Annotated in this window: 44 protein-coding genes, 1 tRNA gene, 2 rRNA genes and 1 pseudogene (2 of these 48 running past the window's edge); 15 read left to right on the top strand and 33 right to left on the bottom strand. The window is 57.4% G+C overall.

Annotated features, from left to right (window positions below; all coding sequences use genetic code 11):
- The 3 genes from phaeop14_RS15055 to phaeop14_RS15045 form a co-directional block, all read left to right on the top strand.
- Nucleotides 1–2,574 (top strand): 23S ribosomal RNA (locus phaeop14_RS15055) (it extends 254 nt beyond the left edge of the window).
- 115 nt (nt 2,575–2,689) lie between these two features.
- A 5S ribosomal RNA gene (rrf, locus tag phaeop14_RS15050) occupies nt 2,690–2,804 on the top strand.
- Nucleotides 2,805–2,949: 145 nt separating this feature from the next.
- A tRNA-Met gene (locus phaeop14_RS15045) sits at nt 2,950–3,026 on the top strand.
- A gap of 78 nt (nt 3,027–3,104) precedes the next feature.
- Here phaeop14_RS15045 and phaeop14_RS15040 read toward each other — a convergent pair.
- The 7 genes and pseudogenes from phaeop14_RS15040 to phaeop14_RS15010 all read right to left on the bottom strand — a co-directional run.
- Nucleotides 3,105–3,711: pseudogene (locus phaeop14_RS15040) on the bottom strand (IS5 family transposase); the annotation flags it as partial.
- Nucleotides 3,712–4,040: 329 nt separating this feature from the next.
- Complete coding sequence (locus phaeop14_RS15035; protein WP_096789995.1) at nt 4,041–5,039, bottom strand: oligopeptide/dipeptide ABC transporter ATP-binding protein; 999 nt, start codon at nt 5,037–5,039, stop codon at nt 4,041–4,043.
- Nucleotides 5,036–6,004: an oligopeptide/dipeptide ABC transporter ATP-binding protein gene (locus phaeop14_RS15030; protein ID WP_096789994.1), complete on the bottom strand. Its 969-nt coding sequence runs from the start codon at nt 6,002–6,004 to the stop codon at nt 5,036–5,038. Before phaeop14_RS15030 ends, phaeop14_RS15035 begins: the two co-directional genes overlap by 4 nt.
- Complete coding sequence (locus tag phaeop14_RS15025) at nt 6,004–6,918, bottom strand: ABC transporter permease (protein WP_096789993.1); 915 nt, start codon at nt 6,916–6,918, stop codon at nt 6,004–6,006. Before phaeop14_RS15025 ends, phaeop14_RS15030 begins: the two co-directional genes overlap by 1 nt.
- A 1-nt stretch (nt 6,919) precedes the next feature.
- Entirely contained in the window at nt 6,920–7,837 is a 918-nt protein-coding gene (gene oppB / locus phaeop14_RS15020; protein ID WP_096789992.1) for an oligopeptide ABC transporter permease OppB, read from the bottom strand.
- 87 nt (nt 7,838–7,924) lie between these two features.
- The gene (locus phaeop14_RS15015) at nt 7,925–9,541 is read right to left on the bottom strand and encodes a peptide ABC transporter substrate-binding protein (protein ID WP_096789991.1); all 1,617 of its coding nucleotides are present in this window, start codon (nt 9,539–9,541) and stop codon (nt 7,925–7,927) included.
- Between the two features lie 498 nt (nt 9,542–10,039).
- On the bottom strand, nt 10,040–10,951 hold the full coding sequence (locus phaeop14_RS15010) for a LysR family transcriptional regulator (protein ID WP_040181827.1): 912 nt from the start codon (nt 10,949–10,951) through the stop codon (nt 10,040–10,042).
- A 195-nt stretch (nt 10,952–11,146) separates the two neighbouring features.
- On the opposite strand from phaeop14_RS15010, the gene phaeop14_RS15005 reads away from it, so the two are divergent.
- The 5 genes from phaeop14_RS15005 to speB all read left to right on the top strand — a co-directional run bounded on the left by phaeop14_RS15005 (nt 11,147) and on the right by speB (nt 16,846).
- The gene (locus phaeop14_RS15005) at nt 11,147–12,088 is read left to right on the top strand and encodes an ABC transporter substrate-binding protein (RefSeq protein ID WP_040181824.1); all 942 of its coding nucleotides are present in this window, start codon (nt 11,147–11,149) and stop codon (nt 12,086–12,088) included.
- A 114-nt stretch (nt 12,089–12,202) separates the two neighbouring features.
- Nucleotides 12,203–13,255, top strand: coding sequence for a quaternary amine ABC transporter ATP-binding protein (locus tag phaeop14_RS15000; RefSeq protein ID WP_096789990.1), 1,053 nt, complete (start codon nt 12,203–12,205; stop codon nt 13,253–13,255).
- On the top strand, nt 13,252–14,826 hold the full coding sequence (locus phaeop14_RS14995) for an ABC transporter permease (protein WP_096789989.1): 1,575 nt from the start codon (nt 13,252–13,254) through the stop codon (nt 14,824–14,826). The genes phaeop14_RS15000 and phaeop14_RS14995 overlap by 4 nt, the downstream gene beginning before the upstream one ends.
- A gap of 50 nt (nt 14,827–14,876) precedes the next feature.
- Complete coding sequence (locus phaeop14_RS14990) at nt 14,877–15,866, top strand: arginase family protein (RefSeq protein WP_096790326.1); 990 nt, start codon at nt 14,877–14,879, stop codon at nt 15,864–15,866.
- A 5-nt stretch (nt 15,867–15,871) separates the two neighbouring features.
- Complete coding sequence (gene speB / locus phaeop14_RS14985) at nt 15,872–16,846, top strand: agmatinase (protein WP_096789988.1); 975 nt, start codon at nt 15,872–15,874, stop codon at nt 16,844–16,846.
- 21 nt (nt 16,847–16,867) lie between these two features.
- On the opposite strand, the gene phaeop14_RS14980 is transcribed toward speB, so the two are convergent.
- The 13 genes from phaeop14_RS14980 to hmgA all read right to left on the bottom strand — a co-directional run bounded on the left by phaeop14_RS14980 (nt 16,868) and on the right by hmgA (nt 33,184).
- Entirely contained in the window at nt 16,868–20,251 is a 3,384-nt protein-coding gene (locus phaeop14_RS14980) for an error-prone DNA polymerase (protein WP_096789987.1), read from the bottom strand.
- Nucleotides 20,248–21,726 carry a Y-family DNA polymerase gene (locus tag phaeop14_RS14975; RefSeq protein WP_167385680.1) on the bottom strand — a complete coding sequence of 493 codons (1,479 nt, stop codon included), beginning with the start codon at nt 21,724–21,726 and terminating at the stop codon, nt 20,248–20,250. The genes phaeop14_RS14980 and phaeop14_RS14975 overlap by 4 nt, the downstream gene beginning before the upstream one ends.
- A complete protein-coding gene (locus tag phaeop14_RS14970; protein WP_096789985.1) occupies nt 21,668–22,222 on the bottom strand; it encodes an ImuA family protein in 555 nt (184 codons plus the stop codon). The genes phaeop14_RS14975 and phaeop14_RS14970 overlap by 59 nt, the downstream gene beginning before the upstream one ends.
- Before the next feature lie 150 nt (nt 22,223–22,372).
- On the bottom strand, nt 22,373–23,923 hold the full coding sequence (locus phaeop14_RS14965; protein ID WP_096789984.1) for a cryptochrome/photolyase family protein: 1,551 nt from the start codon (nt 23,921–23,923) through the stop codon (nt 22,373–22,375).
- A 148-nt stretch (nt 23,924–24,071) separates the two neighbouring features.
- A complete protein-coding gene (gene hemN, locus phaeop14_RS14960) occupies nt 24,072–25,427 on the bottom strand; it encodes an oxygen-independent coproporphyrinogen III oxidase (RefSeq protein WP_096789983.1) in 1,356 nt (451 codons plus the stop codon).
- A gap of 52 nt (nt 25,428–25,479) precedes the next feature.
- Nucleotides 25,480–26,175: an NnrU family protein gene (locus tag phaeop14_RS14955; protein ID WP_096789982.1), complete on the bottom strand. Its 696-nt coding sequence runs from the start codon at nt 26,173–26,175 to the stop codon at nt 25,480–25,482.
- A gap of 52 nt (nt 26,176–26,227) precedes the next feature.
- Nucleotides 26,228–26,905, bottom strand: a complete 678-nt coding sequence (maiA, locus tag phaeop14_RS14950; protein WP_096789981.1) for a maleylacetoacetate isomerase — start codon at nt 26,903–26,905, stop codon at nt 26,228–26,230.
- A gap of 51 nt (nt 26,906–26,956) precedes the next feature.
- Entirely contained in the window at nt 26,957–27,499 is a 543-nt protein-coding gene (locus phaeop14_RS14945; RefSeq protein ID WP_040181801.1) for a VOC family protein, read from the bottom strand.
- Entirely contained in the window at nt 27,496–27,726 is a 231-nt protein-coding gene (locus phaeop14_RS14940; protein ID WP_040181797.1) for a DUF2783 domain-containing protein, read from the bottom strand. Before phaeop14_RS14940 ends, phaeop14_RS14945 begins: the two co-directional genes overlap by 4 nt.
- Nucleotides 27,723–29,342, bottom strand: coding sequence for an FAD-dependent oxidoreductase (locus tag phaeop14_RS14935; RefSeq protein ID WP_096789980.1), 1,620 nt, complete (start codon nt 29,340–29,342; stop codon nt 27,723–27,725). The genes phaeop14_RS14940 and phaeop14_RS14935 overlap by 4 nt, the downstream gene beginning before the upstream one ends.
- Nucleotides 29,343–29,497: 155 nt before the next feature.
- The gene (locus phaeop14_RS14930; protein ID WP_096789979.1) at nt 29,498–30,448 is read right to left on the bottom strand and encodes an MBL fold metallo-hydrolase; all 951 of its coding nucleotides are present in this window, start codon (nt 30,446–30,448) and stop codon (nt 29,498–29,500) included.
- A gap of 11 nt (nt 30,449–30,459) precedes the next feature.
- Complete coding sequence (gene fahA, locus phaeop14_RS14925; protein ID WP_096789978.1) at nt 30,460–31,716, bottom strand: fumarylacetoacetase; 1,257 nt, start codon at nt 31,714–31,716, stop codon at nt 30,460–30,462.
- Between the two features lie 106 nt (nt 31,717–31,822).
- On the bottom strand, nt 31,823–33,184 hold the full coding sequence (gene hmgA / locus phaeop14_RS14920) for a homogentisate 1,2-dioxygenase (RefSeq protein ID WP_096789977.1): 1,362 nt from the start codon (nt 33,182–33,184) through the stop codon (nt 31,823–31,825).
- A gap of 72 nt (nt 33,185–33,256) precedes the next feature.
- Between hmgA and phaeop14_RS14915 the strand changes: the two genes are divergently transcribed.
- From phaeop14_RS14915 to phaeop14_RS14905, 3 genes are all read left to right on the top strand, one after another.
- Nucleotides 33,257–33,697, top strand: a complete 441-nt coding sequence (locus phaeop14_RS14915) for a MarR family winged helix-turn-helix transcriptional regulator (RefSeq protein ID WP_040176139.1) — start codon at nt 33,257–33,259, stop codon at nt 33,695–33,697.
- A 57-nt stretch (nt 33,698–33,754) separates the two neighbouring features.
- Nucleotides 33,755–34,969 (top strand): adenylate/guanylate cyclase domain-containing protein, encoded by a 1,215-nt coding sequence (locus tag phaeop14_RS14910; protein WP_096789976.1) that lies wholly within the window; start codon nt 33,755–33,757, stop codon nt 34,967–34,969.
- 169 nt (nt 34,970–35,138) lie between these two features.
- Complete coding sequence (locus phaeop14_RS14905; RefSeq protein ID WP_096789975.1) at nt 35,139–35,450, top strand: VPEID-CTERM sorting domain-containing protein; 312 nt, start codon at nt 35,139–35,141, stop codon at nt 35,448–35,450.
- Between the two features lie 36 nt (nt 35,451–35,486).
- Here the strand turns inward: phaeop14_RS14905 and xrtE are convergent, their stop codons facing one another.
- The 5 genes from xrtE to trmD all read right to left on the bottom strand — a co-directional run bounded on the left by xrtE (nt 35,487) and on the right by trmD (nt 39,837).
- Complete coding sequence (xrtE, locus tag phaeop14_RS14900; protein ID WP_096789974.1) at nt 35,487–37,115, bottom strand: exosortase E/protease, VPEID-CTERM system; 1,629 nt, start codon at nt 37,113–37,115, stop codon at nt 35,487–35,489.
- Nucleotides 37,102–37,911, bottom strand: a complete 810-nt coding sequence (locus phaeop14_RS14895) for a division plane positioning ATPase MipZ (RefSeq protein WP_014878849.1) — start codon at nt 37,909–37,911, stop codon at nt 37,102–37,104. The genes xrtE and phaeop14_RS14895 overlap by 14 nt, the downstream gene beginning before the upstream one ends.
- Nucleotides 37,912–38,130: 219 nt before the next feature.
- On the bottom strand, nt 38,131–38,352 hold the full coding sequence (gene rpmE, locus phaeop14_RS14890; RefSeq protein ID WP_014876110.1) for a 50S ribosomal protein L31: 222 nt from the start codon (nt 38,350–38,352) through the stop codon (nt 38,131–38,133).
- An 11-nt stretch (nt 38,353–38,363) separates the two neighbouring features.
- Nucleotides 38,364–38,735 carry a 50S ribosomal protein L19 gene (gene rplS / locus phaeop14_RS14885; RefSeq protein ID WP_014876109.1) on the bottom strand — a complete coding sequence of 124 codons (372 nt, stop codon included), beginning with the start codon at nt 38,733–38,735 and terminating at the stop codon, nt 38,364–38,366.
- Nucleotides 38,736–39,036: 301 nt separating this feature from the next.
- Nucleotides 39,037–39,837 (bottom strand): tRNA (guanosine(37)-N1)-methyltransferase TrmD, encoded by an 801-nt coding sequence (trmD, locus tag phaeop14_RS14880; protein WP_096789973.1) that lies wholly within the window; start codon nt 39,835–39,837, stop codon nt 39,037–39,039.
- Here trmD and phaeop14_RS14875 point away from each other — a divergent pair.
- On the top strand, nt 39,836–40,933 hold the full coding sequence (locus phaeop14_RS14875) for a phosphotransferase family protein (protein WP_244905778.1): 1,098 nt from the start codon (nt 39,836–39,838) through the stop codon (nt 40,931–40,933). The two genes, trmD and phaeop14_RS14875, sit on opposite strands and share 2 nt — an antisense overlap.
- Before the next feature lie 5 nt (nt 40,934–40,938).
- Here the strand turns inward: phaeop14_RS14875 and rimM are convergent, their stop codons facing one another.
- The 8 genes from rimM to ffh form a co-directional block, all read right to left on the bottom strand.
- Nucleotides 40,939–41,442, bottom strand: a complete 504-nt coding sequence (rimM, locus tag phaeop14_RS14870) for a ribosome maturation factor RimM (protein WP_014878852.1) — start codon at nt 41,440–41,442, stop codon at nt 40,939–40,941.
- 150 nt (nt 41,443–41,592) lie between these two features.
- On the bottom strand, nt 41,593–42,234 hold the full coding sequence (gene bluB, locus phaeop14_RS14865) for a 5,6-dimethylbenzimidazole synthase (protein WP_096789971.1): 642 nt from the start codon (nt 42,232–42,234) through the stop codon (nt 41,593–41,595).
- Between the two features lie 4 nt (nt 42,235–42,238).
- Complete coding sequence (gene rpsP, locus phaeop14_RS14860; RefSeq protein ID WP_014876104.1) at nt 42,239–42,598, bottom strand: 30S ribosomal protein S16; 360 nt, start codon at nt 42,596–42,598, stop codon at nt 42,239–42,241.
- Between the two features lie 41 nt (nt 42,599–42,639).
- Nucleotides 42,640–42,948 (bottom strand): chorismate mutase, encoded by a 309-nt coding sequence (locus phaeop14_RS14855; RefSeq protein WP_040176153.1) that lies wholly within the window; start codon nt 42,946–42,948, stop codon nt 42,640–42,642.
- A gap of 57 nt (nt 42,949–43,005) precedes the next feature.
- On the bottom strand, nt 43,006–43,608 hold the full coding sequence (locus tag phaeop14_RS14850; RefSeq protein ID WP_096789970.1) for a GNAT family N-acetyltransferase: 603 nt from the start codon (nt 43,606–43,608) through the stop codon (nt 43,006–43,008).
- A gap of 37 nt (nt 43,609–43,645) precedes the next feature.
- Nucleotides 43,646–44,266, bottom strand: coding sequence for a GNAT family N-acetyltransferase (locus phaeop14_RS14845; protein WP_244905777.1), 621 nt, complete (start codon nt 44,264–44,266; stop codon nt 43,646–43,648).
- A gap of 122 nt (nt 44,267–44,388) precedes the next feature.
- On the bottom strand, nt 44,389–44,934 hold the full coding sequence (locus phaeop14_RS14840) for a GNAT family N-acetyltransferase (protein ID WP_096789968.1): 546 nt from the start codon (nt 44,932–44,934) through the stop codon (nt 44,389–44,391).
- 1 nt (nt 44,935) lies between these two features.
- On the bottom strand, nt 44,936–46,477 hold the full coding sequence (gene ffh / locus phaeop14_RS14835) for a signal recognition particle protein (protein ID WP_024095740.1): 1,542 nt from the start codon (nt 46,475–46,477) through the stop codon (nt 44,936–44,938).
- 493 nt (nt 46,478–46,970) lie between these two features.
- Between ffh and phaeop14_RS14830 the strand changes: the two genes are divergently transcribed.
- From phaeop14_RS14830 to phaeop14_RS14820, 3 genes are all read left to right on the top strand, one after another.
- Nucleotides 46,971–48,965 carry an elongation factor G gene (locus tag phaeop14_RS14830; RefSeq protein ID WP_096789967.1) on the top strand — a complete coding sequence of 665 codons (1,995 nt, stop codon included), beginning with the start codon at nt 46,971–46,973 and terminating at the stop codon, nt 48,963–48,965.
- Between the two features lie 109 nt (nt 48,966–49,074).
- Complete coding sequence (locus phaeop14_RS14825; RefSeq protein ID WP_096790325.1) at nt 49,075–49,602, top strand: prolyl-tRNA synthetase associated domain-containing protein; 528 nt, start codon at nt 49,075–49,077, stop codon at nt 49,600–49,602.
- A 106-nt stretch (nt 49,603–49,708) separates the two neighbouring features.
- A protein-coding gene (locus tag phaeop14_RS14820) for a LysR family transcriptional regulator (protein WP_096789966.1) crosses the window boundary here: on the top strand, nt 49,709–50,414 show its 5' portion. The gene runs 173 nt beyond the window's last position; only the first 706 of its 879 coding nucleotides appear in the window; it begins with the start codon at nt 49,709–49,711; its stop codon lies beyond the right edge, outside the window.

Here is a 50,414-nt window from a genome sequence, read left to right as displayed (position 1 = left end):
AGGACATCAATATGATACTCCCCTAGTAGCGGCGAGCGAACGGGGACCAGCCGAGCCTTGAGTGTGAATAGAATGTGTTGGGAAGCACAGCCAGAGTGGGTGATAGCCCCGTATATGAAGCATGATAGGACGTATTAAGTAGGGCGGGACACGTGAAATCCTGTCTGAAGATCGGAGGACCACCTTCGAAGGCTAAGTACTCCTTACTGACCGATAGCGAACCAGTACCGTGAGGGAAAGGTGAAAAGCACCCCGACGAGGGGAGTGAAACAGTACCTGAAACCGAACGCCTACAATCAGTTGGAGGCCCCTTGAGGGCTGACAGCGTACCTTTTGTATAATGGGTCATCGACTTGGTCTCACGAGCAAGCTTAAGCCGTTAGGTGTAGGCGCAGCGAAAGCGAGTCTTAATAGGGCGCATGAGTTCGTGGGATCAGACCCGAAACCGAGTGATCTAGGCATGGCCAGGTTGAAGGTGCAGTAACATGCACTGGAGGACCGAACCCACATCTGTTGAAAAAGATCGGGATGAGCTGTGCCTAGGGGTGAAAGGCCAATCAAACTCGGAGATAGCTGGTTCTCTGCGAAATCTATTTAGGTAGAGCGTCATCCGAATACCCCGGGGGGTAGAGCACTGGATGGGTAATGGGGCCCCACAGGCTTACTGATCCTAACCAAACTCCGAATACCCGGGAGTACTAGATGGCAGACACACTGCGGATGCTAACGTCCGTAGTGGAGAGGGAAACAACCCTGACCTACAGCTAAGGCCCCTAATTCATGGCTAAGTGGGAAAGCAGGTGGGATGTCCAAAACAACCAGGAGGTTGGCTTAGAAGCAGCCATCCTTTAAAGATAGCGTAACAGCTCACTGGTCTAATTAAGACGTCCTGCGGCGAAGATGTAACGGGGCTCAAGCCATGAGCCGAAGCTTAGGATGCACATAGTGCATGGTAGCAGAGCGTAGTGTGACATAGCTTCATGTCTCCTTAGTGTCCTCGGACACATCGGAGACACGAAGCTTTCGATGAAGCGGGCGCGTGAGCGATCCCGTGGAGAGATCACTAGCGAGAATGATGACATGAGTAGCGACAAAGAGTGTGAGAGACACTCTCGCCGAAAGTCCAAGGGTTCCTGCTTAAAGCTAATCTGAGCAGGGTAAGCCGGCCCCTAAGGCGAGGCCGAAAGGCGTAGCCGATGGGAACTAGGTTAATATTCCTAGGCCAGGAGGATGTGACGGATTGTGAAGGTAGTTCATCCTTATCGGATTGAATGGGCTGCTGATCAGTCCCTGGAAATAGCCCTCCATGAGACCGTACCCTAAACCGACACAGGTGGACTGGTAGAGAATACCAAGGCGCTTGAGAGAACGATGTTGAAGGAACTCGGCAAAATACCTCCGTAAGTTCGCGAGAAGGAGGCCCGGTTCCAAGGCAACTTGGAGCTGGGGGCACAAACCAGGGGGTGGCGACTGTTTATTAAAAACACAGGGCTCTGCGAAGTCGCAAGACGACGTATAGGGTCTGACGCCTGCCCGGTGCCTGAAGGTTAAAAGGAGGGGTGAGAGCTCCGAATTGAAGCCCAGGTAAACGGCGGCCGTAACTATAACGGTCCTAAGGTAGCGAAATTCCTTGTCGGGTAAGTTCCGACCTGCACGAATGGCGTAACGACTTCCCCGCTGTCTCCAACATCGACTCAGCGAAATTGAATTGCCTGTCAAGATGCAGGCTTCCCGCGGTTAGACGGAAAGACCCCGTGCACCTTTACTACAGCTTCGCACTGGCATCAGGATTGTGATGTGCAGGATAGGTGGTAGGCATCGAAACCGGAACGCTAGTTCCGGTGGAGCCTCCCTTGAGATACCACCCTTCGCACTCTTGATGTCTAACCGCGGTCCGTTATCCGGATCCGGGACCCTGCGTGGCGGGTAGTTTGACTGGGGCGGTCGCCTCCTAAAGCGTAACGGAGGCGCGCGAAGGTTGGCTCAGAGCGGTCGGAAATCGCTCGTTGAGTGCAATGGCAGAAGCCAGCCTGACTGCGAGACTGACAAGTCGAGCAGAGACGAAAGTCGGCCATAGTGATCCGGTGGTCCCAAGTGGGAGGGCCATCGCTCAACGGATAAAAGGTACGCCGGGGATAACAGGCTGATACTGCCCAAGAGTCCATATCGACGGCAGTGTTTGGCACCTCGATGTCGGCTCATCTCATCCTGGGGCTGGAGCAGGTCCCAAGGGTACGGCTGTTCGCCGTTTAAAGAGGTACGTGAGCTGGGTTTAGAACGTCGTGAGACAGTTCGGTCCCTATCTGCCGTGGGTGTAGGATACTTGAGAGGAGTTGCCCCTAGTACGAGAGGACCGGGGTGAACGATCCACTGGTGGACCTGTTGTTGCGCCAGCAGCAGTGCAGGGTAGCTATGATCGGACAGGATAACCGCTGAAGGCATCTAAGCGGGAAGCCCCCCTCAAAACAAGGTATCCCTGAGGGCCGAGGTAGACCACCTCGTCAATAGGCCGGAGATGTAAGTGCAGCAATGCATTCAGTTGACCGGTACTAATCGCCCGATAGGCTTGATCTGTTCCAGTAACAGTCAGTGACACAAGAACCAAAAGCAAAACAAACTTGGACTTCATGTCGATTGTATCTCCGCGACGTCTCAAAACCGAAACGTCGCGAATATGGATTTTCCTCGGTTTGGTGGTCATAGCGCAAGTGAAACACCCGGTCCCATCCCGAACCCGGAAGTTAAGCACTGTTGCGCCGATGGTACTGCGTCTTAAGGCGTGGGAGAGTAGGTCACCGCCAAACCTAGAAAAATCCATAAACATAAACGATACCAATAAAATATACCTTCAGACAAAAACATCTGAAGAAAAAACGCCCAGTCACAACACGCGTGATCAAGCAGCGGCAGCCTCAAGCAACAAAACGCAATGAGGCAAAACAAAAATGTCGCGGGATGGAGCAGCCCGGTAGCTCGTCAGGCTCATAACCTGAAGGTCGTAGGTTCAAATCCTACTCCCGCAACCAAATATTCCCAACATAACAAATACTTACAGCCGCCTCCGGGCGGTGCTTTGCGGTTGTCTGTTGCGCGCCAAATCAAACTTTGTGGGCGCGATGAGGACGGTAAGGCTGGATATTGCGCTCGTTCATGTTTTTCCGAATGCGGTCAGCATCATACCCATGATCTGCCAGCAGCACTTTCGGCTCAGGTAGATTATCCGCCATGACGAGATCAAAGCCAAGGTAATCTGACGTTTGCCCCGGCCTGATCTCGGTTCTCATTGGCAACCCATGCGCATTGACACGGAGGTGGATCTTCGTCGTGAACCCACCTCATGAGCGGCCAAAACCTTGTGGCGGAGTCCTCCTTTAGCACCCGCCGACTGATGATGGGCGCGGATGACGGTTCTATCGACCATTTCAGTGTGTCTGGAACGGCTCTTCTCTGGTTCAAGGCATCCAGGATGTCCTCCCAAAGCCTTGCCAGGGTCCAGCGCCTGAACTGGCGGTAGACGCTGGACCACTTGCCGAACTCTTTGGGCAAGTCCTGCCAGGGGGCGCCGGTTCGGGAAATCCAGAAAATCCCATCCAGAACAAGGCGGTGGCTGGCGGGCTTGCACCCGTTCGGAGTGCGGATTGTTAGGATGAAGTGCTCAAAAAACGCCCATTCCTCGTCGATCATCAAGTCTCGTGCCAAACTGATCTCCATAGCAGATATCAGCTTGAATCTTGCCTGCGGCACGGTGTGAATCCCTTTTGTCAACATGACCTAGAGTGCAGGTTGATCGGCAGCCAGCGTGATTGGCCCTGGTCTCAGCCCCGCGCGTCTGATGCGCACCTCGGGTAGTTCTGTCCCTGCGATAGTGAACTTGCCACAGCGTTGCCCAAAGAATGGAATGCCTGACAGTTGAGGTGTCCGGCATTGTTAGTTGGCCAATTCGGGGCCCATTAGTTCGTAGGGACCCAATTTCTAATACCCTTACGCCATCATGCTGACTCGAAGGGTCAATTTTCGGCTCGATTTGCGCATAAGGTCGATCAGGTGGTCTTGCTGAAGTGTATCGGTCCCGGATGCAGGCAGGCCACACCATGCGCACCGCCATCGGGCTGCGGCACGATCCGCGCGCAATCCTCCTGCGCGCGCGGGCAGCGTCCGCGAAAGACGCAGCCAGAGGGCGGGTCCATCGGCGACGGCATGTCGCCTGTCATCGGAACGATGCGCTTGGCGCGTTCGGCCACCGGATCAGGGATCGGCACCGCCGAAAGCAGCGCCTGCGTATAGGGGTGCTGCGGATCATCGTAGAGCTGGGCCTTTGGCGCCTTTTCCATGATCCGGCCGAGGTATAGCACCATCACCTCGTCGGAGATGTTCTTCACCACGCTCAGATCATGCGCGATAAAGATTATGGCCAGCCCCAGATCGCGCTGCAGCTCTTTCAACAGCTCGATCACCTGCGCCTGGATCGACACATCCAGCGCCGAAACCGGCTCGTCGCAGATAAGCAGCTTGGGCTCGACGATCAACGCACGGGCGATGCCGATGCGCTGGCACTGGCCGCCGGAGAACTCATGCGGGTAACGGTTGATCATCTGCGGCAGCAGGCCCACCCGCTCCATCATCTGCGCGACGCGTGTGCGGCGTTCCTTGGCGGAGAGACCGGGGCGGTGCGTGGCGAGCGGCTCGGCGATGATCTGCCCCAGCGTCATGCGCGGGTTCAGCGACGCCAACGGGTCCTGAAACACCATCTGGATTTCCGAGCGGTAGGGCTTCATCCGGCGCGGGCTGAGCGACAAGAGATCGGTTTCGCCGCGCCACATCACCTGCCCGGTGGCAGGCACCATCTGGATCAGGCCGCGCGCCAGCGTCGACTTGCCGCTGCCGGATTCGCCCACCACACCGAGTGTCTTTCCGGCTTCCAGCTCGAAATCCACCCCGTTGACCGCGTGCAGGTGGCGCGGCCGGGTCCAGGGCATGTCGCCGGGGCGGGTGAGCGCAAACTTCACATCAAGATTGCGGACAGAGAGAAGCGGGCTCATGCGCTGACCTCCGCGATTGCACGGTGGCAGGCGCGGGCTCGGTTCTGCGCAAAGGGGGCCAGCGCGGGGACCGTCCGGCAATCCTCGCCCGCATAGGCGCAGCGCGGACGGAAGGGGCAGCCTTCGGGCGGGGCTGCCATATTCGGCGGATTGCCGGGGATTGCCTTCATCGCGGCATCCGCATCATCCACCCGGGGCACCGCTTGCAGCAGCCCGCGGGTATAGGGATGCGTCGGCGCGGCAAAGAGCGGTTCCGCAGGACCCCGCTCCATCACGCGGCCGCCATACATCACGACCACCCGTTCGCAAAACCCCGCGACGACCCCCAGATCATGGGTGATCAGGATCGTGGCCATGCCGAAGTCCTGCTGCAGCTCGCTCAACAGATCCATGATCTGCGCCTGCACAGTCACGTCGAGCGCGGTTGTCGGCTCGTCCGCGATCAAGAGGTCCGGCTTGCACAGCAGGGACATGGCGATCATCACCCGCTGACGCATCCCGCCGGAGAATTCATGCGGGTAAAGCCGGATGCGTTCCTTGGCTGCGGGGATCTTCACCGCGTCGAGCATGCGTGCCGACTCCGCCAATGCGTCCTTTTTCGACATGCCCTGATGCAGGGTCAGCACCTCGGTCATCTGGTCAGAAATCCGCATGTAAGGATTGAGCGAGGTCATCGGATCCTGAAAGATCATCGCGATCCGCTCGGCCCGGATCTTGTTGAGAAGTTTGGGCTTCGCGCCCAGGATCTCCTGCGCGTCAAAGCGGACCGACCCCTCGGTGCGCCCGTTCGGGGCCAGCAGTCCCATAATGGAAAAGGCGGTCTGCGACTTGCCCGACCCGCTTTCGCCGACGATGCCCAGGGTCTCCCCCCGGTCGACGGACAGCGACAGGTTGTTGACCGCATGAACCGGTCCGTCTTCGCCATCAAAAGTGACGGAGAGATTGTTGATCTGCAAAAGCGGCATCAGCGGGCCTTGGGGTCGAGCGCGTCACGCAGTCCGTCGCCGATGAAGAACAGGCCGAACAGCGTAAGGCAGAAGAAGAGGAGGGGGAAAATCAGCTGCCAGGTGGTGCCATAGGCAATGGTCCCGGCGCCTTCGGAGATCAGCGCCCCGAGCGAGGTCAACGGCTCCTGCACACCAAGACCCAGAAAGGAGATGAAGCTCTCCGTCAGGATCATCAGCGGCACCAAGAGCGTGGCATAGACGGCGATGACGCCCAGCAGGTTCGGCACGATGTGGCGCAGGATGATGACCGGGGCCGGCACGCCGATGGCGCGGGCCGCCTCGACGAATTCGCGCCCTTTGATGGTCAGCGTCTGGCCGCGCACGATCCGCGCCATCTCCATCCAGGAAATCAGGCCGACGCCCGCAAACAGGATGGTGATCGACCGGCCGTACATCACCAGTAGCAGGATCAGCACAAACATGTAGGGCACCGCCATGAAGATATCGACGAGCCGCATCATGATATTGTCCGTGCGCCCCCCGACGTATCCCGCGATGGCGCCGTAAAGCGTGCCGATGATACAGGCGATCAATGCGCCGACCAGACCGACGGCAAGGCTGATTTGCGTCCCCTGCACGGTGCGCGCAAAAAGATCGCGGCCCAGATCATCGGTGCCGAAGTAATGACCGCTGGCGATCGAGGGCCCGCCCAGTTCGGCGATCTGGCCCATGACGTTGTAGTCCAGTTCCTCGTTCGACCACTGTGCAAAGAAGTTCCCGAACAGGGCAAAGACCACCACAAAGACGAGGATGGCTAGCCCTGCAAGTGCGGCCTTGTTGCGAAAGAAGCGCCGCCGGGCGTCGGCCCAGGGGGACCGGCCTTTCCCCGCAAGCGCAGTGGCTTCGACGGCCGGTTCGGATGTCATTGCCATGTCAGTACCTGATCTTGGGGTCGATCCACCCATAGAGGATATCGACCACGAGGTTGAAGAAGATGGTCAGCGCGCCCATCAGGATCGTCACCCCCATCATCACCGCGTAATCGCGGTTCAGGGCGCTGTCGACAAAGGCCTTGCCGATGCCGCCGGTGGAAAAATAGATGTCGACCACCACCGACCCCGTGATCATCGCCACAAAGGCCGGGCCAAGGTAGGAGATAACCGGCAGCATCGCCGGTTTGAGCGCATGGCGCAGGATAACCTGGCGTTCGGGCAAGCCCTTGGCGCGGGCGGTGCGGATGTGGTTGGAGGTCAGCACTTCAAGCATCGAGGAGCGCGTGATCCGCGCGATGGACGCCATGAAGGAGGTGGAGAGCGCGATCACCGGCATGATCCAATACTCCGGCCCCTGCCAGCCGCCGCCCGGCAGCCAGCCGAGCCAGAGCGTAAACACCAGAACGAGGATCGGCGCCATGACAAAATTCGGCAGCACCTGCGCACCGATCGACACGCCGACCGCTGCGTAATCCAGCAGTGAATTGTGCCGCATCGCCGCAGCGACACCCAGGCTGACCCCGACAATCACCGCCACGGCAAAGGACAGCAGCCCGTAGGTCAGCGTGATCGGGAAGCCTTGCGCGATGATCTCGTTCACCGAGCGGTCCTTGTAGACGAAACTGGGGCCGAAATCGAATTCGCTGACGATGCCCCAGACATATGAGGTGATCTGCCTCCACAGCGGGTCGTCCAGCCCGTATTTTGCATTGAGATTGGCCAGAACCTGTGGCGGCAACTCTCGCTCGGTGGTGAACGGCCCGCCGGGAGCGGAATGCATCAGCAGGAAGGAAATCACGATTAAAAGCAGAAGCGTCGGAACCGCGATGGCAAGACGCTTGAGGATGTAACTGAGCAAAACTGTCGCTCCCGGAACTTGGGTCGAGGTGGCTGGGACGGTAAGCGAGCAGCCGCAGCCTTGGCCGGGCTGCCCGCAGGCCAAAGGTTACTCGGCGATGCGGTACAGATCCTTGCCGTACCAGTTGTTGTTCACGTTGTTCTCCGGCAGCCCTTTGATATCCTCGGCAATCATATCGACATTGGCGTAATGATAGATCGGGATGATCGGCATTTCCTCGGCCAAGATGCGTTCAGCCTCCTGATAGAGCGGCTGCGGATCCTTGGCGGTCTTGCTGTCTTTCATCACCTGATCATAGGCGTCGTTGTAGAACTCGCCGTTGTTGTGGCCAGAGTATGAGGTCAGCAAGTCCAGATAGGTCGAGGCCTCGTTGTAATCGCCGCACCAGGCATAGCGCGCCATGTCGTAGTCCTGGTTCTGCATCCGGTCGGTGTGGATCTTCCACTCGTAGTTGTCGAGCGTGATGTTCACGCCGATCTGCTTGAGCATCTGCGACGCGGCGATGGCGATTTTCTTGTGATCTTCCGAGGTGTTGTACTGCAGTGTCAGGTCCAGCGGGTTGTCACGGCTGTAGCCCGCTTCCGCCATCAGCGCCTGTGCCGCTTCCAGCCGCTGCGTCTGATCCATCTTGTCGGCCCATTCCAGCTCGGGGCGTTTGAAATCGGCGGTCGCCCAATGGGTCCAGTTATAGGAGGCTTTCTGGCCGCCCTGCAGGATCCGGTCCACGATGATGTCGCGGTCGATGGCATAGGCCAGCGCCTTGCGGACGCGCACGTCGCGCAGGGCTTCCGGCCCCTTTTCGCCAACATTCAGCATATAGATGTAGGAACAGTTATAGGGGGTCGAGACCGCCTGTTCGGGGTATTCTTTCTTGAGACGCGGATACTGCCCGGCGGGGATATCCACCCGGTCCAGTTCTCCGGCAAGATACCGCGTCAGCCCCTGGTTCACGTCATTGATGGTCAATGCGGTGAGGGTTTCCATCACCACATTCTCAGCATCCCAATAGGTGTCGCTCTTCTCCATCACGACCCGCTCGCCCAATTGATGCTCGGTCAGCGTATAGGCGCCGTTGCCCACCAGCGTGCCTGCATCGGTCCAGTCGTCGCCATGCTGCTCTATCTGGCTTTGCGGCACCGGGAAGGTCGATGCATGGACCAGCATCTGCGGGAAATAGGGCAGCGGCGTGGTGATCTTCACCTCAAGCGTATGGTCGTCCACCGCCCGCACGCCCAGCTCTTCCGGCGGCATATCGCCCGCGATGACCTCAGGGGCGTTCTCCACCTGCATCAGTTCCATGTACCATGCGTATTCCGACGCGGTCGCGGGATCGGCCAGTCGGCGCCAGGCATAGACAAAATCACCGGCGGTCACCGGTTCTCCGTTCGACCACTTGGCATCCTGGCGCAGGTTGAACGTATAGGTCATGCCGTCCGCAGAGGCTTCGTGATCCAGTGCGACGCCAGGCACCAGCTCGCCGTTGCCATCCTCGTTGTACAGCCCCTCGAAGATATTGCGCAGCACGTCCGACCCTTCAGCATCGGTGTTGATCTGCGGATCCATCGACTTGATCGCGTCCAGAAGCCAGAAGGTATAGGTCTGATCCTCGGCCAGCTTGGTGCCCTCGGGCACATCTGCCGCCTGTGCCTGGAGGGCTAGGCCCAAGACAAGCGCCGAAGAGACAAGTGTCGTGCGAATTTTCATGGAGGCTCTCCCTTTGATGGAATTATTCTCGTCTTGATTGATGTCATCCAACCGGAAACTGTTTTCAGTTGCAAGTGGGTGCTTCGCGTCACCGGCAGGCATCAGCTTCGTGAAGGTACAATGCGTTTGGTGCTGGACATGGGAGCCCTTGAGGCGACATTGGTTCGAGCCCAATGGAGGACCGCCAGCTTAATTCCCATTGGCAGACGATCACCGACTTCCGTGAAGATCGGTTGTGCGGCGCATGCGCTAGAACAACGGGTGAAGACGGCTGGATCCGACAGCGGTAAGCGGGTCTCGCAGGGCTGATACCAACGAGAATGTTAACCTTCTAAAGAAATACCAAAACCTAAACAGAAGCACCCATATTAATTGACACCAAGGGAGCAGATCACTCGCGACGACGCAAACTGAGAGAAGATAGAGGACGTGCATTTGTTCGGAATTGACTTATCGTCTCGTGTTACACCTAGAAACGACTATTCACGATCAGCAAGATTACCGCGTCTTGGCTTCTTGCGAAAGTAAATCAAGGAATGTTCTCCCCACAAGATTGAGCTTGGCCCCTCTGCGAATAGCGGTTTGCACCGTTACGGGGCGATCAAATCCTCCGTTTGCGATATTCTTCATTCGCCCTGCCGCTACCCAGTCCTTGGCAAAGTATGAGGGAAGATACCCGACGTATCGGTCCGTCAGTATAAGCAACGCGATCGCTTCCATTTGATGGCCGATTGCGTTTGAGGGTAGGTGGCGAGTTTTGGGTGCGACGGTATTTTCATTTAAATATGCTCGCTTAGCAAACAGTGAATTACGTAGCTCTTTTTCCTGCTCTTCCGGGCAGTCAATGGCAAACAGCGGATGCCCAGAACCACAATAGAGGCAAACGGTCTCTTTGCAGATATCGTTGTAGACCAATCCTGGCTTTGGAGAATGGAAGGGGCCGATCCCGATTGGAACCTTGCCGTCAAGTACGGCGTACTCAATGTCATTCGGGGCGAGTGAGTGTAGCTCAATCCTTACATCCGGTGCCATTGCGCTGAATTTAGACAGTGAGCGCACGATTGGGGCTGAGTTATTAGAGGCCCAGTTTTCGATGACGCCCAATGCGAGATGACCGAAAAGACGGCCGCGTGATCCGTCAACGGTCTCCTGAAATTCCCCGAGTGCGCCGAACAATTTCTGCGCTGCTTGGTAGACTGTGTTTCCCTTTTCGGTAACGCGAAAGCCAGTCCTGCCCCGGTCACACAGGCGCATCCCAAGCCGGGTTTCCAATTCCGATATCTGCCTCGAGATCGTGGAGGTCGCCACGTTGAGTACGACCTGGGCATTGGAAAAACCTTCCGCATCTACGACGACGCAAAACACGCGCAATAGATGAATATCGACCTTTGAAACCTGCCTTGCAACCATGGCTACCCCGACTACAGCGTCGTTAAGGTCATTTTGATTGCAATATTATGCAAGTTCAATCCCGATTATTGTAATTTAATACACTTGGAAAGTGGGCACATTAGCGTTTGGGGAGGTTCTTGCGGTGATGACCAAGCGGATCAGCTCTAGGAGAGGTTTTTCAACAATAGCAGCAATGGCAATTTGGAGAGTGAAATGAAGAGACTAGCGACTTGGATGTCCAGTGGATTGTTGGCTACGCTTGGAACTGGCGCGCTGGCCGCTGATGTGGTCATTGGTGTGCCAAACTGGCCATCGGTTCGTGTAACGGCGAATGTTCTCAAGATCGTGCTTGAGGATAATCTTGGCCTTGATGTTGAACTGCAAAACGGCAGCAATCCGATCGTCTTTGAAGCTATGGACTCCGGGGCCATGCAGGTCCACCCAGAAGTCTGGTTGCCAAACCAGGCTAATCTTCACAACACGTTCGTGAAGGAAAAGGGCACTGTTGCCATGAACCCGAATGGCATACCGGCAGATCAGGCCATGTGTGTCACCAAAGGAACTGCTGAGCGTACCGGCATCAAGGCGCTGTCAGAGTTAAGTGATCCTGATATGGCGGCCAATTTCGACAGCGATGGCGATGGTATGGGAGAAATCTGGATCGGTGCCGCAGGTTGGGCATCAACCAATGTCGAGAAAATCCGTGCCAAATCCTACGGGTACGATCAAACAATGACGCTTAAGGAAATGGATGAGACCTTAGCACTCGCTGAGGTTGATGCCGCGACTGATCAAAATACCAATGTGGTGTTCTTCTGCTATACGCCGCATCACATGTTCCAACTGTATGATCTCGTCCAGTTGGAAGAGCCGCCGCATGATCCTGCAAAGTGGAATGTTGCGCAGCCCACTGATGATCCGAATTGGCTGGAGAACTCCTCTGCGGCGATGGCCTGGGACAAGGCTTACCTGCATATCCACTATCAGGCTGCCATGGACGAAAGCGCGGCCGCAGTTCTGTCCAAGGTTAACCTGACCTCCGATCAAGTGTCAGCGATGGTCTATGCCTTGATCGTTGACGAAATGGATGCGGAGGTGTTTGCCCGCAAATGGGTTGAAGAGAACGCGGACCAAGTGGACAACTGGCTGAACTGATTTTTGTTCTTTGTCGCTTGCGCCCCCGCGCGGATCTTTGACGGGCGGGGGTATTCCCTTGTGCGGTGCTCATCATGCTCTGCATGGTTCAATATATCTAACAGGTTGATATCTATGAACGATGACGCAGTCATACGTCTGGACGGAGTATGGAAAATTTTTGGCGAGCGCGCCGAGGAAGCAATGGAGGCGATCCAACACCGAAATCTGAGCAAGGCCGAAGTGCTGGGTGAATTTGGGTGCGTGATCGGCATCGCAGATTGCTCCTTCGAGGTGCAGAAGGGCGAGATTTTCTGTGTCATGGGGCTGTCAGGTTCTGGCAAGTCCACCATGGTGCGACACATCAATCGGCTGATTGAACCCACCGCGGGCGATATTCAGGTTCTGGGCCGGGATGTACTGGCACTCAACGCCGAAGAACTGCGCGAGATGCGCGCGGTCAATTTGGGAATGGTTTTTCAGCATATGGCGCTGCTGCCGCACCGCACGGTGCGTGACAATGTGGCGTTTCCCTTGCAGATCCGAGGAGAATCCAAATCTCGTCGCTGGGAGGTTTCACAGCGCTGCCTGGAACGGGTAGACCTGCAAGGATACGAAGATCGCTTTCCACGTGAGTTGTCAGGCGGCATGCAGCAAAGGGTGGGGCTGGCCCGTGCGTTGGCCTCTGACCCTGACGTTTTGCTGATGGATGAGCCGTTTTCGGCCTTGGACCCACTCATTCGCAGACAGTTGCAGGATCAGTTCATGGCTCTGTCTGCTGAGCTGGGAAAAACCACAGTGTTTATTACCCATGATCTGGACGAAGCGATCCGTATTGGTACGCGGATCGCCATTATGAAAGATGGGCGTATCGTTCAGATCGGCACGCCGGAGGAAATCGTAACTGAGCCTGCTGATGATTACGTTCGAGATTTCGTTGAGGGGATTTCGAAGCTCAAGTTGGTTTTTGCGCATTCAATCATGGTGCCGCTGGCAGAGTATCAGACAAAAGACTGGGAAGATCTGGAGGTCAGCCCGCGCGCTGCACACTCGACGGATTTGGATATGTTGATCGATATCTCGACAGCCACTGAGCAACCAATCGTCATCACATCGGATGATGGAATGGATGTGGGTGTCATTGATAAGCCAACTCTTCTTAAAGGTATCCAAGGGGGCAAAGCATGACCGATACAGGATTGGAAAGTGGCCCCAATGCCAACAGCACGACGGTCGCTGATTTTGTCGAGCGGAACACCAGTTACTACACTGGGGCGTTTAAAAAAATTCAAGATACCACGGGTTTCGCATGGTCATGGAACACAATGGCGGCGGTGTTCGGGCCGCTCTGGGGCGCGGCGCGCGGGGTTTGGGGTTTTTTCTGGATATTTCTTGTCCTGGAGCTGTTTGCGCTGGTTCAGATAGGACGAGGGCTCTGGGGGGAACTTGGTGCCGACCAACTTTCCAAACTTGAGCGTGCTTTAGGGAATATTGCAAAACGTGAGGCACAGGCCGCTGAGTTGCTTGCTGCGGGAGATGCAGCCGGGGCTGACGCGAAACTGAAGATCGCAGAAAATCTGAAGAAAGTTGCCGCAAGGGCGCAAGAACAGGCTGATTTGGCAGCAGCGGAGGCAACCACCATTCTGTTGGTTGGCGTGGCGATTCTGACCTTGGTGAAGCTGCTCGAAGGGCTTTATGCCAATATTGCCTATGAGGCGCATTACCTGAAGTGGCGGGCGGATCAGGACAGTCAGCAGGTCGGTATAAAAACGTCCAGCACGGTTTTCGGTGCGATCATGATGCTGGCAATCATGCCACTTACGCTGTTGCGGTTCACGGTACGGGCACCGGATGAGATCTTGGCCAGCCTCACGGGTGGGTTTGTCGGTGAGACTATTCCGGTAACGGAGTTCCCAATCCAGCGCGAGTATTTCTCGGCCTTGTCTCGGAAAGGGGATGCTGCATTCGATTGGGCTGCGGCGAATTTTTCGAATACCTTTGATGGCATTACAGCGGCAATCCGTTGGTGTCTGGACGGGTTGGAAACCCTGCTGCTACAGACACCATGGCCCGTCGTTATGCTGGTGATTGTGGTCATGGCTTATCGTCTGGCAGGTCCACGGATCGCGATATTTACAGCAGCGTCATTGGCCTATCTTGCGTTTATGGGCCTGTGGGAATTGTCGATGATCACAGTAGCGTTGATCGGGGCTGGGGCGATGCTGTGCATCATTATCGGGGTGCCATTTGGTATTTGGTTCGGCAAATCAAAACGCGCTTACGCTGTCGCAGAGCCGGTTTTGGACTTTATGCAGACCATGCCGGCATTCGTTTATCTCATTCCTATCATTGCGTTTTTTGGTACTGGTAAGCCGCCAGGTGTATTGGCTACGCTGATCTTCGCGATGCCGCCGGTGATCCGGTTGACGGCATTAGGAATGCGCGGCGTACCCGACGCGACGAAGGAGGCGGCAATCGCTTTCGGATGTTCCCGCCGCCAGTTGCTGTTCAACGTTGAGTTGCCGCTTGCACTTCCGTCCATCATGACCGGGATCAATCAGACCATTTTGATGTCGCTGTCGATGGTGGTGATCGCGTCCCTTATCGGTGCTGATGGTTTGGGGGCACTTATCCTTGAATCGTTGCAATACGCAGCCAAGGGGCAGGGCCTTTTGGGCGGCCTCGCGATTTTGCTTTGTGCGATGGTGATCGATCGGATTGCGCAGGGCAGCTACCGCAAGAAAGTCGGTGAAAACTGACTCTGGAACCATTTTGACATTGCATGACAGTCGTTGTGAAAGGAGGCCCGATGTCGGATCCGCATCTGAATGCGATGATGGAAAACCTCTATTGGTGGGGTATCCCGACCTTATTCCGCTGTCCAAACCTGCCCGTTGATGGTCAGGATATTGCATTGGTCGGCGTGCCTCACTCTGCAGGCAATGGAACCACAGAGCGTGATCAGCATCTTGGCCCGCGCGCCCTTCGCAACGTGTCATCAGTACAGCGGCGTATGCACAGTGGCTTTCAGCTGGATCCCTGGAATTCTGCGAAGATTGTTGATCTGGGCGATGTACCATTTCCGAAGGCCAACGATAATGAAGACTGTATTGATCAGATCACCAATTTCTATCAGCAGATCGACAAGGCAGGCGCGCGGCCCGTCTCCGTTGGCGGGGATCATTCGATCACTGGAGGGATCGTTCAGGCGCTTGGGTGCGGGACGATCACCAAAGGTGAGCCGGTTTGTTTTCTGCACCTTGATGCCCATACCGATGTCTTCACAAAAGTGGATCACTTTCTGGGGGCAAAGAAGTCTGCGGCCCATTGGGGGGCTTATCTAGCGGATCAGGGCAAGGTTGATCCCGCCCATTCCATGCAGATCGGCATAAGAGGCCATGCCCGGACGCTCGACTGGCTGCAGCCATCCTATGAATACGGCTACAATGTTGTGACGATGAGAGATTTCAGAAGGCGAGGTCTGGCTGACGTTGTGGCACAGATTACCGAGGTGCTGGCTGACCGCCCTGTCTATATCACATTCGATCTGGACTGTCTGGACCCGACGATTGCACCGGGAGTGTCCAATATCGAGGCTGGTGAGAAGGGGTTCGATATTGATGAGGCCGTGGGTCTGCTGCATGCGGTGCGTGGAATGAATATTGTTGGCGGAGACATCGTTTGCATGATGCCCACAAAAGATAGCCCCAATCAGATAACCGCGCTGACTGCGGGCGCCATCATGTTCGAAATCATCTCAATGATAGCTGAAAATCATTCATCCCAAAGAGAGGCCTAGATTTTATGGCGTCCTTGCCTACAGATTTCTTTCATCCAGTATCCGGGATGGAGATGCCCCGGTTTGCCGGTTTGCCAACCTTTATGCGGCTGCCGCATGTAACCTTAGCTGATCCGATTATTGATCAGGTGCAACTGGGCTTGGTTGGGGTGCCTTGGGATGCTGGAACCACCAACCGGCCGGGTCCGCGCCATGGTCCGCGACAGCTGCGCGACCTTTCGACCATGATCCGGGCCGGGAACCCGGTGACAGGCATCAATCCTTTTTCGATGATCAATTGCGCAGACCTTGGCGATGTCGCGCCCAACCCGGTTGATATCATCGACTGTATGGAGCGGATCAGCGCTTTCTACGCGGATCTGAAATCTCGCGACATCTTTGCGCTGACTGTCGGTGGTGATCACCTCGTTTCATTGCCTGTCCTGCGGGGATTGGCCAGCGACGCGCCGGTGGGTCTCATTCAGTTTGATAGTCATACCGACCTCTTTGACAGCTATTTTGGTGGAAACAAATATACTCATGGCACCCCCTTTCGCCGTGCAATCGAAGAAGGATTGGTCGATCCGAAGCGGATGGTGCAGATCGGTATCCGAGGCACTGCTTACAACATTGAAGATGTCGAATGGGGGCAGGCACAGGGTGTGAGAATTATTCGAATTGAGGAATTTTTCGATCGCGGCGTCTCGGACGTCATGAGTGAAGTTCGAGAGATTGTCGGTGACCAGCCGACCTACTGCACATATGATATCGATTTCGTTGATCCAGCTTTCGCACCTGGCACGGGGACACCTGAGGTTGGCGGGCCGAACAGCTTTCAGGCCTTGCAGGTGGTGCGTGAGCTCGCAGGCATTCAGCTTGTAGGGGCCGATCTGGTGGAAGTGTCCCCTCCGTTTGACACAGACGGAAACACCGCTTGGCTTGGGGCATCGATCCTATTTGAGATGCTCTGTGTCAGTGCTGAAGCGATTTCGCGACGATGAGCTGCTACGAAAGAGGTGTTTCTAATGAAAATCCCGGCTGGGGAAGAGACGCTTGGCCTGATCTCTCGGATGCATCGCACGGGCGGGATATCTGGTCCGTTTAGGCGTGTCGTCGGCGCGGGGACCCTCGGACTGAATCGCACCGTCCAGCGGGTGGCCTAGCTCCGATAATCTGGCAGATTCATCCTCAATGTTTTGTGCGATGACGTGGACGACGGCGCCCTCTCTCTGAAGGTACCCCGTTACGCATAAGAGGCGTCCACCCATGACAATGCGCCGAAAGCGTTCGTATATCTTTTTCCAAACCACAACGTTGCAAACGCCTGTTTCGTCTTCAAGGGTCAGAAATATAACGCCAGAAGCAGTTCCCGGTCGTTGCCTCGTGATGACAAGACCGCCTACCGAGACGCGCTGCAGGGGAGCCTTTATCAGTTGGTTATTGCAGGTCAGACCAGGAAGGGTTGGGCGTAGCAGCTCCATTGGGTGTGCCCGCAAGCTCAGGCGCATGGACACATAGTCTTCGACGACTTCTTCCCCTAGGTGCATTCTTGGCAGCATGACATCCGGTTCGGTAATGGCCTCGCCGTCCAATTGATCGTTGAACAGGGGTAATGGTGCTGGTGTCGTGATGGACTTCACCTGCCAAAGTGCGTCCCGCCGCGAGATGCCCATCGACGAAAAGGCATCGGCTTCTGCCAAACGTTCCAGTGCTGCGGGCGCCAGGCCTGCACGTAGCCAGAGATGCTCGGGGTCAATATAGCCATTCCCGCGCGCTGCAATGATCCAACCTGCGTCATCTTCCTTGAAGCCCTTAATCTGGCGAAACCCCAGACGTAGAGCCAAGGTACCATCCGGGCGGCGCTCAAGTGAGTTGTCCCATTGGGACTGGTTTACACAAATTGGGCGCACCTCGATGCCATGATCACGCACATCACGGACAATCTGTGCCGGTGCATAGAATCCCATGGGCTGAGAGTTGAGCAGAGCACAGGCAAAAATGGCCGGATGATGACATTTCAACCAAGCTGAGACATAGGCCAGCATAGCGAAGGCTGCGGCATGGCTTTCCGGAAAACCGTAATCGGCAAATCCCTCGATTTGACCGAAACATCGTTCTGCGATTTCTCTGCTGTAGTTGTTCTTAAGCATACCTGCGATGAACTTATCGCGATATTTGCCGATCGTCCCCATACGTCGAAACGAGGCGAGAGATCTGCGCAGATGGTCGGCTTCTTCCGCTGAAAACCCCGCGCCAACAACCGCAATTTGCAAGGCTTGCTCTTGAAACAGGGGCACCCCCTCGGTGCGTCTGGTAACCTGTTCCAGTTCAGGCCCGAAGGGATCTGATTTTTCCAAACCGTTCCGCCTTCGGATGTAGGGCCTGACCATATCTCCCTGAATAGGGCCGGGGCGGACGATGGCGACCTCGATAACCAGGTCATAGAATTTGCGCGGGCGCATCCGGGGCAAAAAGTTCATCTGTGCCCGGCTTTCGACCTGAAACACCCCCACCGCATCCGCCGCACAGAGCATATCATATGTCGCGCCATCTTTCTGTGGGATGGTCGCGATGCTGTGAGTGATGTTCTCATGCTGCTGCATCAAGTCAAATGCCTTGCGAATACAGGTGAGCATGCCCAATGCAAGGATATCCACCTTGAGAATGCGCAGGGCATCAATGTCATCTTTGTCCCAACAGATGACGGTGCGATCTTCCATTGCGGCATTCTCAATCGGGGCCAGTTCATCCAGTCGTCCGCTTGTTATGACAAAACCACCCACGTGCTGGGAAAGATGGCGCGGAAAGCCGATGATCTCGCCGATCAGGCGAATTGTCTGCATCAGGCGACGGTCTTCAAGATTGAGCCCCAATTCCCGGATGCGCTCCAGATCGACACTGCCATTGCTCATGCCCCAAATCTGCCCCGACAGACCTGCCGTTACATCTTGGCTAAGCCCCATCACCTTCCCAACTTCGCGAATGGCAGCCCGCGTGCGAAAGTGAATAACTGTCGCGCAGAGACCCGCACGATGGCGACCGTATTTCTGGTAAATCCACTGGATGACCTCTTCGCGCCGCTCATGTTCGAAATCCACATCAATGTCTGGTGGCTCTCCTCGGTGTTTTGAGACAAAGCGCTCAAAAACCATGGCGATCATATCGGGGCTGACATCTGTAATGCCTAAGAGATAGCAAATGATGGAATTGGCCGCAGACCCACGCCCCTGGCAGAGTATGCCTTTGGACTTGGCGAATTGTACGATGTCATGGACGGTCAAAAAATAGGCGGGAAATTCAAGCTCTTTGACTGCTGACAGTTCTTTTTCCATCAGCTTTATTGCGCGATCCGGCGGGCCATCCGGATAGCGCCGCTTTAGCCCTTCTTGTGCGAGGCGCTCCAAACGGTCCTGTGGTGTTTCCCCTTCTGCCTCCTCATGGGGGTACTCATAGGACAGCTCGCTCAGATCGAAATTACATCTGTTGGCAATTTCCGCAGTGCGACGTAGCGCGGCAGGATGATCGCGAAAAATGCGTGCCATATCTGCACCGGCCTTCAGGCGGCGCTCCGCGTTGGGTAAAGCCCGTGTCCCGATATCGTCAATGTTGATATTTTCACGCATGCAGGTCAGCACATCTGCAAGTTGCCTGCGGTTGGCCCGGTGCATCAGCACATCGCCGACGGCAACCATTGGAGCACATGTCGTCTGCGCTAATTTTGCACAAGCCGCCAGATAAGCCTGATCGCTGCCGTCATAGCAAGGGGCCGCGCCTAGGAACACATGGTTCGGAAATTGCCTTCCTATCTTCTGAATATCCGAAACAGCATTGCTTAACGTCTCTTTGGGTAAGGCAATCAGGATCATACCTTTGCAGGCGTCAATCATATCCTCAGCATAAAGAAGACATTGCCCTTTTTCGGCACGCCGTTTTCCTAAGGTGAGCAGACGTGCCAGTCTTTTGTAGGCAGAACGATCACAGGGCAGGGCAATCCAATCCACAGCACAGTTTTGTAATATCAGACGGCAGCCAACGATGAGCTTTGGGAAGATGGGTGTCGTGGGTTTGGGAAGAGCGGATGTATGCCCGATCTCTTGCCGGGACGACGAGTCGACCTGGTGCTGTGATCGGATCTTCAATGCGCCCTGGGGGTCGCGCTTCAGTTCTTTTAGCGCACTCCAAGCACGAACAACCCCCGCAAGTGAGTTGTGGTCTGTAATCGCAAGTGCCGAGAGGCCCAACTCTGCCGCCCGTAAAACGAGTTCTTCGGGGTGAGAGGCACCGGTTAAAAAGGTGAAATTCGTGGTGACACAAAGCTCTGCATAATCCTGCGCGTCGATGCGTTTGGCCAATATATCAGGCGGGCATGTTTCGACAGGGCGGTGGGTTCTATCCATTTCAGTCATGCGAATTCTCCCTGAATGAACCACCCAGGGTTTTGAGGCGTATAAAACAGCCAGAGGCGTCTCCCCTGGGTCGTCTCCACTCTCCAATAATCGCGCATACCGGACCGCCAGTTGTCGTCTTCCAGCCACCATTCAGGGGTGATGCGTTCAGGGCCGATCGTATGGCCTGTGGTCAATGAAACCCTGCGCCAACGGAAATGGTTTGGGGGATAGGGGCCCCTGCCCGCAATCGGTTCGGGTGGAAATAGGCAGAGCGGACGCGGGTTCTTACACATCCAGCCACTGGCTGCGTCTGAATAGGCCGCCGGTGAAACGATGAAACTACGCTCCGGAATATGGCTGTCAGCGGGTAGAAAGCGCTGAATGTTCTCGAGTCCGATCCGTGTTCCGATCCGCGTGATCAGATCATCTAACCGGTCTTCGCTGTCGCCTGCGACGTGAGACATTTGTTGCGTCGGCAAGGCTTCTGTCTGGGTTGCTTCGAGGCGCAGTTGATCAATGCCAAAGCCTGCATCCATTTCAGCCAACCCCTTTTCAAACAGGGGCAGAATCCTCTGGGGATCACGCAAGGCACGGGCCAGACGCAATTCCACCTCTTGCTGATCCAGATCTACGCGCCGCAGTGTAATGACAAAGATGCGCGCACCCATTTCATGGGTTTTCAATTTGGCACAGAGCTGTGTCAGCAACCTTTCCGCACCAGCCATGACATCACTGAGAAGACCGATCGGCTCTGGCAATGTCATACGGACCCCGTAGTGAGGTGGAGCTGCCAATGGAGTGATTTCTTCAGCTTGGTGGCCCAAAGCCTGATCAAGCCTCATCAATACATTGGCTCCAAAACGGCGGGCAAGCGGGGCGCGAGGCGTTGTTGCGAGATCTCCAATCTTACGCAGGCCCACTCTGACCAGCGCTGTTGTTGTTTTCTCATCAAGACGCAGGGCTGCAACGGGCAGGTGCTGAAGAGCGGGCAACATATCTCCGGTCGCAGCCTGCCCCTCGCCGTAATGCGCCAGGGCCCAAGCTGCCCCGCGTGTGTCAGCCAGGCCAATTTGCGCGGATAGACCGGCCCGCATCAAACCGCTGCGTATAGCATTCAAGATACCGGTTTCCCCTCCGAAAAGATGGGAGGACCCACTGATATCGAGCACTAAACCATCGCGCCCCTCCAAGCCCACCCACGGGCAATAGCGGGTGGCCCAGCGGCGCAGAAGCAGTAAAAACTGTTGGTCCCGGTGAATGTCCGCTTCTGCTGTTTGAAGGTCTGGACAAAAGGCACGGGCATCTGAGTGGGCCATGCCCTGATGCAAACCTTGTCGCGCGGCTTCTGCATTGAGGCAATAGAGGCGGTTTGTGTTGCTGTGTTTGATCGTAAGCGCAAAAGGACCGGACAGTGGGTACTGCCGAAGAAACCGGTCACTCGCGAACCGGTGAAACCATATCGATACGACGCGACGCGCGATTCCATCGAACATGCCAAGATCCATTTGTTCCTGATTTGTTCTTAATAAGTCTCCAGTGAAAATGAGTCGAGTCTTGTGCCTGAAATATTGGATCGCTGCGCCAGCGAGTTTCGGCAGCATTGCTTCCCATGCCTTCTGGAATAAGGCAAAGCCCGGTGGTGTTTCCGGCCTTCGCTGCAAGCTGGAGCCGTCGACCGGCGGTTAGGCTGAGTGGTTTGCTGATGTCGATCACGACCAGAGCGACTGCACGTTCCTGTAGTGCCTCTTCTGCACTGGCGAGGCCGTCGGCCTGATGCTTTACATTTACGACCAACAGTTGAGACGGGTCTGTAAACTCCCCCAAACCCAGCGGATTAATATGCTCCAGACGATGGCTCTCGCGTATCCATAATGTCGGACCGCGAACCTGTGCCATCAAAATAGCAAGAAACCCAAAGCTGCCCGGACCGCACACCTCATGAACGCGTCCGCGTTTGAGAGGAAAATAGGGAAGGTCCAAAGAGGTCATAATCGAATTATATCGCGTTCCGCAGTTATGCAAAAGCCAGAGCCCGACAGGAAGTCACGCCGGAAGCCATACGCAGGAGAAAATTCGCTTCACGGAACGACAGGTTGTGCCAGGAATGCCTTCCTTCCAGAATAGGGTGAAACCCCCTAATTAGAGACTGTTCAGAACCTTCTCCGCGCTTATGAGATACTCCTGTTGCTTCTCCGCGGACATTCTGTCCCAGGTTCGATAGGGCTGCATCAGGCGCGGGTTCTTTGACAGTTTCTCACGGTTGCGGATCAGGAAATCCCAATAAAGCGGATTGAACGGGCAGGCTTTGGGGCCGGTTTTCTGTTTCACGTCGTAGGTACATGTTGTGCAGTAGTTCGACATCTTGTTGATATAATTGCCGCTGGCGGCATAGGGTTTGGAGCCTAAGAGGCCGCCATCGGCGAATTGGCTCATACCGATGACATTTGGGGCTTCGACCCATTCATAGGCGTCGGCATAAACAGCCAGATACCATTCGTGGACCTGATGCGGGTCTATCCCTGCCAGCATTGCGAAATTTCCGGTGACCATCAGGCGCTGAATATGATGGGCATAGGCTTCGTCCCGGGTCTGGATGACGGCGGCGGACATGCAGGCCATCTTGGTCTCTCCGCTCCAATAAAACTCCGGCAGATCTCGCCCTGCGCCGAGGGCATTTTCGGAGGTGTATCCAGGCATCTTCAGCCAGTAGATCCCGCGCATGTACTCGCGCCAGCCGATAATCTGGCGAATGAAGCCTTCAACCGCGTTGAGGGGGGCATGGCCCTCATAATAAGCGCGTTCGGCCCGGCGGCAGACCTCAAGCGGATTGAGCAAGCCGATATTGATGTATTGGGACAACAGGGAGTGATAGAGAAACGGCTCTCCGTCCAGCATCGCATCCTGATAATCCCCAAACAGCGGTAGCGCCGCATCAATAAAATGATCAAGTGCCTTGAGAGCCGCTGCCCGGGTGACCGCGAACCAAAACGGTGTCAGCCGCCCGAAATTGCTGGGAAACCTGTGTTCCACCAATTCCAACACGTCTTGCGTGATACGATCTGGATCGCAGCGCACCGGCTTGGGCATGAACATGTCGTTCTGCGCCGGTTTGCGGTTCTCTGAGTCATAGTTCCATTTACCACCCTCAGGGGTGTCACCTTGCATCAACAGGCCAGTTTTGCGTCGCATATCGCGATAGAAATATTCCATGCGCAGCTGCTTGCGCCCCTCTGCCCAGCTGCGAAACATGTCGTGGCTGGCCAGAAATCGGCTGTCATCAAGCATGGTTATCCTGGCTGGCCCGGACCATGTGTTCAGCGCCTCTTTGAGACGATATTCGCCGGGTTCAGTTACCAGCACTTCGGTTACGGTGAACTGCTCCAAAGCCCGGTCCAATTCACCTATAAGGCTGCCCGAATTGTCTGGATCATTCAGGCGGACATATTGCAGGTTCCAGCCCGCAGCGGTCAGCTCATCCGCAAAGTGCCGCATGGCAGAAAACACAAAAGCGAGCTTTTTCTTGTGATGAGGGACATAGCTCGCCTCCTCTGCGACCTCGGCCATCAACAGGCAGTCTTTTTGAGGATCACCGATCTGGAGTGAGGGGAGATCATGTGACAGCTGATCACCCAAGATCAAAATGATCCGGCCTGGTTCACGGCTGTCTTGAGGTGTCGTGAGGTTGGTCATGTCCGATACTCCGCTGATCTGCCAGCAGATAGCGTAACCGGGGATGCTGACAACGCCTGAGCGGCTGAGACATAGTGAGACGCGGCGGATAATCCTTTCTAGAGCCTAATATTTTGAAATCGCGGGATCTCGATGCCTTCCTCCCGCCTCAGGAGGCTTGGCTATAGCGGACGCCCTCCGGTTTATGGGCGTCAAACGCGCTGGCAATAATCCGGGTCAGCGCGCGGCCTTCGGGCTCAATAGTTAGGGCATCATCCGTCAATGTGACCAGATCGCCATAGGTCGCCGTAACGGCCTTCAGATCTGCTGTCAGCTGTTGGGTCTGTGGCCCGAACCGGTGCTGCAGTTCGCTACGGTCCAAACGGAAGTCGCACATCAGCATCTCGATGGCCCGGGCGCGCATCTTGTCGATCGGAGTGAGCTGATGACCGCGTGTCCCAGCCAGATCGCCCGCTTCGATCCTTTGAATATATGCAGCGGTGGCCGCTGCATTTTGCACGTAGCCCCCGTCGAAACGCGAGATTGAGGAGGCCCCAACACCGATCAGCGTCGGGCAGTGATCATCTGTGTAACCTTGAAAGTTTCGCCGCAGATGTCCGCTATTGCGGGCCAAGTTCAATCCATCCTGCGGTCGTGCAAAATGGTCGATGCCGATATTCGCAAATCCCGCAGTTTGGAATTTTTTGGCGGCCAGCTCTGCAAGATGATACCGGGTCTCATCACCAGGCAGGGCGGTATCATCAATCAGCTTCTGCCGTTTGGCCACCCATGGGACATGAGCATATCCGAAAAGAGCGACCCGGTCCGGCGCCAATGTCAGCACCTTGTCTACAGTATCTGCAATGCGCGTGGCATCCTGATGCGGCAGGCCGTAGACAAGATCGGTATTCAATGAATGAATGCCTGCGGCACGCAGATCCGCAACGCAGGCGGCCGTCACGTCAAAAGGCTGGATCCGCCCGATGGCGGTCTGCACTTCGGGATCAAAATCCTGAATACCGATGCTTGCACGGTTCATACCTTCTTTCGCAAGCGCGGCGATTTTGTCGCGATCCACCATTGTGGGATCGATCTCGACCGAGAATTCCCAATCTGCCGTCGGCGGGATTGCAGATTTGATTGATTGGGCCAGCCGGTGGATGAGGGCTGGAGGCAGAATTGTAGGTGTGCCCCCACCCCAGTGCAGTCGGCCCATCCGCAGCCCGTCGGGAAGAATCTCAGCGATCAGGGAAAGCTCTTTTTCGACAGTGCCGATATAGCTTTCCACGGGGCTGAGGGTTTGCGTGCCCTGGGTTCGGCAGGCACAGAACCAACACAACCGCTCACAAAACGGGATGTGGATGTAGACCGAGACAGGCACTGCAGGATCCAGTGACGTCAATTGGGCCTTTTGGAAGGCAGCCCCCACCGCCGTGCTGAACACGGGTGCGGTGGGATAAGACGTGTAACGGGGCACGCGGCTGTCAAAAAGTCCCAGCGCGCGAAGGCGGTCAATCTGTTTCATACCGCCAGATATGACCGATTCCGGGCAGTGTGACTTTGCGCGAAATCAAATATCAGTAGGGCAGGGGCGAGACGCCGATCACCTGCTCATGCAGGTGCAGCGCGCTGACCCAGAGCAGCAGGCCGATGCCAGTGCGCAGCAAGAGACTGCGCAGATGGTGTCGCCGCCAGTTCGGATCACCTATCGGCTTGAGCGAAAACAGGGCGGTATGGGCAAAATATGCTGCCGCTGCCTGACCGAGGGCCGTTGTTGCCTTGGCGTCGAAGAGCAGGATCGCAGCGCTTGCAAGAATCAAGGAACCGCCAAAGACGATGGCATGAGCCAGATCGCCATTTGCCAGAAGATGTGACAGCGACCAAAGCGCCAAAGCCAACAGGAGCGGATGACGGCTAAGCGCGGCCCGGCCGGGAACACCCTGTGTCGGATTGGCGTTACGCTTTCCTCCCAGCGTGTAGGGTGTGTCCACCCCCAAGCCCCAGACAGCCAGGACAAAGACCACGGGCATTGCCAGCATAGGGGCCCAGCGGGCCCAATCAAGCGGCGGCCAGAGTTCAACATAGGGGGCTTGTGCCGCCGCGACGATCACCCAGCCAAACAGTACCAGCGACAAGAGCCCGTAGACCGAGAAATAGATCTTGCGGCCAAGGGATGCGATCAGCCGCCCGCGTAGATCGGCGAGCCGCGGCAGAAAATGACTGACGGTGAACACCATCATAGCGAGGGCGAAGCCGGTCCAATCGTTTGTCATCTATAATGTCCTAACCCGGCGAATACGGTGTGACTGCGCGCGGTTCATCTGTTTACGTCTGCGGCGGATCTACAGTGTGAACCGCATCAGGATGCGCCATCGCAAAGGCCGGGTTCTCAGCGCATGTGGCCTCTATCATCATGAGACGCGGCAGATCGTCGAAATCTGCCCCCCAGCGGCGCGCATTGTAGAGCTGCGGTATGAGGCAGAGATCCGCAAGCCCCGGATGATCGCCGGTGCAATAGGGGGCAACCGGATATTCCTCCAGCAGTGCGTTGAAGGCAACAAGTCCCGGGCGAATGAAATGTCGCATCCAGTCCGCAGGCATGTTGACAGGCTGCGCGGCTGGGACGGCAGCAGACCCTGTGCAAAGACCACTGGCGTGGCGGGCAACTTTCAGATTGCAGACCGGATGCAGGTCGACGGCGATGGCGTGCGCCAAGGCTTGAGCCAAGGCGCGCTCTGCCGGGGCGCGCGGCAGTAAATCCAGATGCCGTGTCTGGTCAAGATAGTCCAGAATGGCCAGTGACTGTGTCAGCCGCAGCCCGTCGATCTCCAGCACCGGCACCAGGCCTTGGGGGTTGCGGGCTAGGTGTTCGGGGCTGACCTGCTCGCCCTTGACCAAGTCGACCGTCACGGCCTCATAGGCGATACCCGCCAAGTTCAGCGCAATGCGGACCCGGTAGCTGGCCGATGATCGCCAATAGTCGTACAATATGACGTCAGACATTCTGCTTCCCCTACATTGCGATTGTTACGGACCGCAGTACAGCCCGCTGGCCTAAACGTTGTTCAGCTCCTTGGCATGCAGCCAGTCGGCGTGTTTTGGGGCCTTCTTGGTCTTTGACCAGTCCTCCAGCATGTCCCATTTCACGGCGTTCAGCCGCTGAAGAAGCGCCTCCTCTTCGGGGTCAGGGCAGGCCAGCTCAACCCGGTGGCCGTTTGGATCGAAGAAATAGATCGAGTGAAAGATGGAGTGGTCGGTCACACCCAGAACCTCAACACCGTTGGCTTCTAGATGCTCTTTGAATGCAATCAGTGTGTCGCGGTCTTTCACCTTAAAGGCGATGTGCTGCACCCAGATCGGTGTGTTGCGGTCACGGTCCATTTCCGGCTTGGTCGGCAGCTCAAAGAAGGCCAGCACGTTGCCGTTGCCCGCATCCATGAAGATATGCATGTAAGGGTCTGGTTCATGGGTTGAGGGTACATGGTCCTCGGCGATCGCCAAGACAAAATCCATGTTCAGCATCGTGTTGTACCACTCTACCGTCTGCTTGGCGTCTTTACAGCGATAGGCGACGTGGTGGATTTGCTCGATTTTCATGTGTCAGTCTCCCCTTGCGGCAGCGCAGCAGCTGCCAACGCTTGTGTCAGGATTGCGCGTTTCCCAATATGGTTCGCCAGAACCAGAACCAGACGCGCGTTCAGCGCATCGCTTTCGGCTTTGGCCAGCCCCTCATGGGCCGCGAGAAGATCGGCATAGAAATCATCGGCCCTTTCGATGTTCGGGGCCAGAATTAGGTTTTCGTGATCGGTATTCAGAGCGTTCATGCCGAGGCCTCCTTGCCAATCGCGCGGCGCAGGGCTGCACGAAATTGGTTTTCGTCAAATGCCGGGCGCCGCGCCGCCACATGCTGGTCAGGGCGGATCAGATAGACTGCACTTGTTGCATCACCGAGATAACGTTCGCGCAGGGTTCCGGTCTGGTCGTCTTTGGTGGACAGGGCCAGCCGCGTCACCGGGATACCCGCCTCCTCAAAGCTGTCAGGAGCGTCCGCGTCGATGGTCAGCAGGGTAAACCGGTCTGCCAGTTTGGGCAGCAGATATCCGTCCGCTATCGACACATCAGGGCAGGGGCTACCGGGCTTAGTACGCTGAGGCCCATGCAAGGCATCCGCTGAATTCAGCGCCGACCTCTCATAGGTGCAGGGCAGGGACAGGCGCCCCGAATTCACCAACGGCCGGGCAAAGGCGTGATGTTCGGACAGGTCCAGAACTGCGTCCCGCATAATCCGGCTCATTTCCGATTTCGGCGTGATGAAATCGGTGGAACGGGAGGAGTTGAGGATATTTTCATCCGCACCATGGACGCGCTCGCTGTCATAACTGTCCAGCAGGCTCTCGGGCGCCTTTCCCTCCAGCACCAGTTTCAGTTTCCAGCACAGGTTGTCGGTGTCCTGCAAACCGGAATTGGCCCCCCGCGCGCCGAATGGTGACACCTGATGTGCAGCATCGCCGGCAAAGAGCACGCGACCGTGACGGAATTTCTCCATCCGGCGGCACTGGAAGGTGTAGATCGAGACCCACTCCAGCTCGAATTGCACATCCTCGCCCAGCATTTCCTTAAGTCTTGGGATCACGTTCTCCGGGCGCTTCTCACGCTCCTTGTCGATGTCCCAGCCCAGTTGCAGGTCGATCCGCCAGACACCGTCAGGCTGCTTGTGCAGAAGTGCCGATTGCCCCTTGTTGAAGGGCGGATCAAACCAGAACCAGCGCTCTGTCGGGAAATCCGCATCCATGATCACATCGGCAATCAGGAAGTTGTCCTCAAACACCCGGCCAACAAAATCGAGACCCAGCATCTGCCGGGTTGGTGAGCCCGCGCCATCGCAGGCAATCAGCCAATCAGCCTCAAGATTGTAAGACCCTTCTGGCGTGTCGATCTCCAGCGTGACGTGATCCGCGTGGGTGCCGATGGCAGAGACCTTGTTGCGCCCGCGAATTTCAATCGGGGCCCCGGCAGCCTGAAGCGCATTCGCCCGCTGAACCAGATACTCCTCAAAGTAATATTGCTGCAGATTGATAAAGGCAGGCTGCGCGTGGCCGCTCTCCGGCAGCAGATTGAATTCATAGACCTTACGGTCATCGAAAAACACCTTGCCCAGATTCCACTGCACGCCTTTGTTCACGAGCGGGTCGCAGAAGCCGAGACGGTCCGCGATTTCAAGACTGCGTTTGGAAAAACAGATGGCCCGACTACCGAAGCTGACCTTGTCATTCTCGTCGAGAACCACGACGCCAATCCCCTGTTGGGCGAGATCAATTGCTGCGGCCAGACCCACAGGGCCGGCGCCAATCACGATGACCGGGTGGCGCACCGGGGCGCCTGTGTCCTGATCTTCGCTGCGCTGATAGGGGTACATGGGAACTTCAAAGATCTTGTTCATCTGGTTTCCTCCCAAAAATACATGCCGTAGGGCAAAGCTCTCCCATGTACCGGCAAAGGCTGCCGGTATCGCATAAGAGCCTGTCATAGGTTGCCCCGGCAGGACACGATCTGGATCAAATTCCCCCAGATGATGTCTCTGCCGGGGTGTGGATCTTAGTCCTGAAGCGCGTCCCACATCTCCAGATCGCGCTGGGCGGTCCAGATGCGCGGGGTATCAACGCCGCGGGCCTCATCATAGGCGCGCGCCACATTGAAGGGCAGGCAATGCTCATAGATCGCGTAGTCCGCGAACTTCGGATCACATTCGGCCCGCACGGCATCCCAGGCCTCTTTCAAGGTGCCGTTTCTGGCCGCCACTTTGGCGGCGGGGCGGTAGGTGCTCTCAACGAAATCGCGGGTATTCTCAATGGCAGCGTTGACCATCTCCTTGCCAACCAGCGCATCACCGCGGCCGGGTGCGATGGCATCCACGTCGTAGGCTTTGATATTGTCGAGCGTGTCGCCCCAATCGCTGAAATGCCCGTCACCGCAGTAGCAAGCGGAGTGGTATTCAACGATGTCGCCGGTGAACATGACGTTCTGGTCCGGCACATGGATCACAGCATCACCCGCGGTATGAGCGCGGCCCAAATGTTTGATATCAACGCGGCGGTTGCCGAGGTAGACAGTCATGGAATCGCTGAAGGTGGTGGTCGGCCAGGTCAGGCCGGGGATGCTCTCATGGCCTTCGAACAGACGCGGAAAGCGCTGGAACTCACTGTCCCAGTCCTCCTGCCCGCGTTCGACCACCATCGAACGTGCCTTATCCGACATGATGATGTTCCGCGCGCCAAAGGCCGATGCGCCCAGCACGCGGACAGCATGATAATGCGTCAGCACCACATGAGTGATCGGCTTGTCGGTCACGGACCGCACGCATTCGATCACCTTATTTGCCAGCCGCGGGGTGGCCTGCGCCTCGACAATCATCACGGAGTCATCGCCGATGATGACGCCGGAGTTCGGGTCGCCTTCGGCGGTGAAGGCATAGAGGCCTTCGCCGATTTCATCGAAGGTGATCTTCTTTTCGCTCATGTCCCCTTGGGACGCAAAAGCCTTTGCCATGGTGGTCTTCCTTATCTTGCGTAGGGGTCTTCAAGTGCGGCCAGAACAGTGCCGGTACAGTCGCCAAAGCCAATGGTATAGCCATCGCCCTTGGCCGCGCCCTTCAGGGTCAGCGTATCGCCATCTGCGATGAAGGACCGCTCCTCGCCGGTGTCCAGCGTCAGCGGCTCCTTGCCGCCCCAGCTGAGTTCCAGAAGTGAGCCGCGGCTGTCTTTGGTTGGGCCGGAAATGGTACCAGATCCCAAAAGATCGCCCGCGTTCATCGGGCAGCCGGAGGTGGCGTGATGTGCCAGCTGCTGCGCGGCGGAGTAGTACATTTCCTTGTAGTTGGTCCGCGCGATGGTGGTCGCGTCCTTGCCCTGTGGCGCCATGGTGACTTCTAGGTCGATGTCATAAAGCATCGGCCCGCAGTCCTTCAGGTGATCCAGCAATTCCACCTCGCGCTCTGGTGTGTTGCAGCGGAACGGTTCCAGCGCCGGTTTGGTCACGATCCAGGGGCTGATTGTGTTGGCCGTTGCCTTGGCCTGAAACGGACCCAGTGGCTGATATTCCCAGGCTTGAATGTCACGTGCAGACCAGTCGTTCAGCAACACGTAGCCAAAGATATGATCATCGGCTTCCTGAACGGTGATCGGGCCATCGGAAGGGGTGCCGACAATCGCACCCATCTCCAGCTCGATGTCGAACCGCGCGCAAGGCGCCCAGCGGGGTGCGGCATCGTTCGGTCCCTTCAGCTGGCCCCAAGGGCGGCGCACATCGGTGCCGGACACCACGACAGAGGATGCGCGACCGTTATAGCCGATGGGGATGTGCAGCCAGTTCGGCGGCAGGGCGTTTTCGGGGCCGCGGAACATGGTACCGACATTGAAGGCGTGGTTCTTACCTGCATAGAAGTCAGTGTATTCGCTGACTGCAAACGGCATGTGCAACTCCGCACCGGCTGCCGGAACCAGCAGGGGTTCCAGCTGTTCCTGCTCGGCAGCGCCGTCGGACAACAGCGCAGTCAACCGTTCGCGCAGCGCGGCCCAGACGGCCGGGCCTTCCTCCATCAGATCATTCCAATAAGGCACGTCAAACAGCGGCGCATCGCCCAGCTGGATCAGTCCGGCCTCCTCGGCGGCCTGCATATCCAGGATCATGTCTCCGATCGCAACACCGCAGCGGGGATCATCACCGTCGACAGAGAACACCCCATAGGGCAGGTTGTTCAGCGGGAAGGGGTGGGTCGCACTATTGGCAGAGGAGACCCAGGATTTTTTCAAAGGCATGCGTGATCCTTTTGTTTGAGAGCCGCTGCTCTCGTCATCTTTCCCGAAATACTCCGGGGGTGAATGCGGCCCTCAGGGCCGCAGAGGGGGCAGCGCCCCCCTTTGCTTATTTTTTGCCCGGGGTGCCGTCGAATTTCTTTTCGATGTCAGCCCAGCAATCGATGTAGTCATCCTGCAGCGGTGCCTCATTGGCGGCAAATGGCGTCAGATGCTGCGGGAAACGCGTCTCGAACATGAAGGACATGGTATTGTCCAACTTTTCCGGACCCAAGTTTGCGTTGGATGCGCCCTCAAATGCGTTTCTGTCCGGGCCATGCGGCAGCATCATATTGTGCAGGCTGACACCACCGGGGACAAAGCCCTGTGGCTTGGCGTCATACTGGCCATAGATATTGCCCATCAGCTCGGACATGATGTTCTTGTGATACCACGGCGGGCGGAAGGTATCTTCTGCCACCATCCAGCGTTCCCGGAACAACACGAAATCGATATTTGCGGTGCCGGGCTGGCCCGATGGGGCCGTCAGCACAGTAAAGATCGACGGATCCGGGTGGTCAAACAGGATGGCGCCAACCGGGCAATAGGTCCGCAGGTCATATTTCATTGGCGCGTAGTTGCCGTGCCAGGCCACCACATCCAGCGGTGAGTGACCGATCCTGGTCTCGTGAAACTGGCCACACCACTTGATGGTGACGGTGGATGGCGTCTCGCGGTCCTCAAACGCCGCCACCGGCGCCTTGAAATCGCGCGGATTGGCCATGCAGTTGGCACCGATCGGGCCACGGCCAGGCAATTCAAACTTCTGCCCGTAGTTTTCGCAGACAAAGCCACGACAGGGGCCGTCCAGCACTTCGACCCGGTAGACCAGCCCGCGTGGGATGATGGCGATTTCCTGGGGCTCGAGATCAATGATGCCCAGCTCAGTCGCAAACCGCAGGCGCCCTTCCTGTGGAACCACCAGCAATTCGGAATCAGCGGAATAGAAATAGCTGTCCACCATCGAGTCGGTGACCAGATAGACATGGCTCGCCATGCCGACCTGGGTGTTCACATCACCTGCCGTGGTCATGGTGCGCATGCCCGTGAGCCAGGTCAGTCCCTCGGTGCCATGCGGCACCGGATCCCAGCGGTACTGACCGAGGCTGATCACATCCGGATCCACGTTCGGGGCGGACTTCCAATAGGGCAGATCAATCTTGGTGTAGCGATGAGAGTGTTTTACCGAGGGGCGAATGCGATAGCACCAGGTGCGCTCATTCTGGTGGCTTGGGGCGGTAAAGGCGGTGCCACTCAGCTGTTCACCATAGAGACCGTAGTTGCATTTCTGCGGGCTGTTCATGCCTTGCGGCAGGGCGCCGGGCAACGCTTCTGTCTCAAAGTCATTGCCAAATCCGGGCATATAGCCCGCGTGAGGCCCGGCAAGAGACGGGGCCTGGATCATTTCATGGGCATCGACTTTGTGATTCATGAGGCGCTCCTTTTGGTGTTCTCTGTTTCGGTAATAGTTGATTTTGTAACTAACAAGGGATAGCTCTGCCCTATGGATGAAAAAGATGACTTCGCGTTACAGGATTTCTTGCCGTATCTGCTCAACCGGGCGGCGGAGGAATCCTCGCTTGAGTTTCAAAAGCACTACAAGAACCGCTATGGAATGCTGCGCAATGAATGGCGTGTGCTGTTTCACTTGGGCAATTACGGCCGCATGACAGCAACCGAGATCGGCCAGCGTGCCAAGATACACAAGACGAAGATCAGTCGGGCGGTTGCGAAACTGGCGGAACGTCGTTTTGTGCTACGTCATCGCGACGAGAAAGATCGTCGTGCCGAGCACCTGGAACTTACGTCGCAAGGTGAGGCCGCTTACCGGGACCTGAGTACGCAGGCTGCGATCTATGATCGTCAACTCGCGGGGCGGCTTAGCGACGGGGAAAGTGCGGCGCTGCGCGACATGTTGCGCAAACTTGCAGGAATTGAGCCATAGACATCGCCGGGTTGAGGCCTCAGATTGGACCGGGACCACAATATGAGGCCGTGCATAATGACGGATGCCGCTTCACGCGCCACGCCGATAATCGACTGGCTCACTGCTGAAGGGCTACGGGGGGCCAGCCGTCAGGAGATGTTGCAGGGATTCTGCCAGAGGCTCGCCGATACCGGGGTACCCCTGCTACGCTTCCATCTGGCACAGCGCGCCTATCATCCGAAATATGGTGGTATTGGGTTCAGCTGGACGCGGGCCGACGGGCTGTCGCATGAGTTCTATGAACACAGCGATACCCCACGAGATGAATGGCTCTACAGCACCTTCTACTACATGTTGGAACGCGATGTGCCTGAGTTCCGCAGTAAGCTGACAGGCCATGTTCTGGAGAGGTTTCCAGCGTTGGCGCAGTTCAAGCAGCGCGGAGCAACGGATTACTTTGCCTTGGCAAAGCGGTTCGGCGATTTCGCTGACGCACCCTTTGATCCGCGCCGCCCGGGTGAGGGGATTTTGTCGTCCTGGTCGACCGATCATCCCGAGGGATTTACAGATACAGACTTGGCCCTGATCCGCCAGATTTACTCGCATCTGGCATTGGCGCTGCGCGCGGCATCTGCACAGCAGATGGCCAAAGATCTGTTACAGGTCTATCTGGGGCGCGACGCCGGGCAGCGGGTTTTGTCGGGCGAAATTCAACGCGGATCTTCCCGCCAGATTGATGCGGTGATCTGTTACTTCGATCTGAAAGGGTTCACCCAGCTGGCAGAGCAAATTCCGGGTGCCGAGCTGATTGATATGCTCAACGATTACTTTGGTCTGGCTGTTGAGACAATCCAGTCTCACGGCGGGAATATCCTGAAATTCATGGGTGATGGCATATTGTCCATGTTCGATCTTGGCAGCATTGGTGAGGACGCGACTGCTGCCCTCGCTGCCGCCAGCGCACTGCAGGGGAAAATTCGCAAGCGCAATAAGGAGCGCGCAGCGCAAGGCGTGCCAACTGCGGATTTCACTCTGGCGCTGCACGCGGGCGAAATCCTCTACGGAAATATCGGCTCTGAGAACCGGCTGGATTTCACAGTTATCGGGCCAACCGTCAATCTGACGGCGCGGATATCCGGTATGCATACCTCCGTTGGGCGCAGCATCATCGTATCTGAGCAGGTGCAAAAAGCAGCTCAACCGACCAACCATGATCTGGTCTCGTTGGGTCGCTATATGCTGCGCGGTGTCGCAGAGCCGGTGGAGTTGTTCACGATCTACGAGGGGTAATTTCCGCGACCTGTTGGGGCTGGAATTCAGCGAAAGGTAAAATTTGCCATAATTTTCGCATTTTTCTCCCTTAGTGCTGAAAGCAGGAAAAGGGTGTGGTCAGTGAGATTCGTCGAAACCTCGCAACGCGTCACCCCGGACAGCGACAGAGCAGCAAGGATAAGATGCAATGAAACTGACACTGCGCATGACCCATCTGACAGCCGCAGCGGCTGTGTGGTTTGCAACTGGTCCGAATGCCTTTGCAGCGGGTGAGTGGCCGGATGCGGGTGGCCCTGGGAACGGCAACGGCAACGGCTGGGGCAATGGCTGGGGCAACGGCTGGGGCAACGGCGGAGGTAACGGAAATGGCAATGGCAACGGTGGGGGCCAGACGGTTCCGGAAATTGATGTCAGTGCCGGTCTGCTCGCCGTCGCTGCGGTTGCGGCAGCGCTTCTGCTGACTTGGGAACTGCGCCGCCGCCGATCCATACAGAACTGATGCTGTGATGGCGTATGACGACAGAGGAAACCGGGTCTAGATCAGGGCCCAGTTTGCTGTGGCAAAGGCGACATAGGCGATCAGCGCATTGGCCACCATATGGGCCAGTATCGCCGCAGCCAGACCGCCGCCGCGCAAATATAGCGCACCAAAGATGGCGCCAGCCGCCATTCCCAAGGCAAAACGGTCGTGCATCAGGCCAAAGAGGGCGCTCGTGATGAGAAGTGCGACAACGGCCCGTAGAATCTGACCTTGTCCTGCCATGCGGCGCAGCAAATATCCGCGAAAGAACAACTCTTCGATAATCGGGATCAGAACGACGGTGCCGAGAAGACGTGTGCCAACCCAGAGCATATCGCGTTCATCGGTGCCACCCCGGCTGATGTCCGGTGTGGACATCACAATCCAGACAGCGGCGATCGCGGCGCCGGCCGCGATGTCAATTGGCCTTGGTCGATATGCCAACTGGCGCAGGGCAGGCCAGAATACGAGCAAAGCGGCGGCCATCATCGCGGCGCGCAGCGGGTACCCTTGCGCAGGATCTGCCCAAATCGCGGACACCAGCACACCGCTTAACATCATCACGATGAATGGGACGATGGAGGCAAGCAGCATATCAGCGCGCATCGGCGGCAGTTCAGCCGCAGCTGCGGCCAGCGCCTCTGGATTGGTCTGCAACCAGCGAGAGCGATGCGCAATGGCCAGCACCAGCAGCGCCAATAGTGTAAACATCAGCCAGCCGGCGTAACTGTGGAAGCCGTTAACGGCATGCTCCGGTGCGATCCATGCACCGATCAGGATCAGGATGGCGATACGCACGATGTTGAATGCCCAGCTGAGCAGCAGCGCCGCAGGGAACAAGACCAGCCAGTACCGTGTCTGACGAATATCCCGTCCCATCAGTAACGCATATAGCCCCATAAAGGTGGTGACGAGCGCAAAGCCCTCCACGCCGGAGCATGGTTCGCCGATCTCCACCAGAAACCCGTCAACGCGGATCAGATGCAGCGCCGCATCAGACCAGACCGTCGCGCCCGAGACTTCCAGTACCCATGTCACCAGAACGAAGGTCACCGAGGTCAGTGCCTCAATGTTCCAGATCGGCTCCATCATGCGGGTGATGTCCGGCATGACCAGCGCCACCATCAGCGCCAGCGTCAAAGAGAGCCCGCAGCCGCGCAACCAGATCAGCCATGCACGCAGTGGCATCAGGGACAGCACCCCACCCAGTCCGGCAATAGCGCCGCCGAGGCAGATTAGAATGAGCGTCGGCGATATCCATGCGTTGATCCCGGTAGGGCCAAACAGTGCCAACGGGACAAGCGCGATCATTAGGCCCGCAAGGTTGAGCACCAGCGCCGAGGGGCGTCTTGGGGCCTGTCCGATGGCAGACGTCAATGCGTGATATGCGCTGCGCATCAGGATCAGATAAAGCCCAAGCACGGTTAGAACGGCCAACAAGCGCCCGGCGATCGAGCGCACAGTTGTGCACGCCAGATCTGCGCCGGTGAATTTGCAATGCACATTGGCCAGCAGCTGATAGGCCACCATGATGACAAACAGTTCAGCAACTGCCAGCCCAAGGATCAGGACCAGCCGACGCCCGCCGCGCTGAGCGATCGGACCGGTCTCGCCGGTGATGGGGGGCTGGTCAGATATCGACATCCACGCCTGGCAGGTTCAACGATTTCATCATGTCCCGCAGTTCCTGACGTGCGGCGATATTGGAGATATTCAGCTGTTTGACGCCAATATCCTTCAGGTCCAGCAACGTCAGCCCACGCGGGAACAACTCCCGAAAGACCACGCGCTCGGAAAAGCCGGGCGCCACGCGAAACCCGATCCGTTTGGACAGCATGGAAATGGCGCGTTCCATCTTCTCCTTGTTGACCATGCGCTGGGTGCCAACACGATTGCGGATCACGATCCAATCAATCGGCTTCAACCCGGCCTGGGCCCGCAGCTGCCGCGCATTCCAGACCATTTCGGAATAGACGGACGGGCCGGTGATTTTCTCACCTTTCTGATCGGTGTGAGCGAGGAGGTCAAAATCGACAAAACTGTCGTTCAGCGGCGTGATCAGCGTGTCTGCCAGCGAATGGGCGACCTGGCTTAGACGGGTGTGCGATCCGGGGCAGTCGATCAGGATGAAATCATTGCTGGGTTCCAGTTCGGAGACCGCAGCAGACAGTCGGTGATCGTAGACATTCTCGCCGGGTTGCAGGCTATCGGCGTCGATTTCAGGGAGCTCGTGCAGGGCAACCAGCGGCAGCTCCAGCGCGGCTTTCTCCATGAACGCCTTGCGGTTCTCCAGATAGCGCCCGAGCGACCGCTGCCGCAGATCAAGGTCCAAGGCGGCAATTTTGTACCCCAGCCGGGCCAGCGTGGTTGCCACATGCATGGAGACGGTGGACTTGCCCGCCCCACCTTTTTCGTTGCCGACGACAATAATATGCGCCACGTTCACTTCCCCCAATCACTGCGCAAAATACTGCGCATCTTGGGCTGACTATACTGTCCGGTCGAATCGATGGGAAGCGCGATATCCGCAGGTTAGGGCCTGATTTAGGCTCTGTAGTTTCCTCAGGGTGAACTTGCGCAATGAACATGGTCGCCGGAGTTGCAACAAAAAACGCCGCTCAAAAGAGCGGCGTTTTCCGAAAAAACAAGACAGGTTGGCTTAGAAGCCCAGACCTTCGTATTTCTTTTTGAACTTGGACACGCGGCCACCGGCGTCCATCAGACGGGTGGAGCCACCGGTCCATGCGGGATGCACGGTGGGGTCGATGTCCAGCGCCAGAGTGTCACCCTCTTTGCCCCAGGTGGAGCGCATCTTGAGGATGGTGCCATCGGTCATTTTGACGTCGATGAAGTGGTATTCGGGATGGGTGTCTGCTTTCATGATACCACTCCTTACGCTTTGGCTTTGTAGTTTGTATCTTCTGCAATCCGTGCGGATTTACCGCGACGGGCGCGCAGATAGTACAGTTTCGCGCGACGCACACGGCCGCGGCGAACGACAGTGATGCTGTCGATGTTGGTCGAGTGCAGCGGGAACACACGTTCCACGCCTTCGCCAAACGAAATTTTGCGAACGGTGAACGAACCGGCGATGCCGGAGCCGTTTTTGCGGCTGATGCAGACGCCTTCGTAGTTCTGCACGCGCGAACGGCTGCCTTCGGTCACTTTGTAGCCGACGCGGATGGTGTCACCGGCTTTGAAATCGGGGATCTCTTTCCCCAGGGCGGCAACTTGTTCCGCCTCCAACTGTGCGATCAGGTCCATCGCAGGTCTCCTATAGTTGCTCGTGGTTTTGCCCACGAAGTTTTGCGCGGTTGCGAGAGCTCTTGGTCTTCACCGGGTCCCGCAGATAGCAGCCCGCCAGAGATCACTCCGTTCTTTCCTAAGCGTGTACCGTGCGCCCCCCAAATTGCCGAAGAAGGCGGGTCAGGGATTTCAAAATGCAACAGAACACAGGTCCACAGACGCAACAGCGAATCCAGACAGGGGCCTTTTATGCCTGTTTGGTCAGCGGATCAAGGGGAGAGGTCGCGTTTAAGAACCGCAAATCCCGCCTTCGAATCGTTCAGTCTGGCGTCTTGCGATCTTGGTGTGCCTGCCAGAGATCAGGGCGTCGGGCCTTGGTGATGTCTTCGCTCATTTTCTGGCGCCATTCAGCAATTTTACCGTGATGGCCGGACATCAGCACATCAGGAATGGTCTGCCCTTTCCATTCCGCTGGGCGGGTATATTGCGGATGTTCAAGCAGGCCGGAGGAAAAACTCTCCTCTTCGGTGGAGGCTTGATTGCCAAGAACGCCGGGGATCAGGCGCACAGTGGCGTCGATCATCGCCTGCGCTGCAATCTCGCCACCGGTCATCACAAAATCCCCCAGAGAAACTTCCTGAATGCCGTAGTGTTGCAGAACCCGTTCATCGACGCCTTCAAAACGTCCACAAAGCAGTGTGACACCATCGCAGCGCGCCAGATCCTGCATCAAGGCCTGATCCATCCGGCGCCCGCGCGGCGACAGGTAGATCAACGGCCAATTGCCGACAGCGCCCGCCATCGTATGCTCAATCGCATCCCCAAGCACATCCGCCCGCAGCACCATACCAGCGCCACCGCCGGCGGGGGTGTCATCGACATTGCGGTGCTTTCCGATGCCGAATTGGCGCAGATCGACGGTCTCCAGCTGCCACAGCCCCTCTTGCAGGGCCTTGCCGGTCAGGCTTTCCCCCAGAATGCCGGGGAAGGCATGCGGGAACAGGGTCATGATTTTCGCCTTCCAAACGCCGACCAGATCCGGCGTCGGCGTCATCAGCTCGCGTGGCTTGAACGAGGGGCGAATAGCCTTGCGGCCGTGAGATTTGTTTTGTGCACTCATGAGACGCTGTTTAATCCAGTTAGAACGACACGCAATAAAAAGCTTTGGTGTTTGGATGAATTCGGAAATGGCCCCTATTGTAACCGACCATGAGTATCAGGCCGCAATCGAGGATGTGCAGGCGCGGGCCAAAGCGTTCTGGCCACGTATTGCGTCGGACCTTGGTCTGGCTGCCGAAGGTGCGCGGTTTCGTCAGCTTCTGGTGAACAGCCGGTATCAGCATGTTCGCAGCGTTCAGGAGGTGACAACGGCAACTGGGCAACGCTATGTCTTGAGGGCGGTTTTTGACGGCGCCACTGCCGCCCGGCAGATCAGGGTTCTTGATCGGCATCAGCAATCGGCGCTTGACCTGCAATCGGTATGCGGCGTGTCATCGCCTGACGTCCTGTGGCGAGATCAAGATAGCGCTGTAGTTTTAATGGATTTTGTCCAAGGGGAGACTGCCTACCGCGAGCTGACTATGACCGAATACGGGTTTGGTGACCGAGCAGAGGTTCTTCGCCGGATTGGACACGCGGTCGCTGAGCTGCACAGGGTTTCGGATGCCGGAGATATGCAATTCTGGCCCAAACCCTTTCTGAAACAGATCTCAGCGCGGGCGGAGACGGTACGAGCCGGGAAGTTTCAGGTCTTGAAGCCGAAGAGGTATTTGGGTCTCTGCGCGCTGCTTCACCGGGAGGCACGGCGTGCACGTAAACAGACATTCCGCGGTGCATTGGAGCATGGAGATCTGCATCTGCGGAATATCCTGATGTGCGACAGCGAGGTGTCATTCATAGACTATTCAAACCATGACGGAATATTCCCGCAGCGCGATATTGCCGATATTTGGTTGTCCAACTGCCCCGACCACCTTGCTGCGGAAGGGCGCACGCCTGGTTTCGGAGGGGTGGCCAGAGCGGATTGGGCAGCATTTGAGGAGGGTTATGGTGCAGAACTGACGACGGATCCTATCTTCAGGTTCTTCTTTACCTGGCGCCTGTTCAAGCTGTGGTCAGCACTGGGCAGAAAACGATCGGAACCGCGACAGCGAACGCAGGATGTCGCTGCCGCCGCAGAACATGTTTTGGAGCAGCTGTTGGCAGCTGAAGGCTGACAGCCTCAGAACACGCCATCCGGTGGGTCTGCGATGATGCGCCCGCTTGCAAGATCAACCGTCGGTACAGCTGCCAGCGTGAACGGTAGCAGCACGGTTTTGCTCTCCGCCGGGATGGCGATTTCCAGCAAATCGCTGGCGCCGTGGTTCTGGACTGATTTTACGCTCCCCAGCAGTGTCCCGCCGGTGTCATAAACCTCAAGGCCCATCAGGTCGGTGTGATAATATTCATCATCCGGAAGATTTGGCAGCCGCTCGCGTGGTGCAAACAGGCGCACCCCCTTCAAAGCATCGGCCTGCTCCTTGGTCTCGATCCCGCCGATACGGGCGGTAAACCCGTTCTTGATGGCGCGGACCAAGGTGATCGTATAGGTCTGGCTGCCGTCTTCAGTGCTGAGCGGAGAGTAGTCTTCAATATCCTCGGGCATGGCGCAGAAACTCTTCAGGCGTACCTCGCCCCGCACCCCATACGAGCCTGAAATGGCACCAACGCAAATCTGCTCAGTCATTCAATCCATCCTTTGCAGAACCGCGCAGCAGTCCAAGTGCCGCCTGCGAGTCCACAGCGTTCTGTTTGGTAGTTGCGTTCATAGAGAACACCTGCGGTAAAGGCGATCAGAACAAAAACCGCAAGCCGGATCAATCGCCACATCTGTGGATTACCGGGTTTCGACCGGCAATGCGTTGCGGCGGGTTTCCCAGCCTAGCTGTTCCAGCTCCGGTGTTTTGGACATCCGCTCCGGGTGGCCAACGCAGAAATATCCGATCAACTGCCAGTCGGCCGGAACATCCAGATCCCGGTTCAGCTGTTGCGGATCAAGGATCGACACCCAGCCCAGCCCCAAACCTTCGGCACGCAGGGCGAGCCAGAACAGGGTCACAGCGGTAACAACCGAATAGCGGCGCATCTCCGGCATGGTGCCAGCGCCGAGCTTGTGACCTTTTGTTGTGGAATCATCGCAGTAAATCGCCAGCTGAACCGGTGCTTCGCGCATTCCGGACAGTTTCAGCTTGGCATAGCGTTCAGCTTTGGCTTCGGAAAAGCCCGCCAGCGCCGAGGCATTTGCGGTCTCGAAATTCTCAAGTGCGGCGGCCCGAGCTGAGTCACTTTCGACACGGATCACCCGCCAGGGTTCGCTGAGCCCGACCGAGGGCGCCAGCTGAATGGTGTCGAGACAGCGCGTAAGCACTGCCTCGTCCACCGGATCGGAGCGAAATCGGCGCACATCGCGCCGGACACGCATCAACAGATCAAGTTGCATGCGGAAGTCTTCAGAGAATGAATTGTCCCGCATGTTCATCAACTTACTCCGCGTCTGCAGTCGCTTCAGCAGCCTTGGCTGCTTTTTCTTCGGCGCGCTCCTGAGCTTTCTTGCCCGGGGTGCCTTTCTTGGGGTTGTTCCGCTCCACCTTAGCGCGAACGCCTGCAGCTTCCAACATCCGAGCGATACGATCTGTGGGCTGAGCGCCCTGATCCAGCCAGTGCTGCACGCGCTCCATGTCCATTTTTACGCGCTCTTCACTGTCTTTCGGCAGCAGCGGGTTGTAGGTGCCCAGCTTTTCGATGAAGCGACCATCGCGCGGCATGCGGCTGTCAGCAGCCACAATGCGATAGAAGGGACGCTTTTTCGAGCCGCCGCGGGCCAGACGAATTTTCATTGCCATGGGTTCAGTCTCCTTTAATGGCGTTTACAGGGATATCCCTGTTATTCCTGGTGTTTCTTATGGTGTCGGATGACTTCCTGAATGATGAAATTCAGGAAAGCCTTGGCGAAATCGGGGTCCAGGTCGGCCTGTTCCGCCAGGTCTTCGAGCCGTGCGATCTGCGCGGTTTCGCGCGTCGGATCGGACGGGGGAAGGTCGTGTTCAGCCTTGAGTTGGCCCACCGCCTGGGTGTGCTTGAACCGCTCGCCCAAAGTGTAGACGAGAATGGCATCAAGGCGATCAATGCTCTCGCGGTGGCCTTTCAGCAGCGCCGCTGCACGGGCGACGGGATCTTGGGTCTCTGTCGTCATTTCTGGCTCCGCGAGGGAATGAATGGAACGCGCATCGCGCGGCTTTGGGTGATGGGATCAGTCAAGCGCCCAGCCCTCCGGTTTAAACAGGGGATCTGCGTAATGGCTGATTTCCATCTCGATCCCATGGATCAGCTGGCTGTCCTTCAGCGCATTCGGGGACGGGTGGCGATAGACAGCGTCGCTGCCGTCAATCGTGTCGGCATCGTGATCCTTCTGTGCGCCCAGCCGCTCTGCCAAACGGATCGAATCCAGATTCTTCGGATCAATATAGCTGACCGCGCCATCCCAGCCGAGGGTATTGTAATAGTAGTTGCGGGCCGCGTGAGTGGCTTCCAGCGCATAGCCCTTACCAGCGGCATCAGGCCAGATGATCCAGGCGATTTCGCGTTCTGGCCAGCCTGCGGGCATCCAGCCCCCGGCCATCCCATATGTTTCCTCGGTGATCTTGTCGTGGATCATCCACATGCCAAACCCGCGCACCTGCCAATGGCCAATTTCAGCGGCGTAGAGCATCCAGGCTTCGTATGGATTCAGTGGACCGCCCATGAAGCGCGCGCGATAAGAACTGAACGTTGCCTTGAAGTCGGGATAATCCACGGCTTCGGGGCCCCGCAGAACCAGGCGTTTGGTTTCGATCACTGGGATGGACGAGGGCATTAGACACCCCCCGCGCTGCATGAAAAACGGCGACAGATCATTGGAGACGCCCCGTTATCACAGGCTCGCCCAACAGGCGCTGGCGCGGCTGATGCCGCCAGGTTCGCATGTTGTTGGCCGGGGCCAGGCGGAACGACACCAACTGCTCAGGCCGGGCGCCAATGCGCTGTGCCAGAGCAATGGATGCAGCATTGTCTTCCGGAATGAAGGAGGCGATGTTGCTCCAGTTCTTCTCACGAAAGATCCAGTCTAGAACGGCTTCAGCGGCCTCGCTTGCGTAGCCTTTGCCGCGGGCGTCCTCTGTTAGGTGCCAAGAGAGCTCCGGCTCTGGCCAGCCTTTGGGGAACCACGGGCCAATCATGCCGACGGGGCGCCCGGTGCTGCGCTCGACCAGAGCGAACAGCCCGTAGCCGCGCAGATGCCAGTGACCGATGATGGTGGCAATTGACCACCACAGCGCATCCGGATCGTCTGCTGCATCAATAAACCGCGGCGCGCCAATGCGCAGGAAGGCATCATGCGCATCAAAACCGGCTTCCGCAGGGGACACCAGTGTAAGCCTCTTCGTCATGAGGCTGGGGAAACGATAACCCGTATTTGACATTACCACATCCGTATCGACCCCTGCGGCACAGGCCGCAGCGATCTGTTTATGCATCAAAGACGGTCCGACCATGCCAGATGCCGGAAAATAATGAGTTAAAGCACCGTCCAGGCGTGGCAGAGTCGCCACAGCGGCACCGCTACGGTGGCCTGTGGAGCAGGAAAAGCGGAGATCCATCATGCGTAGGCCTCCATCCCGCCGTCCGCATCAGGTGCGTTATGGCGGTAGACGAGCGTATCTGCAGAAGTTTCGCCTTCGGGCAAAGGTGCCTCAGGATCCTGGGTGCCCCCTAGCCTCTCAGCCACTGAGACCGATTTGTCGTTTTCGGGCGTGATGTAGCTGACAAGGGTGGTAGCGCCCATCTGGGACCACGCCCACTCCAACGCTGCAGATGCTGCTTCGGTGACGTAACCGTTGCCCTCGAAGCCGTTGCAGAGTGTCCAGCCGATCTCTGCTTCGGGGTAATGGGCTGGTTTGTTGATGCCAACTTGGCCAACAAGTGCACCGTCTTCGTTGCGTTCTATTGCCCAGCTGCCGAAACCCAGAAGGGACCAGCTGCCCACCTCAGCGGCAATTGTCTGCCAGCTGTCCTTGAGTGAAAACGGCCCGCCCATATAGCGTGCGCGTTCACTGGCCAGCACATCGTGAAGCGGCGCGAAGTCCGACATCACGTGGTGGCGCAGCGTGAGGCGCGCAGTGGATATGGTGGGCGCAATGGTCATCTTACTTCTTCTTGCCCAGACCGCTCAGACCGCCGGGCAGGCCCATGCCGCCAAGGCCGGGTAGCCCGCCGGGCATACCGCCCATGCCACCGGGAAGGCCCTTGCCGCCGCCCATGGCTTTGGCCGCTGCTTCCAGCGCTTTTGGATCCATCTGGCTCGGATCCATTCCAGCCATATCGGGCATGCCGCCGCCTTTGCCGAACATGCCAGACATGGCTTGTTTCAGCATCTTGCCTTTGCCCATCTTGCCCATCTTCTTCATGACGTCGGCCATCTGACGGTGCATTTTCATCAGCTTGTTGAGGTCGGAAACCTGCATGCCGGACCCTGCAGCAATGCGTTTCTTGCGAGACGCCTGAAGTAGGGCGGGATTGGCGCGTTCTTTCTTGGTCATCGACTGGATCATGGCGATCTGCTGGCGCAGTACCTTGTCATCAAAACCGGATTCTTCGACCTGTTTTGCCATTTTGGCCATGCCGGGCATCATCTGCATCATGCCCTGCATGCCGCCCATCTGGATCATCTGCTCAAGCTGCATCTTCAGGTCATTCATATTGAAATGACCCTTCATCATGCGCTTCATCATGCGCTCGGCCTGTTCGGCCTCGATGGTTTCCTGGGCTTTTTCAACCAGAGCAACGATATCGCCCATGCCGAGAATCCGGCCTGCGATTCGGTCAGGCTCGAAGGTCTCGATGGCGTCCATCTTCTCGCCCAGACCGACAAAGCGGATGGGTTTACCGGTGACCGCGCGCATCGACAGCGCCGCACCACCGCGACCGTCGCCGTCCATCCGGGTCAAAACGACGCCGGAGATACCGATCTTGGCATCGAATTCTTCGGCCACTTCGACCGCGACCTGACCAGTCAACCCGTCAACAACCAGCAGCGTTTCGCGGGGGGAGACGACATCGCGGACGTCCTCGACCTCCTGCATGAGCACTTCGTCAATCTGCAGGCGGCCGGCAGTGTCGAGCATATAGACATCGTAGCCACCCAAGGCGGCCTGCTGTTTGGCGCGCTTGGCGATATCGACAGGTTTCTGACCTGGCACGATCGGCAGCGTGTCGACACCGATCTGGGTGCCAAGTACCGCCAACTGATCCATTGCAGCAGGGCGATACACATCAAGCGACGCCATCAGGACGCGCTTGCCTTCTTTATCTTTCAGACGCTTGGCAAGCTTACCAGTGGTGGTGGTCTTACCAGAACCTTGCAGGCCAACCATCAGGATGGGGGCTGGCGGGTTGTCCACTTTCAGCTGGCCTGGATCTTCGTCACCGCGTAGCACATCCACCAGCGCGTCGTGGACGATTTTGACAACCTGCTGTCCCGGCGTGACCGATTTGGTCACCGCCTGGCCTGTGGCCTGCTCTTGTACACGTTTCACAAAATCCCGGGCAACCGGTAGCGAGACATCCGCCTCCAGCAGGGCAACGCGGACTTCGCGCAGGGCAGTTTTGACGTCCTCTTCGGACAGCGCGCCCTGTTTGGTCAGCCGGTCAAAGACACCGGATAGGCGTTCGGATAAATTTTCAAACATGCCTTCGGCCTCCTATGCCGGTTTCAACGTGGGCGCCCCACATGTAGGGAGCAAAGGATCCATGCGCAATCACCCCCACGGGCGTAACACGCTGGTGGAGGGCGATCCCTGGCAAGGGCAGGGACCGGAAGACTGTAGCGGCTCCCGGATTTGGGCCATGCGTTACGCGTTTGGCCGCAATGAGTCAACCCGGACCGCTTAGGCCGGGAATAGATGGCCCGCTGCCATGCGTTGAGCGCAACGGTTGACGCAAGGCACTGCGGTGGGGGAGTATCAGAGTGCGGGGCACGTCTATACGCGTGCAAGCGCCATCGCATTGCAGGTGCGTGAACAGCGCCTATGCGATGGCTCTTTGGTAGATGTCAGACATGAACAAAAACATGGGTCAGCCAAGCCCCCACTGCAGAGGCAGCTATTCTCAAGGCATCTGGTGCGACGTTCCTGTCGTATTCCTTCATCGGGCGGCTTTGCAGCCACAGAAGGATCAAGACAGATGCGTGTGTTTACAGTTATTGGCCCCTCTCATTCCGGCAAGACTGAGCTGGCAAAAGCCCTAGCGACACTTCAGGAGCCAGAGCAGAAGCCGCAGCAGGCCACAGGTGTTGCGGAGTTGAGAGCGTTTCCATTCATGGATGAGGCCTGGGGCGTGATTGATATTGCCGGCGGGGTTGAGAACTTGGCGACGGCGGGGCCGGCGTTGGCAGCCAGCGATGCGGCGGTTGTTTGCGTGTCGGCGGATCCATCTGCCGGGGTTTTGGCCGCGCCTTATCTCAGGATGGTCGAAGAGGCGGGTATTCCCGCCTTTCTTTTTATCAACCGTATGGATCAGGCCGCCGGGCGGGTGGCCGATATCGTCGCCGCGCTGCAAACCTATTGTCGGCACAATATCGTCCTGCGCCAGATACCGATGCGGACCGGGGGGGAGGTGATCGGGGCGGTGGATCTGATCTCAGAACGGGCGTGGAAATATCAGGAGGGGCAGCCCTCAGCCCTGGTGGCTTTTCCGGATAGCATCCATGCCCGCGAACGTCAGGCGCGGGGAGAAATGCTGGAAGCGTTGGCTGACTATGACGACGATCTGCTGGAGCAACTGATCGAAGATCGCAAGCCGCTGACAGAAGCGGTCTATGATGTGGCCACCCGCGTCTTGCAGCATAACGATTTGATCCCGGCGCTTTTGGGGTCTGCGCTTCATCGCAACGGGATCCTGCGTCTGATGAAATCCCTGCGCCATGAGGCCCCCGCGGTTGAGGTCGCAGCACAGCGGTTGGCAGCGGACGGGCAGCCTCTGGCAGTAGGGTGTATCGGAGACCTTGTTAAACATCTCGGCAAGACGGTCGTCGTCCGCGCGCTGAGCCAACCGGTGGGAGCGGGGGCGCAGGTTGGAGGTGGCAACCTTGGAGCGATGACGCAGTTGAGGGGGGAGGGTACGGCTGCGAAAACCGGCGCAAGCGCGCCTGCCACCGGGCGCGCTGCTGGCAATGGCCGCAACCCATCCCCCTCCGGTTCTGGTGACCTTGCACCGGGGGATATCGCGCAAGTTGTGAAATCGGATCACCTGAGCCTTGGGTACGCCTATCTGGAAAACCGTGCCGCTCAATTGCCGCAGTGGGCCCAACCGCGCCCGTCAAGCTATCAGCGGATCGTCACGCCCGTGCACGATCGCGATGATGTCCGGCTGACCGCAGCGCTGGAGCGCATTGCTGAGATTGATACCGGCATGCAGGTCGAACAGGATGAGATCAGCGGGCACGCGCTGCTGCACCTGCAAGGGCCGCTGCATCTGCGCCGTATCCTAGGGCTGCTAAGCGACTCGTTCGGTATCGAGGTAGGAGATGAACCTGTTCCGCCCGCCCTGCGGGAGACCATCACGCGACCAGTCACAATCCATCATCGCCACCGTAAACAATCTGGCGGAGCTGGTCAGTTTGCCGATGTGGTGTTGAGCCTTGCGCCAGCCGCGCGCGGGTCGGGTTTCCATTTTACCGATGAGGTCAAAGGCGGTGCGGTGCCAAAGGGCTACATTCCGTCGGTGGAGGCGGGTGCGCGCGAGGCGTTGAAGGCGGGTGCCAGCGGCCATCCTGTTGTCGATGTGCAGGTGACCCTGAAGGATGGCAAGCACCACTCCGTTGACAGTTCTGACTACGCGTTTCGTACGGCGGGCAAATCTGCGGTTCGTGAGGCGCTGGCGGAGGCGGGGTCGGTGGTACTGCAACCCATCATGCGGGTGGAGATCCACGTCCCTTCGGTCTTCACTGGTGGGCTTGTTCCAGTGGTCAGCGGGATGCAGGGGCAGATACTTGGTTTCGCAGCCCACCCCGAGGCCGCAGGCTGGGACGTGTTTGAAACCCTGCTGCCGGTGGCGGTTCAGGACCAGCTCTGTAGCAGCCTTGCCAGCGCAACTCGCGGAACAGCCTGGTTCTCAAGCGGGTTCGATCACTACGAAGAGGCGCGCCGCACATCATCTGCGGCAGGTGGCGGGCGCTGATGAAACGCTGATAAGAAAGCAGGCAGAATAGCGATGTTCCCCCTTGCATGCCCTCGTGTTTCACATTGATCTGCGGGCGATATCATTTGTGCAGATCAATGAGGCCACAGTGGACGCATCATCCCAGTTTCAAGACAGCTTGCCTGTTTCTTCCGACAAACTTTTGGCGCAGCTGGATGCGTGGGGCATTGGCTTCCGGCTGCACAGTCATGTGCCACTGCGCACTGTCGAGGACGCGAAGGCGGTTGAAGCGGGCTTCATGCAGGCAGGGGAGCGCGCGCTGCGGCTTAAGAACCTCTACCTGCGGGACAAGATAAAACGCAATCATCTGGTCAGCCTTGAGCAGGACCGCGATGTCGATTTGAAAGCGCTGGCGGCTGATCTGGGACTAGGAAAACTGTCATTTGGATCAGCGGAGCGCCTGCTGGAAACCCTGGGTGTGCGCCCTGGCGCTGTCACTCCACTGGCGATGGTCAACGGGGTCAATCAAGATGTGCACTTCTATATGGACAAGGCTGCGCAGCAGGCGGATGTGATCTACATGCATCCTTTGGTGAATGATCGCACCGTTGCCCTGACGCGACAGGCATTTCTGGAGGTGATGGATCGATTGAGCGTTACAATCACCTGGGTCTGAAGTGGCAGGGCATTGTGTGATCACTGCGCAAATTTGAACCTTTCGCTGGCTAGAGCCTGCGGAATGTGCATGGTTGCGGCAAGTAATACGCAGATGAGAGGTGACCATGGAAAACTGGGACGAGGTACGCACCGCCTATCAGGTGGCTCGGATGGGAACCGTGAGCGGCGCCGCCGAGGTGTTGGGCGTCCATCACGCGACAGTCATCCGCCACGTCGATGCAATTGAGGCGCGTCTCGGCGTCAAGCTGTTCCAGCGCCACGCTCGTGGTTACACCCCGACCGAGGCCGGCCAAGATCTGCTGCGGGTGGCGCAGGCCACGGATGATCAGTTTGGTCAGCTGGTTGGTCGGCTCAAAGGGCATGGGGATGCGGTATCCGGCGAATTGGTCGTGACCTCGCTGTCCTCGATGTCGACACTGCTGGTGCCCGCGCTCACGGAATTTCAGCGTCAACACCCCGAGTTGGTGATCCGCTTTCTGACCGGTAGCCGCCTGTTTCGACTGGAATACGGGGAGGCGCATGTCGCGATCCGCGCCGGATCTCCGCCGGAACAGCCCGACAATGTGGTTCAGCCCTTCATGCGGCAACAACACGGGCTTTACGCCAGTGCCTCATATATTGAACGGTTCGGTCCGCTGAAAGGGCTGGACGATATGTCCAACCATCGGTTCATCTGCAATGACGACATAGATAGCCGGGCGCCTTATTCCCGCTGGCTGCGTGCCCACGCGCCCGAGAGTGCGCTGTCGTTTCGCTGCGTGAACGCCGTCTCGATGCAGGAGGCTCTGCTGGCAGGAGCGGGGATTGGTT

It is taken from the genome of Phaeobacter piscinae (assembly GCF_002407245.1).
In the GTDB taxonomy this organism is placed as follows: Bacteria; Pseudomonadota; Alphaproteobacteria; order Rhodobacterales; family Rhodobacteraceae; genus Phaeobacter; species Phaeobacter piscinae.
Note: the sequence above shows the minus strand (reverse complement) of the source record. Positions and strands in the feature narration are given on the sequence as shown.

Excerpts from the sequence above, each read along its gene's own strand:
- phaeop14_RS14910 (WP_096789976.1), top strand. The coding sequence starts at position 33,755 with ATGACGGATGCCGCTTCACGCGCCACGCCGATAATCGACTGGCTCACT.
- phaeop14_RS14990 (WP_096790326.1), top strand. The coding sequence starts at position 14,877 with ATGTCGGATCCGCATCTGAATGCGATGATGGAAAACCTCTATTGGTGG.
- rpsP (WP_014876104.1), bottom strand. The coding sequence starts at position 42,598 with ATGGCAATGAAAATTCGTCTGGCCCGCGGCGGCTCGAAAAAGCGTCCC.
- hmgA (WP_096789977.1), bottom strand. The coding sequence starts at position 33,184 with ATGAATCACAAAGTCGATGCCCATGAAATGATCCAGGCCCCGTCTCTT.
- ffh (WP_024095740.1), bottom strand. The coding sequence starts at position 46,477 with ATGTTTGAAAATTTATCCGAACGCCTATCCGGTGTCTTTGACCGGCTG.
- fahA (WP_096789978.1), bottom strand. The coding sequence starts at position 31,716 with ATGCCTTTGAAAAAATCCTGGGTCTCCTCTGCCAATAGTGCGACCCAC.
- maiA (WP_096789981.1), bottom strand. The coding sequence starts at position 26,905 with ATGTCTGACGTCATATTGTACGACTATTGGCGATCATCGGCCAGCTAC.
- rpmE (WP_014876110.1), bottom strand. The coding sequence starts at position 38,352 with ATGAAAGCAGACACCCATCCCGAATACCACTTCATCGACGTCAAAATG.
- rimM (WP_014878852.1), bottom strand. The coding sequence starts at position 41,442 with ATGACTGAGCAGATTTGCGTTGGTGCCATTTCAGGCTCGTATGGGGTG.
- rplS (WP_014876109.1), bottom strand. The coding sequence starts at position 38,735 with ATGGACCTGATCGCACAGTTGGAGGCGGAACAAGTTGCCGCCCTGGGG.
- phaeop14_RS14965 (WP_096789984.1), bottom strand. The coding sequence starts at position 23,923 with ATGACCAACCTCACGACACCTCAAGACAGCCGTGAACCAGGCCGGATC.
- phaeop14_RS14845 (WP_244905777.1), bottom strand. The coding sequence starts at position 44,266 with ATGCATAAACAGATCGCTGCGGCCTGTGCCGCAGGGGTCGATACGGAT.
- phaeop14_RS14930 (WP_096789979.1), bottom strand. The coding sequence starts at position 30,448 with ATGGCAAAGGCTTTTGCGTCCCAAGGGGACATGAGCGAAAAGAAGATC.
- phaeop14_RS15000 (WP_096789990.1), top strand. The coding sequence starts at position 12,203 with ATGAACGATGACGCAGTCATACGTCTGGACGGAGTATGGAAAATTTTT.
- phaeop14_RS14980 (WP_096789987.1), bottom strand. The coding sequence starts at position 20,251 with ATGACTGAAATGGATAGAACCCACCGCCCTGTCGAAACATGCCCGCCT.
- phaeop14_RS14875 (WP_244905778.1), top strand. The coding sequence starts at position 39,836 with ATGAGACGCTGTTTAATCCAGTTAGAACGACACGCAATAAAAAGCTTT.
- hemN (WP_096789983.1), bottom strand. The coding sequence starts at position 25,427 with ATGAAACAGATTGACCGCCTTCGCGCGCTGGGACTTTTTGACAGCCGC.
- phaeop14_RS14905 (WP_096789975.1), top strand. The coding sequence starts at position 35,139 with ATGAAACTGACACTGCGCATGACCCATCTGACAGCCGCAGCGGCTGTG.
- phaeop14_RS14970 (WP_096789985.1), bottom strand. The coding sequence starts at position 22,222 with ATGACCTCTTTGGACCTTCCCTATTTTCCTCTCAAACGCGGACGCGTT.
- phaeop14_RS14940 (WP_040181797.1), bottom strand. The coding sequence starts at position 27,726 with ATGAACGCTCTGAATACCGATCACGAAAACCTAATTCTGGCCCCGAAC.
- phaeop14_RS15025 (WP_096789993.1), bottom strand. The coding sequence starts at position 6,918 with ATGGCAATGACATCCGAACCGGCCGTCGAAGCCACTGCGCTTGCGGGG.
- xrtE (WP_096789974.1), bottom strand. The coding sequence starts at position 37,115 with ATGTCGATATCTGACCAGCCCCCCATCACCGGCGAGACCGGTCCGATC.
- phaeop14_RS14935 (WP_096789980.1), bottom strand. The coding sequence starts at position 29,342 with ATGAACAAGATCTTTGAAGTTCCCATGTACCCCTATCAGCGCAGCGAA.
- phaeop14_RS14915 (WP_040176139.1), top strand. The coding sequence starts at position 33,257 with ATGGATGAAAAAGATGACTTCGCGTTACAGGATTTCTTGCCGTATCTG.
- phaeop14_RS14830 (WP_096789967.1), top strand. The coding sequence starts at position 46,971 with ATGCGTGTGTTTACAGTTATTGGCCCCTCTCATTCCGGCAAGACTGAG.
- trmD (WP_096789973.1), bottom strand. The coding sequence starts at position 39,837 with ATGAGTGCACAAAACAAATCTCACGGCCGCAAGGCTATTCGCCCCTCG.
- phaeop14_RS15030 (WP_096789994.1), bottom strand. The coding sequence starts at position 6,004 with ATGCCGCTTTTGCAGATCAACAATCTCTCCGTCACTTTTGATGGCGAA.
- phaeop14_RS15010 (WP_040181827.1), bottom strand. The coding sequence starts at position 10,951 with ATGGTTGCAAGGCAGGTTTCAAAGGTCGATATTCATCTATTGCGCGTG.
- phaeop14_RS14945 (WP_040181801.1), bottom strand. The coding sequence starts at position 27,499 with ATGAAAATCGAGCAAATCCACCACGTCGCCTATCGCTGTAAAGACGCC.
- phaeop14_RS14975 (WP_167385680.1), bottom strand. The coding sequence starts at position 21,726 with ATGTTCGATGGAATCGCGCGTCGCGTCGTATCGATATGGTTTCACCGG.
- phaeop14_RS14840 (WP_096789968.1), bottom strand. The coding sequence starts at position 44,934 with ATGACCATTGCGCCCACCATATCCACTGCGCGCCTCACGCTGCGCCAC.
- phaeop14_RS14955 (WP_096789982.1), bottom strand. The coding sequence starts at position 26,175 with ATGACAAACGATTGGACCGGCTTCGCCCTCGCTATGATGGTGTTCACC.
- phaeop14_RS14855 (WP_040176153.1), bottom strand. The coding sequence starts at position 42,948 with ATGACGACAGAGACCCAAGATCCCGTCGCCCGTGCAGCGGCGCTGCTG.
- bluB (WP_096789971.1), bottom strand. The coding sequence starts at position 42,234 with ATGAACATGCGGGACAATTCATTCTCTGAAGACTTCCGCATGCAACTT.
- phaeop14_RS14850 (WP_096789970.1), bottom strand. The coding sequence starts at position 43,608 with ATGCCCTCGTCCATCCCAGTGATCGAAACCAAACGCCTGGTTCTGCGG.
- phaeop14_RS15005 (WP_040181824.1), top strand. The coding sequence starts at position 11,147 with ATGAAGAGACTAGCGACTTGGATGTCCAGTGGATTGTTGGCTACGCTT.
- speB (WP_096789988.1), top strand. The coding sequence starts at position 15,872 with ATGGCGTCCTTGCCTACAGATTTCTTTCATCCAGTATCCGGGATGGAG.
- phaeop14_RS14995 (WP_096789989.1), top strand. The coding sequence starts at position 13,252 with ATGACCGATACAGGATTGGAAAGTGGCCCCAATGCCAACAGCACGACG.
- phaeop14_RS15035 (WP_096789995.1), bottom strand. The coding sequence starts at position 5,039 with ATGAGCCCGCTTCTCTCTGTCCGCAATCTTGATGTGAAGTTTGCGCTC.
- phaeop14_RS15015 (WP_096789991.1), bottom strand. The coding sequence starts at position 9,541 with ATGAAAATTCGCACGACACTTGTCTCTTCGGCGCTTGTCTTGGGCCTA.